A 57,671-nucleotide genomic window follows, 5' to 3' on the forward strand; every position below is an offset into this window, starting at 1 on the left:
CCCCGAGCGAATCGACGACGAGCCCTTCGGGGGACTCGACCTCGTAGCTCACGACGCTTTCCTCGACGTGGGTCTCGCGTGCCTCAAAAAGCGGGGCGAGCTGCCGCAAGCTCGCAAAGCGCCACTCTTCTTCGCGGCCGGTCGGGATCTCGTGGTTGTCGATCCCGAAGGCGGCGTGGCGGGTCGCGCGAGAGAGGAGGCCGCTGCGCTCACCCGGAAGGGCAATACCTTCCGATTCGAGCTGTGCCTTCGAATGATCCGTCGTGGTCATTAACCCACGGCTCCTTCCATCTGCAGTTCAATGAGGCGGTTGAGCTCGAGCGCGTACTCCATGGGGAGCTCACGCGCGATCGGCTCGATAAATCCGCGCACGATCATCGCCATTGCCTCGGTTTCTTCGAGGCCGCGACTCATGAGGTAGAACAGCTGTTCTTCGCTGACCTTGGACACCGTTGCCTCGTGTCCCATCTGTACGTCATCCACGCGAACGTCGACGTATGGATAGGTATCGGTTCGAGAGACCTGGTCGACAAGGAGCGCATCGCAAAGGACGTTAGAGGCGGAGTGGTGCGCACCCTCATTGACCTGGACGAGGCCGCGATACGAGGAGCGGCCGCCACCGCGAGAAACCGACTTCGACACGATCGAACTCGAGGTGTGGGGCGCCATGTGGACCATCTTCGAGCCGGTGTCTTGGTGCTGCCCCTCGCCCGCGAAGGCGATCGAGAGAGTCTCGCCGCGCGCGTGCTCACCCTGGAGCCAAACCGCGGGGTACTTCATGGTGACCTTTGAACCGATGTTGCCATCGACCCATTCCATCGTTCCGCCCTCTTCGACGGTCGTGCGCTTCGTGACGAGGTTGTACACGTTGTTCGACCAGTTCTGAATGGTCGTGTAGCGAACGCGCGCATCCTTTTTCACGACGATCTCAACGACCGCGGAGTGGAGCGAGTCCGACTTGTAGATCGGCGCCGTGCAGCCTTCGACGTAGTGCACGTACGAGCCCTCGTCGGCAATGATGAGCGTGCGCTCGAACTGCCCCATGTTCTCGGTATTGATGCGGAAATAGGCCTGGAGCGGGATTTCCACGTGGACGCCCTTCGGAACGTACACGAATGAGCCGCCCGACCACACCGCGGTGTTGAGCGCCGCGAACTTGTTGTCGCCGGCAGGAATCACGGTGCCGAAGTACTCCTCGAAGATCTCGGGGTACTCGCGAAGGCCCGTGTCGGTGTCGACGAAGATGACGCCCTGTTTTTCGAGATCCTCGCGGATCTGGTGGTACACGACCTCGGACTCATACTGAGCGGCGACGCCGGCGACGAGGCGCTCCTTTTCTGCCTCGGGAATACCAAGGCGATCATAGGTCGCCTTGATGTCTTCAGGCAGGTCTTCCCAGCTCTTCGCCTGCCCCTCTGTCGAGCGCACAAAATACTTGATGTTGTCGAAATCGATCTCGCTAAGATCCGCGCCCCACGTGGGAAGCGGCTTCTTTTCAAAGAGCGAGAGTGCGCGCAGTCGGCGCTTGAGCATCCATTCGGGCTCGTTCTTCAGGTGCGAGATGTTGCGCACGACTTCTTCACTCAGCCCTCGCTGAGCAGTGGCGCCGGCGGTATCCGAATCGTGCCAGCCATATTCGTAGCTGCCGATCGACGCGATGATCTCGTCCTGACTGAGCTGCTCTGGTGCAGTCGTCATGGCTTCCTTCCTTCTGTGAGCAAATCTGTGGTGACGTCCGAGGCAAGTTCCCCTTCGGCCATGGACTCGGCAATTGCCGCGCTCATGGCCGGGGTTAAGTGGGTGGTGCACACGTGCGCACCCGCCGCTCGAGTCGCGAGGCGCTGAACGGGAACGCCGAGCATTCTCGAAAGCGCAGCCGTTTCAACCTCGCACAGCTCCGGGTGCTTCGCGGCGATGTCTTGGACCGGGCAGCGTCCCTGGCACATCTGCACCGTCGTGAGGGTCCGCGACGGGGCACCGTCTCGCCCGAGAGAGCCGACGCTCACCGTGACCGGCCTGAGCGATGCGGCATAGCCGAGTTCTTTGAGAAGGTCGATCACGAGGCGCACGCGGCGCGCCGGCGTCACCTCACCTTCATCGCTTTCACGCGCATAGCGCCGCTCGAACTCCGCTTCCCATTCGGCGGTGCGCGCCTTCGCGAGCGCGACGAGGGCCTCGTGCCCGCCAGCGCGTTCGAGTTCTTTCATCGCCAGTAGAGCGAGGCTTTCGCACTCTCTCGAGGCTGCATCAGGCTCCGGGGCGGTCGCGGCGAGCACGAACTCCTTGCGAGGGCGCCCGCGCCCTCGGGGCCTGTGGGACGATTCCTTTTCCTCAATGATGCCCTCGGCGTGCAATTGGGATAGGTGCCGACGGATAGCAGCGCCGGTGAGGTGAAAACGTTCGGCAAGGTCGCCTGCGGCGATGGGACCGTCGATACTAATAGCCTCGATGAGGCGTTCGCGCGTCGAATCATTGGCGGACGCTTCGGTGCGAGCATTCACGACATCCTCCTTTCGCCAAACCGGTGGACGATGCGATTCTACAAACCGTGAGTTTCGAAAAGATAGAGAGGGTTACCTAAGTCCCGGCGGAGCGCGGCGTATGTCACACACATCGCGAAAACCAGTCGACCGTCGGACCCCTCCCGCCCCTCGCCGCGGCTGCGCGCACATTACCATGATGTGCCATGGGCACTCACACTTCGACCGCAGCCGGGCGCGCGGCCACACCACCGCCGGCACTCGAAATCACTCACCTGCGTAAACAATTCGGTTCCGTCACGGCGTGCGAAAACGTGAGTCTCTCGGCGAAATTCGGGGAGATCACCGCGCTGCTAGGCCCAAACGGCGCCGGCAAATCCACGACGATCGCGTGCGCGACCGGGCTCCTCTCCCCCGACGGAGGCGAAGTACAGCTCCTAGGCGCCAACCCTCTCACTCACGACGCCGAGACTCGCGCGAGGGTCGGCGTCATGCTTCAGGACGGCGGCCTCACCTCAGGAGCCACCCCAGCGCACCTTCTCACCTACGCCTCATCTCTATATGCGAGGCCACGGGACTGGCACACTCTGGCCCATGAACTCGGTATCGATGCCTTTTCATCGACCCTCGTGCGCCGACTCTCCGGCGGTCAACGGCAGCGTTTGAGCCTCGCTCTTTCACTGCTCGGTGTGCCCGACGTCCTTTTTCTCGACGAACCGACCGCTGGCATGGATGTTGCGGTCAAGCGACGCACGCGAGAGCTTATCCGAGCCGAAGCGGAGCGGGGCGCTGCAGTCATCCTCACCTCTCACGCGCTCGACGACATCGCCTCGCTCGCGGATCGCGTCATCGTCATCGCCGAAGGCTCCGTGAAGGCCGACGGCACCCTCGCCGACGTCGAACGCACGCTCGGGAGCCAATCCCCGCTCTCGATCGATATTGCTGCGAGTGCCCCTTCGGAGGAGCGTCTCGTGGCGTTTGAACAGGCAGTACGTAACGCCGCCGAAATCCAAGGGGTCACTCTCGCCATCGAACACGGCCCCGATTCCCTCGAGGACATTCTCGTGTCGCTGTCGAACACGCGAGCAAAGGAGACGAAGTGAGCACGGACCCGCACTCGGTAATGTCCGATTCGCGCCGCGCCGCCCGCACCCCTCGGCGCATCGCCGCGCACGCACAACTTGAAGCACGGGCGATTCTCACCAACGGAGAGCAGCTCATGGTTTCGCTCATGCTGCCTGCAATGGTTCTTCTTGGCTTGCGGTTCGTCCCTGTTTCGCCCGCTCTTTTTGGCGGCAAGTCGCCGTCAATGACCGACGCCGTTGCCGCGACAGCGGTGACCGCCATCATTGCCACTTCCCTCACCTCACAGGCAATCGCCACCGGCTTCGACCGTCGAAATGGGGTGCTGCGTTGGATCGCCACGACACCTCTCGGTCGCGGCGGTTACATGCTTGGCAAATTGGGTGCGATGGCAATCGTGCACATCTTGCAGATCGTTGTACTCGGCGCCCTGTCGTTCGCACTTGGGTGGCGGCCCACCGCTGGTGAAATCCTGTGGTCGATTCCCGTGTGGATTCTTGCCACGTGTGCCTTCGGGGGGCTCGGTCTTTTGATCGCCGGCATGCTTCGCACTGAGGCCGTACTCGCGCTGTCAAACATCATTTTTATTCTCCTCATCGCCGTCGGTGGGGTGGCGATCCCCGCGAACGGATTTCCCGCGCCATTCGACACTCTCGTCTCAGTGCTGCCGTCGGCTGCTGCATCGAGCGCACTCACCGAGACGCTATCGGGGCACGCACCCTCCCTCGCCGCGCTCGGGCTCCTCGCCCTGTGGGCCGCGGTCTTTGGGAGTTTGACGGTGAGATTCTTCCGCTGGACGAGCGCCTGATTCACCGATCCTGCCCCGCCTTTCTTACACTGAGCGCATGACAGCACACACGAACGCCCCCAGCTCCCTTCCACGGGAACGCAAACGCTGGATCACGGCCATTTTTTGGATCAATCTCGCGTGCCAAATCGGCATTATCGCGACCGGGGGCATCGTGCGTCTCACGAAGTCCGGGCTCGGGTGTTCGTCGTGGCCGCACTGCGAGCCGGGTGAGTTCACTCCTCGTTATCACCCTGAATCCGGGCTGCGCCCCTTCATCGAATTTGGCAACCGTGCCCTCACGCTCGTTCTGCTCGTGTTCGCAATCCTCGTGCTCGTGGCGACTTACAAGCATCTGCGGACCAAAGGCAAGGGGTTTGTGCGCCTTTCCTGGGTCCCGCTCATCCTTACCGTGTTCCAGGCAGTGTGGGGCATGCTTGTCGTGTATTTGCACTTGCACCCGTTCTTCGTGTCGGTGCACTTCATCGTCTCGCCAATCCTCGTGGCGTCCTCCGCGGTACTGGTGTACCGGCTTTATGAAGGCAATGGTTCCGCGAGGCTTGCCGTGAACCGCGGAGCACAGTTCGTGTATTGGCCGCTCGCTGCCGTCGGATTTATCGTGCTGATTCTCGGCACCCTCACGACCGGTTCGGGCCCCCACTCCGGTGACGCCAATACTCCACAGCGTTTCCCTTTTAACCCCGCGAAAATTGCGTGGCTCCACGCCGATTTCGTGTGGCTGTTCTGCGGTCTCCTGCTTGGCGTGGCAATCGTCCTGATGGTGACAAAAGCTCACGCCCGATCAAAGAGGGCCCTTGTCGCGCTCACGATCGTCACGCTCCTCCAGGCCGTGATTGGTTATATCCAGTACTTCACCGGACTCCCCGAAGCTCTCGTGGGACTCCATATGCTCGGAGCCGCGCTCCTTTCGGCGAGTATCGCTTGGCTCGGCGCCAGCCTGTTCACGTGGTACCCCCTCGGTGAAGGCACAGCCCCGGACGACTACTCGAAGGATGCCCAGTCATGAGGGGCTTTCGCACTCACCGCTACCCCACCCCCGAACAGATTCGCCCCGCCGGCGAGTTCGTTGCGGGCGTGCTCTCCTCGCTTCGTCGAACCGTGTCCGTAGGCGACAACCTTCTCGAGATTGATGCCGAAGTCCACCGCATGATTCGCGAGGCTGGCGCCACATCGTGCTACCTCGACTATCACCCGAGTTTCGGCGCTTCGCCGTTCGGGAAAGTCATTTGTCTGAGCGTGAACAACGCGGTGCTTCACGGCCGCCCCTACGATCGCACCTTGGAGAGCGGGGACCTGCTTTCCATGGACTTCGCGATCGAGCTCGAGGGCTGGGTTGCTGACTCTTCACTCTCGATTGTCGTGGGCGAGCAGCGAGAGGATCACCTGAAACTTATTCGCGATACAGAAAGCGTCATGTGGGCAGGTATTGGTGCTGCCCGGGCGGGCAATACAGTCGGCGATATCGGCCACGCGGTTGAGACCCGGGCCGCGGAGCTGGGTTACACGATTAATCACGAGTTTGGCGGCCACGGCGTTGGCCGTACCATGCACGAAGCGCCGTTCGTGCCGAATTTCGGTGCCCCGGGCTCAGGCCAGAAACTCCGCGAGGGAATGGCAATCACGGTCGAACCGTTTTTGACGCCGACGACCGACGTCATGACCATCACCGAGCGTGATGGCTGGACCGTCGAATCGGGCGACGGCTCAACAGGGGCCCACGCCGAACACACCCTCATCGTGACAAAAGGTGAGCCGATCATCGTCACGGCGCGCTCCGACGACCCAGCCTAATCGAGTCCCCTAGAATCTGCGCCGAGTAGACCGTCCGCAGGGGCTCTGGCGCGACGCGGAAGAAGAGTTCACCGTATTGTTACGATTTTGTAACGCCCTCGTCGCTCTTCGCCTACGTAAAAATATACGCGGATAGTAGTATCCCTAGCGGCCCAAGCCGATGAGCGGACGCAGATCCACCGTCTCCACTCCCGCGTTCCCTGGCAACCGATGCACAGGTTGAGTGCAGTGGCGGTAACCGTGACGAACAGAAAAGAGAATCCCTATGACCTTCACCCGTAAGAAGCTTGGGCCGGTGATCGGCCTTGGTCTTTCTTTGTCGCTATTAGCCGCATGTTCGGGCGGAAGCGCGGCCAACCACGCCGCCTCGCGGCCTTCCCCGAGTATGTCGACGTCTGCCGACTCCTCTTCGAGCGCGTCGACGTCACCGAATGGCACAAGCGACAACCAAGCGGGCTCTGGCGCTGCGGCAACCGAATCGACGCAGTCAGGAGAAGACGACGAGGACCACTCAAACGAATCTCTCGCCCAGCGGTGGGCGAGGAAGAAAAACCGTTCTTTCGGTCAGGATGCCAGCCGCATCGGTGAATCGGGCAACAGCGGCGTAGACAACAACTCCGAACTGAACGCCGGCAAAGCCCCCACGGATGGCCGCGGCAACGACAACAAGTCCGGTTTTGAGATCACCCCGGAGACCGCACTCGCTCGCAGCGAATCGGATACGCCCATTCCGCCCGCGAAAACCCCCGACCAGAACTCCACTCCGGTCGAGGACAATCCCGCCTCGAAACCGGCGGCACCGAAGCCGGCTCAAGACAACACTGGCGGCGAGAAGAACGGGACGATCGTCGCGGCTCCCGAGCCGAATAAGCCAGGCGATCACCGCGGCGATTCGGGTAAGCCTGGTAGGAAGCCAGGTAAGTCTGACGGCACCTCTCAGCCGGAGCGCCCGAGTAACCCGAGCAAGCCGAATAAGCCAAAGAAGACCGTCACTATCGCAGCCTTTGACGAAGAAGGCTACAACGCCGCGCTCAAGGATTGGAACAACAATCTCCAGTCAGCTCGCAACGCGTCCGCTCGCGCTAACACCGAGCTCGATAGGGCGCGCCGCGAGGCAGAATCCTCGCGTGCAAAGGCCGAAGAATCGAGGGCTGCCTACGAACGCGAGAAGGCGAAACTCGATGAGCTGATCGCGGCAATGCCGGGTGACGGCGATCTTGCAGCAAAGCGCGATCTCGCCGCTAAGCTCAAGGTTGAGGCTGAGAAGGCTGCCGCCGACGTCGAGGCTGCTGACGCAAAGCTCGCCGCGGCTCAGAAGGCTAAGCAGGATGCTGATCGGAAGTTTGGCGACGCCACGAAGCAGCTTGCGGCGCTTTCGGGCGAGCGGGAGCAGCTCGAACAGGGCAGCTCAGTTCTGTACTCCGCGCTCGATGAGCAAAATCAGCTTCGCGCCCTCTCGGATGCTGTCGCCGAACGCATCAATGCGTACCGTGTGAAGAACGGTTTGAACGAGCTCGTGTACGCGCCCGTGTTCAACGATGAGGCTGCCAAGTGGTCCACAAGCATGGCGACGAGCAAGGAGCTCAAGCACTCCAACAAGGACAAAACTGGCTACAGCGGCGAAAACGTCATTCAGGCGACGTGTGACCTGGATGCGTCCAGCGTCGATGAGTGCGCCGACGATCTGTTCAAGAAGTGGCACGATTCCGATGCCCACAACGCGAACATGCTGGACGAACGATTCTCTCACGCTGGTCTCGGCCTTGCGAAGAGCGATGACGGCCAGGTGTACGGCACGAACACTTTCTACCTCAAGGAAGACGCGCGCCTCGCGAACTCCGACACCCGCGAGCCGAAGTCGAAGGCGATGCCTGAAAATCTCGAAGGCGAGTACGTGCCCGACGGCGCAATCGCTGCCACCGGCGGCTCGAAGCTCACCTACGAGGTCGACGATCGCAATACCACCGAATATGAGAAGTGGGAAGGCGGCAAGGAAGGCCTCGACTATACCAAGGGTGTGCAGCGCGGGGTGGATGAGCGCATCTCTTCACTGAGTGACGCTCCAAAGATCGAGGAGCTCAAGGATCTCGACTCCAAGATCGCTGACGCTCGGACCGAGGTCGACGAGGCGCAGGCCGAAGCCGATAAGAGCGCGAAGGAAGTCGCGGACGCCGAAGCCGCTAAGCAGGACGCTGAGCAGCGCAATACCGAGAGCACCGAGGCTTCGACGACCGCCGATCATGAACTCGCTGATGCGGAAGCTGCCGCTCCCGAAGCTGAGAAGGCACGTGCTGCGCAGCAGGCTAAGGTCGATAGGCAGACCGAGTCTGTGGGTAAAGCAGAGTCGAAAGCCGGCGCTGACAGCCAAGCCGCGTTGAAGGCTGAGAACGAACTCAAGGACGCTCAGGCTAAGGCCGATGAGGCAGCGAAGGCAGAGGCCGGCGTTGAGGCCGACAAGCCTACCGAGAAGGATTTCACCTCCTACCACGAGATCCCTGCGGAATGATCTAACGATTGCGCTTCCCGCACGGGATCCTTCGAAGGGGCCGCTTCATCACGAAGCGGCCCCTTTCGATACCCGTTTTACCCCTCCGCCGTCCTCACGATTGTGGAGACATCAGTGTAATCCTCGAAATCAGGAGCCTTGAGCGCCGCATTCTCCGGAGGAAGATTCGCTGTGCGAGAGGACTCTTCCCCACCGCCGTCACTAGCACCGCCGCCGTTCGAGCCGGCAGCATCGCTACTGGTCGAAGAGGCCGATGGAGTCGCGGCAAGCGTCGGACCGCCAGCAGACTCACCCCCACCACAGCCGACCAACCCCGCCGCCACCAACGCGACAACACTAAAAACACCACAAGCCCGCGCTCGCCCGCTCAACATGCACTCCCCCGATCCGGTCCACTATCACCCCACTCCCCCGAGCGAGGCCCATGTCACATAGCCAACCAGAACGCTACAGTCCGCGCAACAAGTGTCGCGCGGACTGTGGACAAGCGGAGCGTGTGCTCTTATTGGGCGAGCGAGCGAAGCACGTACTGGAGGATACCTCCGGCACGGAAGTAGTCGGCCTCGCCCGGGGTATCGATGCGCACGATCGCCTCGAACTCGATGGGCTCTGCACCTTCGCGTGTTGCGCGTACGGAGACGGTTTTCGGGGTGATGCCTTCGTTGAGAGCGCTCGCGCCAGAAATGGAGAAGGTTTCTTCGCCCGTGAGGTCGAGGCTTTCAGCCGACTCGCCAGCGGGGTACTGCAGCGGCAGCACGCCCATGCCAATCAGGTTTGAGCGGTGAATGCGCTCGTAGCTCTCGGCGATGACCGCGCGCACGCCCAGCAGCTTCGTGCCTTTGGCTGCCCAGTCGCGAGACGAGCCGGTGCCGTACTCCTTGCCGGCGAGGACGACGAGCGGGATTCCCGCTTCGGCGTAGTCCTGCGCGGCATCGTAAATGAAGCTCTGCTCACCGGTGAGGAAGTTCCTCGTGGATCCACCTTCGACGCCGTCGAGAAGAAGGTTTTTGAGACGGATGTTCGCGAAGGTGCCACGGATCATGACCTCGTGGTTGCCGCGGCGCGAGCCGTAGGAGTTGAAATCCTTGCGGTCCACGCCGTGCTCACGCAGGTACCGCCCGGCGGGCGAGTCGGCCTTGATGGCGCCGGCAGGCGAGATATGGTCGGTCGTCGTCGAGTCGCCAACCTTCACGAGTACGCGCGCACCTTCGATGTCACGAATGGCATCAAGCTCCATACTCATCCCCTCGAAGTACGGAGGTTTGCGCACGTAGGTCGAGTCTTCGCTCCACTCGAACGTGTCACCGTCGGGAGTGTCGAGGCCGCGCCAGCGTTCATCGCCGGCGAAGACATCGGAGTAGTCGTTTTCGAACATCTCCTGCGTGATGTTCTCGGCGATCGTCCGCTCGACCTCGGTGGGGTTTGGCCAGATGTCTCGCAAAAAGACCTCGTTGCCGTCGGCATCGCGCCCGAGCGGGTCGGTGTCGAAGTCGAAGTCCATGGTGCCCGCGAGGGCGTAGGCGATGACAAGGGGCGGCGAGGCCAGGTAGTTCATCTTGACGTCCGGGTTGATACGCCCCTCGAAGTTGCGGTTGCCCGACAGCACAGCGGTCACGGCAAGATCACCCTCGGCAATGGCTTCGGAGATCTCAGGGGCGAGGGGGCCGGAGTTGCCGATGCAGGTTGTACAGCCGTACCCGACGAGGTGGAAACCGAGTTTCTCGAGGAACGGCCATAGGCCGGCCTTCTCGTAGTAGTCGGTGACGACCTTCGAGCCTGGCGCCATGGAGGTCTTCACCCAGGGCTTTACTTCGAGGCCGCGCTCAGTCGCGTTCTTCGCCAGCAACCCTGCGGCCATCATAACCGATGGGTTCGAGGTGTTAGTGCACGACGTGATCGAGGCGATCGAGACGATGCCGTGGTCGATCGTGTAATCAGCTCCCTTGACCGCTGTGGGATTCGAGGTGTTCTCGGCATAGGCCGGCAGGGATTTCGCGAAGCTTTCTTTGGCGTCGGTGAGCACGATGCGGTCCTGCGGGCGCTTTGGTCCGGCGATCGAGGGGACGACGGTTGCAAGGTCAAGCTCGAGGTACTCGGAGTACTCCGCTTCCCGCTTCGGGTCATGCCAAAGCCCCTGACGTTTTGCGTAGGCCTCCACAAGGGCGACGTGTTCGTCGTCGCGACCCGTGAGGCGAAGGTAGTCCAGGGTGATGTCGTCGATTGGGAAAATGGCGGCGGTCGAACCAAACTCGGGGCTCATATTCCCGATCGTGGCGCGGTTGGCGAGGGGAACCTGCGCGACACCTTCGCCGTAGAACTCCACGAACTTGCCGACGACACCGTGCGCACGCAGCATTTCGGTGATGGTAAGAACCACGTCGGTAGCGGTGGCCGCGGGCGGAATCTCTCCCGTGAGCTTGAAGCCGACGACTCGCGGGATAAGCATCGAGACGGGCTGGCCGAGCATCGCTGCTTCTGCTTCGATACCGCCAACACCCCAGCCGAGCACGCCGAGGCCGTTAACCATGGTCGTGTGGGAATCAGTGCCCACGCACGAATCGGGATAGGCGCGCAAGGCGCCGTCGACTTCGCGGGTCATAACGGTCCGGGCGAGGTACTCGATGTTGACCTGGTGGACGATGCCCGTGCCCGGCGGGACAACCTTGAAGTCATCGAAGGCGCCCTGGCCCCAACGAAGGAACTGGTAGCGTTCGCGGTTGCGTTCAAACTCGAGGTCCATATTGAGCTCGAGTGCATCGACGCGGCCGGCGACGTCGATCATGACGGAGTGGTCGATCACCATTTCCGCAGGGGCGAGCGGATTGATTTTCGAGGGGTCTCCGCCGAGCTCACTCATGGCTTCGCGCATTGTTGCCAGGTCGACGATGCACGGCACGCCGGTGAAGTCTTGCATGATGACGCGCGCCGGCGTGAATTGGATTTCTTCGCTCGGCTCAGCGTTCGGGTCCCATCCGGCGAGAGCCTGGACGTGCGCCGCAGTGATGTTTTCGCCGTCCTCGGTGCGCAGGAGGTTTTCGAGCAGCACTTTCAAACTGTAGGGAAGCCGACGGTAACCTTCGACGGCATCGAGGGCATAAATCTCGTATTCGCGCGCATTGACGGTCAGGGATGTCTTGGCACCGAATGAATTCACCGTGCTCATGGGGTCTCCAATCGATAGTGGGGTCGATCGTTATCAGAATTATCGCGCGGCTCGTTCGAGCTTCACGACGCATTCCATGTGGTGGGTGTGGGGGTAGAGGTCGAAGACCTGGAAGTCAGTGATGGCCCACCCTTCGTGCTCGGCAACGCGCAGGTCACGGGCGAGGGTCGAGGGTTCGCACGACACGTACACCATGCGCGTTCGCGTGAGCTCGGCGAGGCGTGCCATCGCGGCTTCGCCGACGCCTGCGCGCGGCGGATCCATGACGACGCGGTCGGCACCCTCGGTGGAGCGAGCGAGGAAGTCGCGAACGTCAGCACTCACGGTCCTGGCCTGGGGGTATGCGGCAAGGTTGGAAGCGGCGTCAGCGCTCGCTCGCTCCGCGCCTTCGACGCTCACGAGTTCGCCTTCAGCTCCAACCGCGCGGGCGGCAGGGACGGAGAAGAGGCCCGCCCCGGCGTATAGATCCCAGACGCACTCGCCTTCGCGGGCGTCGAGGGCCTGTCCGACGGCGGCTGTGAGGAGGCGAGGCGCATCGACATGCACCTGCCAGAAACCACCGGCGTAGAGCGTGAAAGTGTCGTCGCCGACTATTTCGCGAACGGTGTCGTCGCCTCGAAGCGTGGTCGTGGCCGCGCGGGTGGTGAGCAGAACACTCGCCTTGTCGCAGCCTGCGGGGAGGTTAAGCTCCTCGAGACTCAACTCTTTTTCGGCGCGCACAATGATCGCGGGGCTGCTTCCGCTCGGGGCTGCGACATCGACTGCTACGACCCCGCTCGGGGCCTTCCATACCCCGATGCCGAGGCCCTGGATGACGGGGTGGGCAAGCGGGTTGGAGCCGACTGCGTGAATGTCATGGGAGCGCCATCCGCGCATGCCCACCTTGCCGTTGTCGACGGCAAACCGAACGCGGGAGCGCCAGCCGAGGCCCGTGTGGTCGTCACGCGCGGGTTCGATCTGAATGTCTTCGATCGGGTAGCTGGTGATTCGCGCGCGAGTCATAAGTTCCTGAAGAACTTCGGTTTTGATGCGCCGCTGGGCTTCGATACGGATGTGGGCGTAGTCGGCCCCACCGATCCCTTCGTAACCGGATTCAGGCCATGCGCTCGGTACTCGGTCAGGGCCGGCCTCGATCACGTCGATTGTTTCGGCACGCCAAAAGCGCGCATTCGAGCTCGACTCGGGAAGGAGCTCAGCGACGACCGTTTCTCCGGGGCAAGCGCCGCGAACGAAAACAACGCGGCCGTCGTGCCGGGCGACGAACGTTCCTCCATGCGCGGGCTTGTCGACCGTCACCGTGATGAGCCGCCCCTCCCCTGCGAGCTCCTGGACTTCTTCGGGACGCTCAGACGCAGGATGGGTCATGGGGTGCACTCCTTGACGACAGTGGTCGGGATGGTCACGATCTATGCGCTGTGCTCGGGATCGTTGAGATCCCAGGGGACCGGGCAAATAGACACACGCTCGTACTTATCGAGCCGCGTCGTCACTCGCCTGAGCACGTGATTGTGCATGATCGACTCCCACCAGTGTCCCACGAGATATTCCGGAATGTAGACAACGACAGCGTCGCGCGGATAGGTGCGTGTAAAAGATCGCACGTAATCGTCGAGAGGCGCGAGCAGATCACGATATGGCGAGTTAATGACGCGAAGCGGGATGGGAATTTCGCGCCGGAGCCATTCAGAGCTGAGCTTGTCGATCGCCGAGTCGTTGGTTCTCACCGCGACAGCTTGGAGACTCAGGTGCGGCGAGCTCATCGCCTTCTTAATGGCATGAACCGCTGGCCTGTTGAGCTGCGTGAGGAGCACGATTCCGCGCGTGGGGTCCTTGCCATCGAGGGGTGCGGGTGCGGCGATAGGCCAGCGGCCGCAGTCGTCGTTTTTTTCGAGAGCGAGGCGCGAGGAGATCCGTGCGTAGTAACGACTCACGATCGTCATCACGCCCCACATAAGGGCGACGGCACTGAGCGTGACCCAGGCTCCGAGGAGGAAGTTTGCGGTCGCGACGGTAAGCAGCACCACAGTCAGGCACACGGCAGCAACGATGCTCACGACGCGTTTACGGCCGTAGCGCTGGCGTTCCTTGAGCCGTACCGCGAGGCGGTATTTCTTCGTGTAGTGACGGAACATGCCGAACTGGCCGATCGTGAAGGTGGTAAACACACCCACGACGTACATGTGAATCAGCAGCGTGATGTTGGCTCCGGTCGCGAGAACGACAACGCCCGCGAGTGCTGCGAGAAGCAAAATACCGTTGGAGTATACGAGCCTGTCGCCCCGTGCGGCAAAGACGCGAGGGACATACCCGGTGCGCGCGAGAGCAGCCGTCAGAACGGGGAGACCCGTGAACGCAGTGTTCGCAGCGATGCAGAGCACGAGAGTTGCCATCGCGAGCATTGCAATGGCCATGATCGACCCTGGCCCGAAGATCGCTTCGGCGATCTGCCCGAGGACCGGGATCGCTTCACTCACGCGAGCCCCGCCCGCTTGGCGAGGAGAAAGGGATACCCCGGTGGCACTGGCAAGGACCATCACCCCGACGAAAAGTGTCGCCGTGAGCGCACCGGAGATGACGAGAGTGATCCGCGCGTTGCGAGCCTTCGGTGGTTGAAAGACGGGCACGGTGTTGGTGATGGCTTTGATCCCTGACACGACGGGCAGACCGCTGGAGAAGGCTCGTGCGAGAACCAGGATTCCCCCGAGTACGGTGAGGGCAGCCGGCGCCCCCTCTCCCGGTTCTGGGATGCTACCGGCCTGCGGCGACATGCCGAGAGTTCCACGCATCGCTTCAATTCCGCCCCACATGAGTGTCACAGCTATGAGGCCGATGAAGCCGTACACGGGCAGACTTACGAAACGCGCTGACTCCCGCGCTCCTCGGAGGTTCACGAGAGCGAGGAGCGCAACGATCGCGATCGCAATGCCGGTTTGGAAAGGGGCGAGGGCGCTCATGGCACCGCCGATGTACGCGCCGGCCTGCGAGGTGGCGACAGCGACCGTGAGCACATAGTCGGTCACGAGTGCGGCGCCAGCGAGACGCCCCGCATGGGGTCCAAGGGTTGTGCGAGCAACAACAAAGTCGCTGCCACCGCCCGGAAACTCCTCGATCACATTGATGTGGGCCGTCACCACGATGGCCATAACGGCAACAACGGCGAGAGCTACCCACGGGCTTAGTGCGAGAAGGCCGACGCCTGACAAGCCGAGCGTGAGGATGATTTCGTCTGGTGCGTACGCGAGTGCGCTGACGGTATCGGCGGCAAAGGAGGGGATTGCAAAGCGTTTGGGAAGGCGCTGGCGCGCAAGGCGATCGGAACTGAACGGACGCCCGATGACGATGCGTTTGACAGAAGCAAAGGGGCCAAGCACACGATTAATCTACTCCGCGCCCACGTCAGACGCACATCCGCACCGCTTGCACACATCCCTTCGCCGATGTGCGCGCTAGGCTGGGCGATGCACGGGCACTACCCGTCACGCTCTAGACATCCGCATCTGCGCGAGGATCACTCAATGCATATCGTCATCATGGGCTGCGGCCGCGTCGGCGCCACGCTCGCCACGAAGCTCCAGGCAATTGGGCATTCGGTAGCGATCATTGACCGCAACGACAAGGCCTTCCGTATGCTCCCCGATGATTTCACGGGCCTCAAAGTCCACGGAATTGGTTTCGATCGCCGCTCCCTCGAACGCGCGCGATGCGACGAAGCGGTCGCGTTCGCCGCCGTTGCGGGCGGGGACAACTCGAACATTATCGCGGCACGTGCAGCGAGACAGCTGTACGGGATCCGCAACGTTGTCGCTCGCATCTACGACCCCAAACGCGCCGAGGTCTACGAACGCCTTGGCATCGCGACGGTGCCCACGGCCCGCTGGACGACGAACCAGATGCTCACGCGACTCATCCCCGGGCAGTCAGCTCGCGAATTTCAAGACATCTCCGGGAACGTGTCGATTCTTGCGTGCGATTTCCACTCAAGTTGGGTAGGCACGACCCTTGCAGACCTCGAGGAGCTGACCGCTTCGCGCGTCGCGTTCGTCACCCGATACGGCGAGGGAACCCTGCCCGCTCGCGACTACCGCATCCAGGAAGAGGACATCGTTCACCTCGCACTCGAAACGACCCGCGAGGGTGAAGTCACCGCGCTTCTCACCCACCGATTCGAGGAGGAAGCCGAATGAAAATCGTCATCGTAGGCGCAGGAAGCGTCGGTCGGAGTATCGCGCGCGAGCTCATCGATAAAGGCCGCACCGTTACCCTGGTCGACCTTGAAGAGGCACGGCCCGGCCTCGAGGACGTCTCGTGGGTACAGGGCGATGCCGCTGAGCTCGATGTCCTCGAGCGTGCGCAGCTCGCCGAGGCGGACGTCGTCGTTGCAGCGACGGGCGATGACAAGGTCAACCTCGTCGTCTCGCTTCTCGCCAAGACAGAGTTCGGGGTTCCCCGCACCGTCGGTCGCGTCAACCACCCTCGCAACGAGTGGATGTTCGACGACGCCTGGGGCGTTGACGTTGCGGTCTCGACCCCGCGCATCATGACGTCCCTCGTTGAGGAAGCCGTGAGCGTCGGCACCGTTGTCACCATGTTTTCGTTCGCAAAGTCCGAGACGGACATGGTCGAAATTACGGTTCCGGAAACCTCCCCGATCGTCGGCAAGGACATCGGCGACGTCACGTGGCCATCAAGCGCGACGCTCGTGGGCGTCGTACGCGAGGGGCATCCGCGCCCCCCGGCGCAGTCCGAAGCCCTTGAGCCGCGCGATGAACTCCTCTTTCTCGCACACCGCTCGTGCCTGACCACGCTCCAGCACACGGTCGTCCCCCGCGATCTTGAAGAAACCACCGCAGCGCTTCCAGTCGTTCGCGACGCGGATGAGGACGACGACTAGACGCCGCGCGGATGAGCCACGAGCCCGGCGCTCGCAGGCTTCACGCGCTCGGCGCAGAAGGGTGTGAGGCGCGGGAGGCGTCGGATTCCATACGCCCCACGAGCGCTCGGTGCTGCAGAAAAACCGCGTAGGTCACGAGCACAAACGCGGGTATTCCCATGAGCAGTTTGGCTACGCCGAGCGCGTCCGTCGCTCCCGCGAAATACAGCGGGGCCTGCACCGCGACCTTGAGCACGAAAAGTCCTGCAAAAAGGAGCGTGGAAGAGGTGTAGGTGTGCATGCCCGCTTTTGACGATCGCCACTGGGCCACGCGCGGGTCAACGATCGCTGCGACATAGCCCACGGCGGGATGTCTCACGAGCACAGAGAGCAGAAGTCCGATGGCGTACACGGCGTTCGTGACAAGGCCCGGCACATAAAAGCCGCTTCCGTTGCCGCTTTTAATGGCGATGAACGCCCCAAGAGCCACCCCAATTGCGCCGCTTATCGCCGGCGTGACCTGGCTTTTCGTGACAATCCGCCAGATGAGGGCAATAGCCACAACGGCAAGCGAGGCGGCGCTTGCGATGACGACGTTGCGAGTGAGCAAGAACAGGATGACGAAAAGGAGAGTCGGCACGACCGACTCGACTAGCCCGCGCACACCGCCGATCGCGTCCACGACGCTGTATTCCTTGGAGGAAAAACTCGCCTTGAGGCCGGTTGCGGGTGGCTCGGGAGCAGAAGAAGGAGAGGTCACTGGCCGTCGTCCTTTACACCGTGGATTGCGTAGCGCGGGTTGTACATGAGGCGTTTGCGGCCGCGAAGACCCACAAACCCCTCGACTTCGAGACGTGTCCCAGGCTCGATGCCTGCGATTGATTGCCGCCCGAGCCAGACGAGTGCGAGCCTTCCCGTGCCGTCGTGTAGCTCGACGTCGAGCTTCGGGTCGCGGCCGGCCGGCTGCACGACGATCGAGCTCACCGTGCCGAGGCAGCGGGCGCGGCGACGCGAGGTGATCGAACCAATCTCATCGCGATCCGCGAGGCCGTCATCCTCATCATCGGTGACCGCCGATGAGACGTTCAGGATTTCCTTCGCCTTCGCAAAGACGCTCACGCGCTACCTCACTTCGGCGATTGTGGGCCCCTGACCGAGCGGGTCGGTTTCATCCGGGAGCGCAGTCGCAGCACCTTCCCCAGGAATCGTCAACTCGAGTACCTCGCGGGGTGCCTTCGCCATCGAACCGCGAACGACGACGATTGAGCGAATGATGTCCTCGATCTCTTCGCGGATCGGTCCCGCCTGCAGTGCGGCACCGGAAATGACAGCGCGCAAGAACCAGCGGGGACCATCGATACCCACGAAACGCATGGGTCGGTGCGCGCGCGAGTTCGATCCCTTGACGGCGATCGGGATACGAGCGTAAAGCTCGGTGCCGAACGTCCCCTCGCGCGTTTCAGTTGTCCCGCCTTGCGACGCGATCGATTCGCGCAAGGACTTCCGGATCTCATCCCACAGCCCTTCGCTTTTGGGAGCCGCGAACGCATTGACCTGGACCTGGGAATCCCCGTAGGTCAGGGTGAGGCCCGTGACAGCCCTCGAGCGTTGCTCGACCTCAACGGCGATGCTCATACCCTCGCGTGCGGGGATCTGCAGCGATCCGAAATCGAGTCGCTCGTCGTCGGGCGCGTCCGCGATGTCGTAAGGTCCCTTCACCTCTTCTGGTTCAGGGGCGTGATCCTCAGAAGCCTGCACGTTTTCAGCGGGCGCAGCCTTCCTCTTTGAGCGTCCAAAAAGTCCCATGACTATGCCTCGTTTCCTGTGCTGACAGCGGTCGAAGAAAAGCCGCCGCTCGAGCCAAAACCTGCTTCGCCTCGCTCTGCTTCGTCGAGAGAATCCACGTCCACGATGCGCGGGCGCAGAATCGGGACGATCACGAGTTGCGCGATGCGATCACCGCGGGAAATGCGAAGAGTGTCGCTCCGGTCCGTGTTGAGAAGGGCAACCTTGAGTTCGCCACGGTAGCCCTCATCCACAATCCCGGGACCATTCACAATTGTGATGCCATGCTTTGCGGCGAGCCCCGAACGGGGGCACACAAGTCCGACGGTAGCCGACGGAAGCGCGATCCTCACTCCCGTGGGAATGAGAGCGCGTTCACCGGGGGCGAGCTCGTAGTCAATGGCACTCGCGAGATCAAGTCCCGCGTCGTCGGCGTGCGCTCGTGTGAGCGAGAGTTCTGGAGCGTCGCACACGGTCTGAAGTTCGACCGCCGACGCCGTGGATGCCGTGGCGTTTTCACTCATGTCTCAAGCCTATCCCCGCGCGGGTTCTTCTCGCTGATTCCTGGGTGCGTGGTGCGGCACGTATAGAGACGAGCCCAAGGCGCGACGCGTGTACGCCTCGAGGCATGTGAGACGATGGCAGCCATGACCTCCCTGTTTCATGAGCGCCTCCATCCCGGCCCATTTGTCGTGTGCATCGCGATTATCTTCGGTGTTTTGCTGGGGGCGATTCTTACTCCATTGAGCGAGATCGTCGGTATTGCCACCGCCATCACCCTCGGGGCTTTCTTTCCGGCGCTTCTCGTCGCCTCCTCGCCCGTGGTGGAGGTCCGCGCGGATGTGGTTGCCGCAGGCCCCGCGCGCATCGAGGTGGATGTTCTCGGTGAACCGCGCATCCTGAACAAAGCGGATTTCGAAAAAATTCTGGGGCCGGACATTCGCCCTCTTGATTTTCGAGTTGTACGCGGATGGATTTCGACCGGCGTTGAAGTACCGGTTATCGACCCCGACGACCCGACACCCGCACTCGTGTTATCGCTACGACGCCCCGAAGATTTTGCCTTGGCTCTCAAAACCGCGCAGAAAAAACGGGCGCACGAGGATTCTTCCTCGCACACCCGCTAAAGGTTCGCAGGGTTTCAGTCGCCCGAGCATTCTTTACAAATGATGAGCTTGCCCTCGACGTGATCGATCTGGCTGCGGTGCTTCACAAGGAAGCACGAGCCACACGTGAATTCGTCAACCTGACGAGGCAGCACGGTTACCGAGAGTTCCTCGTTGGAAAGGTCGGCACCGGGAAGTTCGAACCCCTCGGCAGCTTCGGCTTCGTCTTCGTCAACGGCAGGCGAGGCGTTATCGTTCCGGCGCCCCTTGAGTTCCTCAATCGAGTCCTCGCTCGAGTCGTCGTCCTTCTTGAATGGGGCGTCGTAATCGGTGGCCATGATTCTCTTTCACGGGGGTCTGGGGCGCTGGGGGTTTGGCGCCAAATGCGGAGTTGAGCAACGGCGGGAATTCTCCCAGGTTGGCTCTCACTTTGCAAGCTGTCCGAAGAAGATACCAGAGTTCCGCTCCTCGCGCCTCTATGGCCGCGATCGCTCTGACCTCGACGTGTCAGCAGTATTTTTCGAGGCCGGCCCTTTAGTATTGGCAGCACGCGAGACCTCGACAGAGAAAGAAGGCCGTTTAATGCGCGAGCTCACACTCGGCGGATTGCACGAGAACTCCGATCACCTCATTCTGCTCGATGCTGAGGGCGAGCGGTACACGGTGCGCATTGATGAGGCTTTGCGCGCGGCGGTGCGCCGCGATGCCTCGTCCGTTGGCCTCATTCAGCAGTCCCATTCGTCCGCGCTGCGACCGAAAGACATCCAAGCCATGCTCAGGGGTGGCTCGACAGTCGAGTCGATCGCCGAGCTTGCGGACATGGATGTTGAGCATGTGAAGCGCTACGAGGGGCCCGTGCGAGCAGAACGCGATCACACGGCCCGTCGTGCTCAAGAATTCCGCACGTCCAAAGGCGGAACAGAAAAACTCATCGATGTTGTTGAGCCTCGCCTCCGTGCGCGAGGGGTTGAAGACGACATCGACTGGGACGCGTGGCGCCGAAGCGACGGTACCTGGACTCTCCAGCTCACCTTCGTCGCGGGTGGTCGCTCGCGCATCGCAACGTGGCAGGCCGATCTTCCGAACCGCGTCGTGACAGCCGAGGACAACGAGGCCCGCTGGCTTTCGGATTCCGAAGTGGCACCCGAGGCTCCCTCCGCGCGCCCCCGCTTCAAGGCGCAGCGCGCACACGTGTTCAACGTCGAAGAGGGCGAATCACCTCGTTCGGCCCAGACTCCTGCGACGACCACCCCCATTTCAGAGCGTGAGCTCGATGAGCTCAATGCGCGCCGCGGCACGCCGTCTGTCGACCACGGCCAGCAGGCACCCGTGTCACAGCCCGAGCCGCAGCTCGAGCACTCGACCGACGCCACAGAAACCTCGCCCTGGCAGAGCCTCGAGGAATACACGCCAGAAGAACCATCCGATCCGGCTCCTTCGGCCAGCGAGGAACCCGAACCTGTGAGCGAGGAACGCCCCGCCCCCGTGCGTATCGTGCCGATTACCGCGCGGCACCATGACCGCAAGGTTCACGCTGATTCTTTCGACACCGAGGAAGTCTCCTATGTCGAGGCTCCCGAGGATCTGAGCGAAGCTCCTGACCCCGCGCACGACCCCTCGGCCTCCGAAGAGGACCCTCGCGAAGACGAGACTCCCGAGGGCGAAGAGCCGGCCGAGGACGCCGCAGAAACCGCACCGGCCGCCGATGGCACCGAAGAGTCAGCCGAAGAAGGCGGAGACGAGGACTCTCAGCTCACACCACTTCCGGGCTTTGACGATGAGCCAAAGAAGCCAGCGAAGAAGCCCAAGCGCCAGCGCGCTTCGATTCCGTCATGGGATGACATCGTCTTCGGGCACAGGGACTGACACCTCCACCTCAAGACGCCACTCACACCTCGATTTGAAGGAACGGCACGAAAAGTTCGGCCTCGCTCAGCGAGCCGTGCACGCCGCGCTGCTCGAGAGAGGCCGCTGACACGAAGCCGGTGTGAGTGAATTGGTGGTGTCCCCGCGCAAAGATGAGGGCATCTCCGAGGCGTTCGTGCACCACCCGCGAATCGGCGAAACCCGGGTCGCCGAGCAGACCGCTCGAAAGCATCTGTTCGGCGTCGAGAACGAGGCCCCGCTCCCCTACCCAGTCGCGAAGATCGGCGAGGGGTGGGCTACCGTCGGAACTGTTGAACCGAACCATGAGTGCGCGCCCCTCCCCCGCGACGCCCGTGCACCGCGAAAGCGGAGCGGGCGCCTGGGCGAGATCGGCAATGTGGTCAAAGTTGGCGGGGATCATGCCGTGATCAGCGGTGATACTCACCCGGGTCCGTGGAGGAAGCGCACGCATGAGCGTGCCGAGGAACCTATCCGTATCCTCGAGAGCGTCGAGCCACGCGGTTGAGCCTGGCCCATAGCGATGCCCAGCCTTGTCGATTTCAGGAGCGTGAAGATAGCACGCACCGTTATCGCCCACGTGAGCGAGTGCCTTTCGCAGGGCACCGATCCGGCCTCCGGGTGAGGAGTAGCCGAAGAAGTCCCAGTGTTCGGCGGGCTGGAGCATTCCCGTGAGGAAGCTCGTGCGGTAGCGTGCGGGCCCCACGTGCGCGACCCGCCGCTGCTGGCGCTGCTCGGAAATATCCACGCGAATCCACTCGCGCGGCCCAAGGTCCTTAGCACCCGTAAGATTGTTGACTCGGGAGCCGCTCGCCGTAAGCCCTTCATAGCCGAGGATGCCGTGGCTGAGCGGCGCGAGCCCCGTGAAGAGTGAGGCGAGCACGCTCGTCGTGGTCGCGGGCGCGATGGTCGTCTCTCGTTCGATCTCCCTCGCGTGGGCACGGAAAAACCGAGCGTGTGCCCTCGCACGCTCAAGCGCCTCAAAGCCTAGGCCGTCGACGAGGATCAAGAGGTCGCGCCCTGAACCGTCCTCGAGCGCGTCACGCCACTTTCGCACGAGGCGGGGCGTGCCCTCGCGCCAATCGACGGGGGCGGTCATTGCGTAGCGTCGTAGAGAGAATCGAAAAACGCGAGTGCGTCGGCGATGGCCTGCTCGCCGTCGGCGAGTGCGCTCACCCTCAGCACGAGGTCGGCCTCGCGACTCTCACCCGTGTAGCCGTGGTCGGCGCTGCATTGGGGGTCATCGCACCATGCGGGCTGCACATCGAGCCTGCGGTTCGCGCCCCAACTGAGGCCGAGCGTCACCTCTGCTTCGCGCGGTGCGATCGCGGTTCCGTCAGTGTCGTACGCCTGGGCAAGCGCGAGATTGCCCACGCGAGCAAGTTTCACGCGTTCGGTCGACACAATGACCTGGGTGGGATTGAGTGCATCCGCGCTCTCATCGTCGAGATGCACGATGAGCAAATGGTCGTCCGTGAGCGCGAGGATCGTGAGGTGACGTCGCACTTCCGGCCCGTCGAATGTGGTCTCGGGCCTCACGAGATAGCTGCGGATTCGGGCATCGCGCACCGCACGCTCAAGAGCGGCGCGGGCCGTGTCGGGAAAATATCCGGCAAGCTCAAGTTCCGTGAGAAGTGTCGGTGGAAGGCTCATGGTTCCAGTGTAGTGAGGTCAGGCGTGCTCAGGTGGCGTGGTCCGACGGTTGCCTCGCATCCGCTGATCTCTATCCCACGGGCATTCACTCGCACTGGGCTCAGAGTGAGCGACGTGAGGTCTTCAAGCTCGAGGAATGCAGAAGCGAGAGTATCGATGGCGCTCGTGAGAAGCGCGCGGCCATGCGAACCACGTGGAGCGGCGGCATCAAGCACGCTCACCGCGACAAGTTCCTCGAGCATGGCCTCCGCTGTGCCGCCGTGAAGCGGTAAGCGCGCATAGGACGCATCGCCAAAGACCTCGTAGGCGATTCCGGTGAGTGCGAGAGAGAGGATCGGTCCGAGGGCTTCATCCCGGTCGAGCCGAATACGAAGCTCGCACTCGTGCTCGCGAGCCCTGCGCACATCGTTATACGGGAGGTTGAGAGCGCTGAGGAGGGCTCGTGGAAATTGGGATGACGCAAGGGCCGTGCGCGCGTCATCGAGTTGAGCGGCGGTCAGGGTTCGAGGAGCGTGCGCAGAGGGGCGCCTGTGTGCACGCGTGTGCGCAGCCCGCAGCGACGTGGCCAGAGCCTCGCTTGCACGGGATGCAGTGGCGAATACCGGCGGCAGGTTCGGGTTTTCGCGAAGCGCGGACCTGAGCACGCGAACGCGGGGCTCATCGCTCACGACGACCATGAGCACCTGGACGGCGGAGCCGGAGGCGAGGGTCGCGAGAGCCTCGGCGAGATGGATGAGATCCACGCGCTGAGTGTCCAGAATCGCGGCGATAACGCAGTCCACTCCCCCGGGCGCGGCCATCGCCGTGAAGGCGCGCGAAACGAACCGGTCGTCGCCGACGATCGGCACGCGGAAGTTCTCACTTCGCACGTCGAGTCCAGCCTCGTGCGCGGCGGCGCGCAAGGTCGCACCAAGCGCACTCGAATTCGAGAGAAGGCCCACGCGAGTGCCGTGCGCGCGCCCCTCGCGGGATAGCAGAGCAAGGGTATCGAGGAGGTGGTCGACACTCTGGGTGCGCAAGGCTCCGGCACGGTCGAGGATCTGATTAATCGCGTCATCGGGAAGCGTCGAGGACTGACGCGCGGTGTCGGCGGGCCCTCGCTCAGGTTCGTTCGGCGGGCGCACGATGAGCACGGGCACGCGCGCCGAAAGGGCCTCTATGTGGGAGATGAGGCGCGCTGGGTCGCCGAGGGACTCGAGCGAGAGTGCGACGAGCTCGATGTCCTCATCCTCGCGCCAGCGTTCAAGAGCGTCCGTCAGGGATAGGTCTGCGCGATTTCCCGCGGAAAGAAATTCCTTCACCCGCAAGCCACGTGAATCAGCCCCCGCGAGGATCATCGCGCTGAGCGCCGTTGACTGCCCCGCCATCGCGATCGTTCCACGTTCCGAGGTTCGTGGAGACAAAGATACGTTGAGGGGGTTCTCCCCCGTTCTAAAGAAGCCGAGGGACGAGGGGCCCAGAATGCGGATTCCGTGCTTTCGAGCAGCGTGCACGAGCGCTTCTTGCGCGGCATAGCCTTCATCGCCCGCGTCGGCAAAACCTGCGCTCACCACGACCGCTGCCTTCACGCCGCGGTCCGCGAGATCATCTATGGCCGAGATACAACGGTCGGGCCGGAGGGCGAGGACAGCGAGGTCGACGGGGCCTGGCACATCGGCGATGCTTCCAAAACTCTTCAACCCGTTGATCTCGTAAGCCTCGGGATTCACGGGGAAAATAGTGCCGTTGAAACCGCTTGCGATAAGCCCGCGAATGATCTGCGCCCCTACTTGGTCGCGCCGTCGACTTGCCCCAACGACCATGATCGACGTCGCGTCAAACAACAGCGACATGGATGCGGCCTCGGCTCGACGTACGCGATCGCGGCGCGCCTCATCGGTGGCAGCCGTCGGAACCGCGCTCCATGAAAGGGCCACGGCCCCTTCTTCCGCCTCGCCACGCTCGAGAGCGAAACCCAAACGCTCGAGGACGCGGAACATCGCGTCGTTGTCAGCGAGGACATCTGCGGTGAAGGTCTCGACCCCAACCGAACGTGCGAGTTCGGTGAGGCGCTCGAGAAGTACTGTACCAAATCCCTGCCCCTGGAGATGGTCGGCCACGACGCACGCGAGGTCCGCAACCGTGGGAGCGGTCCGGGTGAAACGCGCGACGCCGACGATCTGTTCCCCCCGGAACGCACCGAGGGCGATGCGATCACGTCCATCGACGCGCGTGAGCCGCTTGAGCTCATCGCGGCTAAGCGACTGCTTCGACGTGAAAAACCGCTGATACCGCGTTCGCTGAGATAAAACGCCGTAAAAGGCCTCGAGTGCACGGGCATCCGCGGGCGTGAGAGGCCGAACGAGGATGCCCATGCCGTTTGCCGCGCATTCGTAGGAGGACCACCACTCGGGGTAGAGCCCACCGTGTGCGCGCCCTTTCGCACTTCGCCTTCCTCGTGCCATGTGACAATTCTACGTTCGCCGCCTGCGCCGTATGTGGGATTGACGCTGGCACAATGGTTTGCATGGCCTCACGTACCTCTACGCCCGCCCCGGAGCCGATCAAGGAAAACATCGTCGACATCGACGTCACGAGCGAGATGGAGACGTCCTTCCTTGAGTACGCGTATTCGGTGATCTACTCCCGCGCGCTCCCCGACGCCCGCGATGGCCTCAAGCCTGTTCAGCGCAGGATTCTCTACACGATGGACAACATGGGCCTTCGCCCCGATAAGGGGCACGTGAAGAGCCAGCGTGTGGTCGGCGATGTGATGGGTAAGCTCCACCCGCACGGTGACTCCGCGATCTACGACGCACTCGTGAGGCTCGCGCAAGACTTCAACATGCGCCTGCCCCTCGTGGATGGCCACGGCAACTTTGGCTCGCTCGACAACGGCCCCGCGGCCGCCCGCTACACCGAGGCGCGCATGGCTAAGGCCGCGCTCCTGATGACGGCCTCGCTCGACGAGGACGTCGTCACCATGGTGCCGAACTACGACAATCAGCTTCTCCAGCCGGAAGTCCTGCCCGCCCAATACCCGAACCTCCTCGTCAACGGCGCCGCGGGTATCGCGGTGGGCATGGCCACCAACATGGCGCCCCACAACCTCGTCGAGGTCATCGCGGCTGCGCGTCACCTCCTCGACAATCCAGAGGCCTCGCTCGAGGACCTTATGCGCTTCGTTCCCGGCCCCGATCTTCCAAGCGGTGGCCGCATCGTAGGGCTCGACGGTATCCGTGACGCCTACGAGACCGGCCGCGGAACTTTCAAGATGCGCGCGACCACCAAAGTCGAGAATGTCACGAGCCGCAAGAAGGCGATCGTCGTGACCGAACTGCCCTACCAGATCGGCCCGGAGAAAATCGCCGAAAAGCTCCGCGATGCAGTGCAGGCCAAGAAGGTCCAGGGCATTAGCGACTACCAGGACCTCTCCGACCGCAAGAACGGAATGCGGCTCGTGCTCACCCTCAAGAGCGGCTTCAATCCCGAGGCAGTCCTCCAGCAGCTGTACAAGCACACCCCCATGGAGGATTCCTTCGGCATTAACAATGTCGCGCTCGTGAACGGGCAACCCCGCACGCTCGGCCTCAAACCGCTCTTGCGCGTCTTCCTCGATCACCGCATCGACGTCGTGCGTCGCCGCACTGAGTTCCGTCTCGGCAAGCGGCGCGATCGTCTCCACCTCGTTGAGGGCCTCCTCATCGCGATCGTCGACATCGACGAGGTCATTCAGATAATTCGCTCCTCGGACACGGTCGAGAGTGCGCGCGAGCGTCTCATGGCCGTCTTCGACCTTTCGAGTGCACAGGCCGAATACATTCTCGAACTGCGTCTTCGCCGACTCACAAAGTTCTCGCGGCTCGAGCTCGAGTCAGAGCGCGACGAACTCGAACGCGAGATCGCAGAGCTGCTGGAAATTCTCTCCGAGGAGGCTGCGCTCCACCGCGTTGTGAGCGCAGAGCTTCAGGCCGTCGCCGAAGAGCATGGAACGCCGCGCCGAACGATCCTCCTCGAGGCCGATGCCGCGAAGGCCAAAGCCACGCCCGCGAGCCTCGAGATCGAAGACGCGCCGTGCGATGTCCTCCTGTCCGGAACCGGACTCGTTGCCAGGGTCCCGCGCATCGACGCCGTAAATGCCGATGCGCACACGCGCTCGCAACACGATGTCATCCGTGCACGCGTGAGCACAACGACACGCTCCGTGATTGGCGCCGTCACCGACCTCGGTCGTCTCCTCCACGTCGATGTCGTCGACCTTCCTGCGCTCGCACCTTCGGCCGGATCCTCGTCGATCGCGGGCGGAACACGCTTGACCGACCTCCTCTCGCTCGAGAAAGGTGAAACGGTCGTGGGCCTCGTGCGGCTCGACCTTCCCGAAGGTGAAACCGACAAAGGCGGCATCGCGCTCGGTACCGCGAACGGCGTCGTCAAGCGCGTCAACAGAGACTTCCCGAAGTCGGACGGTTTCGACATCGTGACGCTCAAGGGTGACGACCGTGTCGTGGGCGTCGTCGACATGCGCGACGATGCCGACATGGATCTGGCCTTTATCACCGCCCACGCTCACCTCCTCCACTTCCCCGCCTCGGGCGTGCGTCCCCAGGGACGCAGCGGCTCGGGCGTCGCCGGTATCAAGCTCGGCGAGGGCGACGCGGTCATCGGATTCGGCGCCTTCGATGTCACGAAACCCGGCGAAGTCGTGACCGTCGCGGGCTCCTCGAGCGCACTCGACGGAGTCCAATCAGGCTCGCTCAAGGTTTCCGCCGCCTCGGAATACCCGGCGAAGGGACGAGCGACAGGTGGCGTTCGCTGCCATCGCTTCCTGCGCGGCGAAGACGTGCTGATCTCCGCATGGATCGTCAATTCGCCCGCACTCGCATGTTCGGATGCCGGCGCTCCCATCGACCTTCCTTCGCCGATCGCCAGGCGAGACGGATCCGGCTCGCCCCTCACGCTCCCGATCGCCTCGGTAGGCTCCCTGTCATGACGCCACTAACCATTCCCGACGGCGTGACGCTCAGCGAGCGCGAGGGCGCCACCGTACTGAGCGCCCGCACTCACGCATGCGCCCTCGATCTCTCGCTGTCCGGCGGCCACGTGACGAGCTGGATCCCGAACGGTCATGACGAGACCCTGTGGCTCTCGCCCCTTGCGACGTTCACTCCCGGGCATCACATCCGCGGCGGAGTCCCGCTCATAGGCCCGTGGTTTGGCCGCGGAAACTCGGGCACCGAAGAGCCACAACACGGATGGTTCCGGCGTGCCCAGTGGAAGCTTGCAAGCGTTGAGGTCACCCCCGACGGCACCATCAACGTCTCCCTCGACCTCGCTGAGATCCGCAACTATCTCGGGTTCGAAGTAGAAGCGGCCAGGCTGCACGTCCGTGCGGGCGCGACACTCGAGCTCAGCCTGGACGTCACCGCAGGCGGCACACCCCTCGACCTTGAGGCGGCGTTCCACACGTATTTCCTCGTGAGCGACGTGCGCGAGGCAACCGTCGGAGGCCTCGAGAACGTTCCCTACACCGATGCTGCCCGCTCTCGCACCGCGGGCCTAGGCCCCTCGGTCCTCCGCTTCTGCGCCCCCACCGACCTGGTCTTCGAAGCAGCACCGCCGCTCGTGTTGACCGACCCCGGTGCCGCGCGTCGGATGGTCATCGACCAGCACGGCGCAAGCCGCACGGTCGTGTGGACGCCGTGGCAGGCGGACGTCGCCGCCACCGCCGACATTCCCGACAGCGAATGGACGCGATTCGTGTGCGTCGAAACTGCGGTGAGCGAAGGCGGAACTGTGCATCTCGCCCCAGGAACGACGCACACTCTCACGGCGCGCTATACCCTCGAGCACAGCTGAGCTCTAGGCGTCGATCCTCTCGGCGTCGAGTTCTTCCGCGCCTTCGACGATGAACTGCTTGCGAGGGGCGACCTCGGAGCCCATGAGGAGCTCGAACACGCGATCGGCCGATTCGGCATCCTGAATAGTCACGCGACGAAGCAGGCGCTGCGACGGGTCCATGGTCGTGTCCGCGAGCTGATCGGCGTCCATTTCACCAAGGCCCTTGTAGCGCTGAATAGGCTCCTTGTACCGCTTCTTCGAACGCTCGAGCTTCTTGAGAAGCTGTTGCAGTTCCTTCTCGGAGTACGTGTACACGTACTCGTTCTTCTTCGAACCGCCGTGAATAATTTCGAGGCGGTGCAGAGGGGGCACTGCCGCGTAGATGCGGCCTTGCTCGATGAGCGGGCGCATGTAGCGGTGGAAAAGCGTGAGCAGGAGGGTGCGAATATGGGCGCCGTCGACGTCAGCATCGGTCATCATGACGATTTTGCCGTAGCGCGCCTGCTCAATATCGAACGTGCGACCGGAACCGGCCCCAATCACCTGGATGATATTGGCGCATTCGGCGTTTTTGAGCATGTCCGTAATCGAGGCTTTTTGCACGTTGAGGATCTTGCCGCGGATCGGCAGGAGCGCCTGAAATTCCGAGTCGCGTGCGCTTTTCGCGGTGCCGAGTGCCGAGTCACCCTCGACGATAAAGAGCTCGGAGCGGTCGATCCCGGTGTGGCGGCAGTCAGCGAGCTTCGTGGGCATGGTCGAGGATTCGAGCGCGTTCTTCCGGCGCGAAACTTCCTTGTGCATGCGTGCAGCCACGCGCGCCCGCATCTCGCTCACGACCTTGTCTACAACGAGCGCCGCCTGCTCTTTTTCGCCCTTCTTGGTCGATGCGAGGAATGCGCCGAGTTCACGCTCGACAACTTTCGCGACGATCTGACGCGCGGCGGGGGTCCCGAGGACTTCTTTCGTTTGGCCCTCGAACTGTGGTTCATCGATACGAACGGTGACCACCGCGGTGAGGCCCGCGAGGGTGTCGTCCTTTTCGATCTTTTCTTTCTTCGCGTTGAATTTCACGCGGCGCGATTGCGCATCGACTGCCTTACGGACGACCTTGACGAGCGCCTGCTCAAAGCCGGTGACGTGGGTTCCGCCCTTGGGCGTTGCGACAATGTTGACGAAACTCCGAACGGTCGTGTCGTAATCCGCACCCCACCGCAAAGCGATATCGACTTCGCACGTACGGCTCACGTCCTTGGAGACCATGTGGCCGCTCTTATCGAGAACCGGCACGGTTTCCGTGTAGTCGCCCGATCCCGTCAGCCGAATCACGTCGGTGATTTTCTGGTCCTTCGCGAGATAGTCGACAAATTCGGAGATACCGCCCGCGTAGTGGAAGACGGTGCGCTCGCTCTGTTCGGGGGTGCGCTCTTCGCGCCTATCGAGAAGAACGATTGTGAGCCCTGGGACGAGGAACGCCGTTTGGCGGGCGCGGCGCTGAATCTCGTCGAGGACGACGTGGGCTCCTTTGATAAAGATCTGCGAATCGACCCAGTAGCGCACGCGCGTGCCAGTGACGCCTCGCTTGACCTTGCCGATCTCGCGCAATTCACCTGCGCCTGTGAACTTCGTAAACGGCGAGGCAGGATCGGGCGCGCCCTGATCGTCAAAAGTGCCCGCGATGCCTCGCTGGAAACTCATGGCGTAGGTTTTGCCGCCTCGGTCAACCTCGACGTCCATGCGAGAACTCAGCGCGTTGACGACCGATGCACCGACGCCGTGGAGGCCGCCCGAATTCGAGTATGAACCGCCGCCGAACTTCCCACCCGCGTGCAGCTTGGTGTAAACGACTTCGACGCCCGTGAGCCCCGTGCGCGGCTCCTTGTCGATCGGGACGCCTCGCGCTTTGTCCTGAACTTCGATCGAGCCGTCGGGGTGGAGGATGATCGTGATCTCGTCGCCAAAACCGCCGAGGGCCTCGTCAACCGCGTTATCAAGAATCTCCCACAGGCAGTGCATAAGGCCGCGCGAATCCGTCGAGCCGATGTACATACCTGGGCGTTTACGTACGGCTTCGAGGCCTTCGAGGACTTGAAGGTTCGCTGCATCGTAGGCTGCCGTCTGGGAGTTTGTCTTTTGTGCCACGCCCCGATCTTAGGCGGGAACGCCCCTGTTTCGGTGGATTTTTGGGCCCGACGATTGCCCCGCGTTAGGCGTACCACAGGCGATTGCGCTGCGAGCGAACCGGGATCGTTACTGCTCGCTTCGAGGGCGCGTCAAGGCGAGAATGGGGGCATGGAAACGATGCTTGAAGAACGCACTTTGACCGCGCACGATCGCTGCGATCGCTGCGGCGCGCAGGCTTACGTGAAGTTCGAACTTGAGGTGGGCGGCGAGCTTCTGTTTTGCGCCCACCACGCGCGCGCAAACGCCGAGGCGCTCGAGGGAATCGCCACTCGCGTTGTCGACGAAACCGAGCGCTTGAGCGCCGAATAGGGCGCAGTGACTGCGGGAAGCCCAAAAGCCCTTAGAAAAGAACAGTGGCCGCACCACACGGTGCGGCCACTGTTCTTCTCTTGACTCGACTTAATCGAGGTAATCGCGAAGGACCTGCGAGCGCGACGGGTGCCGGAGCTTGCTCATGGTCTTCGACTCGATCTGGCGGATACGCTCGCGCGTCACTCCGTAGACCTTGCCGATTTCATCGAGGGTCTTGGGCTGGCCGTCCTCGAGGCCGAAACGCATCGCGACCACACCGGATTCGCGCTCGCTGAGCGTATCGAGTACGGAGTGAAGCTGTTCCTGCAAAAGCGTGAAGCTCACGGCATCTGCGGGCACAACGGCTTCGGAGTCTTCGATGAGGTCACCGAACTCGCTGTCGCCATCCTCGCCAAGCGGGGTGTGCAGCGAGATGGGCTCGCGGCCGTATTTCTGGACCTCGACGACCTTTTCGGGGGTCATATCGAGTTCCTTCGCGAGTTCTTCTGGAAGCGGCTCGCGGCCGAGATCCTGGAGCATCTGGCGCTGAACGCGTGCGAGTTTATTGATGACCTCGACCATGTGAACCGGGATGCGGATCGTGCGGGCCTGGTCTGCCATCGCACGTGTGATCGCCTGACGAATCCACCAGGTCGCGTAGGTCGAGAACTTGTAGCCCTTCGCGTAATCGAACTTCTCTACGGCGCGAATGAGACCGAGGTTGCCCTCCTGAATGAGGTCAAGGAAGAGCATGCCGCGGCCCGTATACCGCTTTGCCAGCGACACGACGAGTCGGAGGTTTGCCTCGAGCAGGTGGTCCTTCGCGGCCTTGCCGTCAGCAACGATAAGTTCGAGGTCGCGGCCCTCGATGCTCTTCTTGAGCGATGGATCTTGCTTAAGCTTGTGCTCGGCATAGAGCCCGGCCTCGATGCGTTCGGCGAGCTCAACCTCCTGGACGGCATTGAGCAGCGCGACCTTGCCGATCTGCTTGAGGTAGTCCTTCACCGGGTCGGCAGTGGCGCCGGCGGTCACAACCTGCTGAGCCGGCGAATCATCATCGTCGTTCGTGAGCGCGAAGCCCTTGCTCGGATCGTCGTCGTCGGCGGAGTCGGTGTCGTCTGCGCCGCTGGAGCCTTCCGCAGCAGAATCTTCTTTCTTGGTGCCGCGTTTGCCGGCCTTCTTCGCCGACGTACGCTTGGCAGCCCTCTTGCGCGAGGCCTTCGATTCTGTTTCTTCGGAGCCGTCCTTTTCACGAGGAGCGTCTTGCTCGGCCGTCTCCGCTTCGGGCTCGCTCTTCGCACTCGAAGCGGTCTTTTTCGAGGTGTCCTTTTTCGACGCAGCTTTCTTGCCGCGCTTCGGGGCACTCTTCGAGGCCTCGACGGAATCAGCGGCATCGCCCTTACTCGCGCCGGCGCTCTTCGAGGCTGCCTTCTTCTTGCGGGAGTCGCTCGGACGGTCGAGGATCTCGATCCCGGTCTCCTCGAGCTTGTTGGAGAGCGATGCAACCTTGTACGGGGAGATACCGAGGGACTTGGCGGAGGCCTTGAGGGCCTCGTAGCTCACCGAAGTCGCTCCATCGAGAGCCGACGCGAGGGCCTCGATGTTCTTCGTGACTTCTTCTTTCTTAGACGTGCTCGTCGACACAGGCTTCCTTCAGTTGGGATCCGAGGGTGGTGCGCGGGCTCAGCTCTCGCACCGTGTGGCGGCGGGCGAATCGCGCACGAACCGTACAATTATAACGGCCCGATATTCGGATCTATTCCAGGCGCACCTAGTCTTTTGTCACGAGAACGGGGCACGGCGCCTCGAGTAGGAGCCGTTTCACGGTTTGGCCGAGCATGAGTCTGCCTACGGGGGCGCTGTGCCGAAGGCCGATCACGATGACGCTTGCGTTCTCCTCGCGCGCAACCCGCAGAAGAAAATCACCGATGTCTTTGCTGCTTTCAGCTCCCGCCTCACGCACGCGCACTTTGAGAGTTTCGAGGTAGGCACGCTCGTCGTGGCTCATGCGTGCAGACACGCGGTTGATCGCTTCCTGGACTTCCTCGGCATTCGCGCAGCACGCACCTTCGAAAGGATCCGCGTACGGGAACGAAGCTACGAGGAGCTCGCGGTCAGTGACGGCCACGTCGCGGATCGCAGCCTCGAGCGCGGCATCTCCCTGAGACGTCGGGGCATAGGCGGCGACGACAACCATGGCGATCCTTTCTACAAACAGCGCGCTCGAGTAGTGAGCACGCGGGGGAAGCTCAATAATCGTGCGGAGCAAGTCTACTGAGTTTCGGCCCGGTTCGTCACACGTACACGCGGTCCCGGACTCTTGCTCTGACCACAGTTATCCATGAGTCGAGGCATACGTTTTTCAAGCCAAAGCGGGCATATTCCCGCATGCGCGAGACCCAGAACGAGTTCAGCCATATCGCAGTGGTCTCCGGCTGCGAGGATGTCATCCGCCACGCGGAAGGCCTCCCCCATACGCCCGCTGAACCACAGGAGGAAGGCGGCAATCGCCCCAAGATTGGCGAGAGCCTCGCGGTAGCGAGGCGAACAATCCCACGCATTCGACGTTCGCCACAGGCTCTTAAACACCTCGATCACACGATCGCCCTGGCCGCCGGGCATGAGATGCGGCCCCGGAAGAAACTCTGGGTCCTCGAACACTGAAGCGATGGCCTCCGAGGGGCTCGCAAAAGCGTTCTGTTCAGATTCCACGACGTGCGCGATGATGTGGTCACGCCCGGGCCCCAATGCCGCTAGCGATGCGAGCACGTGAACGGCGTCCTGAAGGCGCTTGGCGTCACCATCCCCCATGCGCCCGCCCTCTCGTTCGTGACGCGCGTGCTGAGCACTCAGTTCCTCGAGCGCGCTACGACTCGGCCCCTCGAGGCACGTGAAGGTGCGAAATTCGGTGTCGCTCTCGCACAGCGAGCGAACGGAGGCAAGGAAAGCACCGTCCATCGCCTCCCTCTCGACTTTTTCGCGAAAGGGAATGCCGCTTGCGACCGCGCTCGCAGCGAACTGACTTTCTTCGAGCAGACCAAGGTGCGTGACTTTCCAGTAGTCGCCATCTGCCGTCGTACTGAGCGCCCACGGCCCTTCATAGGCGTGTAAGGCACAGGGGATAGTGAGACCGCGCATGAGGCACGCCTCGGCGACAAGGTCGCACAGCGCAACGAGCAGATCGATGGTCTGCGTGTCGTGACGATCTCTATCGAAGCATTCGGCCCTCTCCCCCGGGCACTCTGTGCATTCGCCGGGAACCGGCGAACCCGTAGCGAGGACGGCGAGGTGAGTTGCGCCGAGCGCCTGGAGGTTGAGTGCGAGCCGCGACACCTCAAAGGCTGCCCATTCGGGCTCTGTGCCCTCGTCAATGCGCATCCTGCTGAGCATGACCCCCGCCTCGCCATTTGGACTCGCACCACATCCAAAGACGATGAGTGAGGAATCGATATCAAGACGGTCAAAGTGCATGGCGACTGCCGCAAAAACATCGCGTGCATCAAGCAGATTAACGGTGGGAGCAAGCGCTTGCGACTCGCATGAATAATGCTGTGTTTTGTGTGTCATGCCTCAAGAGTTGCCGCTATTGACCGAACGTGCACGCCTGAGATCCTCGCTTGTGGAGGGCTGCGTCTGTGGGGCCCAAACCGCAGTTCGTCGCTCTGTGGCACGATGGAAATTCACAACAGCACGGCGAGAGCACACCACACCAAGCCGAGGAGGATCCGCGTGCATCACCCCCCTTTCGACGACGTTCGCGAGAGCGTCACCACAACCCTCACGCGCTTCCTCGAAACCGAGGGCGACGCACTGGGGGCAATCGCGCCGGAAGCTGCAGATCTTGCCGCGCTCCTCACGGGTTTTCTTGAGGGAGGCAAGTGCCTGCGACCGATGTTCGTGCACGCGGGCGCGTGTGCTGCCAACCCTTCGCTCGGAGACGCAGATGCGAATGACGTGGCGACGCTCGGCGCGGCCGTCGAACTCGTGCAAGCAGCGGCCCTCATCCACGACGATGTTCTCGATCACTCGCCGACCCGCAGGGGACGCCCCGCTATACATGCCGCCGCCACCCACGCACACGAGGCACGCAACCTCGCGGGAAGCGCGGAGGATTTCGGTATCGCGACCGCGGTCATCCTCGGTGATCTCGCCCTTGCGCTCGCCCATCAGCTTGCCTCTCACGCTTTTGCCGGAGCCGACGACCGCGCTCATTTCCAGGCGCTGTGTGCAGAGGTGATGACCGGCCAGTACCTCGACATCTTGAACCAGTCCGGCGCCATCACCTCCACGAAATCGGCAACGGATTCCGCCTCCCTCGTGACGCGCTGGAAGACCGTCTCCTACACGGTCCACAGGCCTCTCATGATCGGCGCGACCCGCTGCGACGCTTCTCCCGCGCTCCTCGAATCCCTCGGCGCCTACGCACTTCCCGCTGGCGAAGCTTTCCAGCTCCGCGACGACCTCGACGGAGTCTTCGGGGACGAGGCCGCCCTTGGGAAATCCACAAGCTCAGACATCCGTGAAGGCAAGCGCACGATGCTTCTCGCCCTCGCGCAGGAGCGCGCAGGCGAAACCGAACGCAGCGTTCTCGCAGCAACCGTCGGAAACTCTGACGCAGATACGGAGAGCATCGAACGCGTGCGCGAGATCATGACGGCCACGGGCGCACGCGAGAGCGTCGAGAACCTCATTCGTCAACGCGAGGACGACGCGCGCGAAGTTATCGCGAACGAACTCTCATCGCTCACCTCGAGCGAATCGTGCGAACTCCTCGACTTGCTCGTGCGAAAACTTGCCCGAACGGACCGCTGAGCCCCTTTCCCACATGAGTGAAGACGCGCGGGCCGTGCCCGAAAAATACGGCTAAAACCCGAGCGACTGGGCGCGCCGGCGCACCTCGCCACGCTGCCCGCTTCGCAAATGGTCGATAGGTCGACCGGGCAAAGAGGCATCGTCGGTAAAGAGCCACTCGATGATCTCGTGGTCGGCAAAATGCTGGTCGTGGAGAAGCATGATCGTGCCTCGAAGGTGCGGAAGGACCGCCCCGTCACGAAGGAATTCGGCGGGCACAGAACGGACCTTAGGGGTTCCGCGGCGCACCTCGACGAGGTGGAAGTCTTCAATCAAGCGCTGCACCTTGGTCACCGAGATACCGAGGATCTCCGCGACGTCGGGCAGTGGGAGCCACGCCTCTACGAGAGAGTCGAGCCGGTCGATGTCGTCAGCTGAGATATTCACGCCTTCAGCATATTCCAGGGTGTCGTGCGCGGGCACCCGGCGGCGGCCCGCATAGACTTGCGGCGTGAGTACCGAGTCTTCTTCCCCAGACATCGGCCTCGTCCTTAGCAACCGCTACCGCGTCGAGCACCTGATCGCACGCGGTGGCATGGCCACGGTGTATCGCGGCTTCGACGAGCGCCTGCATCGCCCTGTCGCGCTCAAAATCATGCACCCGCATCTCGCGGACAACCCTGAATTCATCTCGCGCTTCTCTCGCGAAGCCCGAAGCGCGGCCCGACTCACCCACCCCCACGTGGTCAATGTCTACGACCAGGGCGAAGATCAGGGGCGCGTGTACCTTGCCATGCAACTCGTCGAGGGCGAGACACTGCGCGACGAACTCCGCCGCGACAAAACCCTCAGCCTCAAACGCGCGCTGCGTGTGGGCCGCGACGTCCTCGCCGCGCTCGATGCCGCACACCGCTCCGGAATTATCCATCGTGACATCAAGCCTGAAAACGTTCTCGTGAACGCCGAGCGCGACATCCTCGTCGCCGACTTTGGCCTCGCACGCGCCGTTGGATCCGCGACGACCTCCGCCACCGGCACCTTGCTCGGTACGGTCGCGTATGTCAGCCCAGAGGTTGTCACACGCGGCGTGAGCGATGCCCGAAGCGACCTGTACTCGTGGGGCATCATGATGTTCGAAATGCTCGTGGGCCGCACTCCTTTCCAGGGCGACTCGGCCGTGCATATCGCCTACCAGCACGCGCATGAGGACATCCCCGCACCGTCACAATTTGCGTCGGGCATCCCCGCCTCTGTTGACTCCATCATCACGTGGGCGGCCTCGCGTTTGCCCGCCTCGAGGCCCACGCGCGCCCACGAAGTACTCCTCGCCCTTGACGAGGCTCTCGACACACTAAGCCCCACCGAACTCGCCTACCGTGCGCATCCCGCACCGAACGTCAAGGCCAATGCCGAGACGGCCGGCGTTCCTCGACTCACACGCCAGTTCTCGCCCTCAACGGCGCGCACCGATTCCGCTTCGTCACCAGCCTCCCCGGTATCACCGGTATCCCCGGCATCGCCGTCGAACGAAGCCCTCCTCGATGACAAAACCTCAGAAAAGTTCTGGGAAAACGACACCTCAGGTCGCGAACTTTCCACGACCGGAAGCGGTGCGGGAGCGGCGGTCAGGAAAAAGTTCGAGCTCCGCGAGCAGCCGTCGGACTCCCCCGATGCCGATGAAAGCATCCGAGAAGTAACCCTCACGGGCCCTCGCCGCTCGCGCGGTGCCCATGCGAGCGAGTCCCACCCCTCGCCAGCCCTGCGCCTCCTCGCACTCGCAAGCGTCCTTGCACTCGTCGCAGCGCTCGTCTTTGGCGGCGTACGCTGGTACGACACAGAAGGCCCTGGCGGCGCGCGCACCGTGCCGCTCGTTGCGGGCGCAACTCTCAGCGACGCTGAAGCCGCGCTAACGGCGCAACAACTTACGGTGACAACGGCACAGGCCTACAGCGACGACGTCCCGAAGGGCCACGTCATATCCTCGGATCCCGCCACGGGAGCGGAGGTCCGCAAAGGCAGTTCCGTGCGCCTCACTATTTCCCTCGGGCAGGAACTCTTTGACGTTCCGCAGGTGAAAGGGCAGGCGGTTTCCGACGCCACCTCAGCCCTCACTGACGCAGGTTTTCAGGTCAACGAGACCCGCGAATACTCGGCCGACGTGCCGAAAGACATCGTGATCAGCCAAGACCCCGCAGACGCGTCACTGCCCGCGGGCACGCACGTCACGCTCACGGTCAGTGACGGACCCGAGCCGGTCGAGGTTCCGAGCGTCGCGGGAAGTGAGCGCAAAGCGGCAATCAAAGCCATTGAAGGCGCGGGCCTCGTGCCAAAAGTGAACGAGCAGTACAACTCGAACGTGCCCGCCGGCCAGGTCATCTCGCAAGATCCCGCCGGGGCCACGTCGGTGCTTCCAGGCAGCGAAGTCAAGATCTCCATCTCGCTCGGCCCCAACCTCGTGGGGGTTCCCGACGTTTTCCGCAAGAGCGAAGCCGACGCCCGCGCGGCGCTCGAAAAAGCCGGGCTCAAGGTCCAGGTCGTCTACGAGCGAGGCACGCCCGTCTTTGGCCTCGTGTCCCAGCAGTCGCAGCCGGGCGGCACCAAAGTACCGCGCGGCTCGACCGTGACGATCACGGTGTACTAGCGGTGATCAGCTCGGCCGATCGCCAAGCATGTCGGCGACGAGAAACGCGAGTTCAAGCGACTGCGAGTGATTGAGGCGCGGGTCGACGAGCGTCTCATAGCGGCGGTGCAAGCCCTCTTCGTCAAGCTCGCTGGAACCGCCTAGAACCTCGGTGACGTCATCGCCCGTGAGCTCCATGTGAAGACCAGCAGGGTTTGTGCCGACCTCCCAGTGCGCCTCAAAAAAGCCGCGCACCTCATCCATGATGTCGTCGAAACGGCGAGTCTTATAGCCGTTCGAGCTCGTGATCGTGTTGCCGTGCATCGGGTCTGTCACCCACACGGCTTCAATTCCTTCACGCTTTGCTGCCGTGAGCAGCACGGGAAGCTTCTCGCGCACGTTCGTGGCGCCCATGCGGGTCACAAACGTGAGACGGCCCGGTTCGCGCTCCGGATCAAGGACCTCTGCGAGCCGAAGCATGTCATCCGCGCTCGCGTTCGGGCCGAGCTTCACGCCGATCGGGTTGCGCAGTTGCGACATAAAGTGCACGTGGGCGCCGTCGAGCTGGCGGGTTCGCTCACCGATCCACAGGAAGTGGCCAGAGCATCCGTAGATCTCACCCGTGCGCGAGTCGACGCGCGCGAGGGCCTCCTCGTAGTCGAGGAGAAGTGCCTCGTGAGACGAATAAAACTCGACCATGCGAATCGGGTCGAAGTCCACACCGATGGCCTCCATGAAACGCACGGCTCGCTCAATATCATCCGCGACTCGCACGTACTTCGAGTAGGCGTCGGACTCCACGAACCCCTTGTTCCAGGCCTGCACCTGCCGCAGATCCGCGAAGCCGCCGCCCGTGAACGCGCGCAGAAGATTGAGGGTCTGCGAAGCGGTCGTGTACATCTTCCACAGGCGCGAGGGATCGGGCGTGCGGGATTCGGAGGTGAACTCGTAGCCGTTGACCGCATCGCCGCGGTAACTCGGGAGGCTCACGCCGTCGATCGTCTCGGTGTCGCTCGAGCGAGGCTTCGCGAACTGACCGGCCATGCGCCCCATCTTGATCGTGGGAAGCGAGGCGCCGTAGGTCAGGATTGCTGCCATCTGGAGGATCGTCTGCACCTTGTTCTTGATGCGGTCGGCAGTCGAGTCCGCAAAGGTTTCTGCGCAGTCGCCTCCCTGAAGGAGGAATGCCTCGCCACGCGCTGCTTTAGCGAGGTGGGTGCGAAGAAGGTCAACTTCGCCCGCGAACACGAGTGGGGGCGCGGCCCTCAGTTCATCAAAGACCCGTGCCCGCTCCTGCTCGTTCGGCCACGTTGGTTGCTGGACCCTCGGATATTCGCGCCACGACGAAAGCGCCTCGAGATGGGCGGATGATTCGGAAAGCTCGAACGGGTGGAATGTCGCGGCAACGTTACGGTTCTGATAACTCACCCGGACATAGTAGGCGAAAGTCACGAGCGCGACATGTGGGTCCGCTCAGCGGCACTCTCGCGACCGGAACTCACGAGGCGTTCGCGTCCTTGAGTCTTTTCTTCACGTCCGCGGCGTACTCGTCCACATACTCCTGGCCGGATAGCTCGCGAATCGCCTCCATGAGCGAGCGCGTGAGCGTGCGAAGTTCTTCGCGCGTGGCGGGTGCGTCGCTCGGCTTGTCTGCCCTCAACGTCGCCAGCTGCGCGCGCATGTCGATCGTTGGACCGATCTGTGTATGGAGCTTTGAACGGAGCTTCGGCACGATGGATTTCTTCGAGCGTTGCGCCTCAAAGGCGCCAAGTTCGGCGACGGGGAGGATGGGCGCACCCGTCGCGAGCGCGAGACGTACAGCGCCTGTCTTACCGCGATACATTCGCCCGTCATGGCTCCTCGTGCCCTCGGGGAACACGCCGAGGGCGTGCTCACCTTCGAGCACCGCGATCCCCGCGTCGAGCGCCGAGCTCGCGCCACCGCTTCCCGAACGATCGACGGGAATCACATTGACCGAGCGCATGAGCCATGCAAAAAACTTCCCCGGTACCCCCTTGCCCTTGAAAAGAGCATCCTTTCCAAGCCAGTGAATCTCGCGCGGAATCATGCACGGCACAAAATAAGTTTCGAACGCGGAGGTGTGATTGCACGCCATGATCATGCGCCCCGAAGACGGAACGTGCTGGAGGCCCGCAACTGTGGGGCGCCAGAAGAGCGTGAGCAGAAATTTAACGATCGGCTGCAAGACGGGATAGAGATGCACGGGGATAACCCTATAGGGCCACACCCACCGTGAGGGAGGGAACGCGCCACACGAGGCCTCCTCCATGCCTCGATGCACGTAAGGCGCGTACACTCGAGTGCAACCCCGCCTCGAAGTCAAGGAGCATTCCCCCGTGTCACGCGAGTTCGAAACGCCGCAAATCGCAGAGTCGAAGCCAGACGAAAACATCACCGACTTCCTCCTTCTACGCCGCACCAAGTACGCCGACATTCCCCTGTGGGAGCGTCAGCTCACGCCCGGCACATGGTCACCCATGTACGCACCGGAATTCATCACGCTCGTGAAGCGTCTCGCACAGGGGCTTATCAACGAAGGCGTCAAGCCCGGCGACCGAGTCGCGATCATGTCTCGCACGCGCTTCGAATGGGTACTCATCGACTGGGCGTTGTGGTTCACCGGGGCGATCAGCGTGCCGATCTACGAAACGTCCTCCCCCGGCCAGATCGAATGGATCGCTTCCGATTCCGGTGCGCGCTTCATTTTTTGCGAAAACGCCGGCCATGCGCAGGACATCGACGAAGTCCGCTCTTCGCTCTCGGATCTCGAGCAGGTGTGGGTCATCGAAGAGGGCATCATCGAGCAGCTCTCCGTCGCAGAAGCCGATATCAACGACGACGCGATTGAAAAGTCACGCAAGAGCCGGCACAAGTCAGACACCGCGACAATCGTCTATACCTCCGGCACGACCGGCCGACCCAAGGGCGTAGAGCTCACGCACGCGAACTTCATGGATCAATCCCTCAACGCAGTGGGTCTTCTGGGCGAGGCGGTTATGCCCCCTGGATCGCGCCTGCTGATGTTCCTTCCGCTCGCGCACGTGTTCGCCCGCGACATCACGTTCATCACGATCGTGACGGCATGCACGACCGGGTTCTCTCCCGACGCAAAGCACCTTCTTGACGACCTCGCCTCGTTCAAGCCCACCGTTCTCCTCGCTGTGCCGCGCGTTTTCGAGAAGGTGTATAACGGCGCTGAGCAGAAGGCTGTTGGCGACGGTAAGGGCAAGATTTTCCACCGTGCCGTCGAGGTTGCCATCCAGTATTCAAAGGGCCTCAACACGGGCAAGATTCCCCTGCACGTGAAAGCCCAATACAAGCTGTTCGACGCGCTCGTGTACTCGAAGCTGCGCAATCTCATGGGTGGCAAACTCACCTACGCAATCTCGGGTGGTGCACCGCTTGGCGATCGCCTCCCCCATTTCTTCCGCGGGATCGGCGTGACCATTCTCGAAGGCTACGGGCTTACGGAAACAACCGCTCCCGTGGGGGTCAACAACCCGTGGAACGTGAAAATTGGCACCGTTGGTCCACCTTTCCCCGGCTCCAAGGTCAAGCTCAACGACAAGGGCGAGCTGCTCGTCAAAGGCGTCATGGTATTCAAGGGCTACTGGAACAACCCCGAAGCCACCGCGCAGGCCCTCCAGGACGGCTGGTTTAACACGGGCGACACCGCGAGCATCGATGAGGACGGCTACATCACGATCACGGGCCGTTCAAAAGAAATCATCGTCACCGCAGGAGGCAAGAACGTGTCGCCGGCCCAGCTCGAGGACACCGTTCGCCAGAGCCCCGTCGTTGGCCAGTGCATCGTTCTTGGCGACCAAAAGCCGTTCGTGTCCGCAATCGTGACTCTCGACCGCGAAATGCTCCCCCGGTGGCTCAAAAACCAGGGGCTCGGGTCGATGTCGCTTGCCGAAGCCATTACGAACGAGCAGGTCATCGCCGAGGTCCAGAGGGTCGTTGACGAAGCGAACACCTCGGTCTCCCGCGCAGAGTCGATCCGCAAGTTCGAGATCATCGATGCGGATTTCACGGAGGAAAACGGTTACCTCACCCCGTCGTTCAAGCTCAAGCGTGCCGCTGTTGTGAAGGACTTCTCCGAGGTCATCGACCGCATTTACACGAAGAAGTAAGGCGGCAACGCCATCACTCGAGCCGTGCAGCGGGCATTCGAGGATCTCGGCCCGGAGCTCATCGACGTCGAGTTCGTCGTCGTCGACCTCGAGACCACCGGAACGAATACCGAGCTGGATGCCATCACGGAAATTGGCGCCGTACGGGTTGTGGGTGGCGAGGTTGTCGAGGAGTTTCAAACCTTCATCAACCCAGAGCGCCCGATCCCCGCATACATTGCCGCGCTCACGGGGATCTCTGACCACATGGTTCGCGATGCGCCGTCCGCAGAAGCGGTCATCCCCGCTTTCCTCGAGTTCGCACGCACCTCGGTGCTCGTCGCACACAACGCACGCTTCGACATCGGTTTTTTGAAGGCGGCCGCTCTTCAACTCGACTACCGGTGGCCCCCTTTCGAGGTCGTCGATACGCTCACACTCGCGCGCCGCGTTTTCGGACGTGACGAAGTGAAGAACCACAAGCTTTCGACTCTCGCGGGAGCGGTTGGGGCAACGACGGTGCCCAACCACCGCGCGCTGTCGGATGCGCGCGCAACGGTCGATGTTCTCCACGAGATCATCGCGCGACTTTCTGCCGGTGGCGCAAGCCACCTCTCGGATCTCACCTCAAACGGGAAGAAAGCAAGCCCCGCCCAAATCCGTAAACGCCACCTCGCGGCGGACATCCCGCCCGTGCCCGGCGTGTACTCCTTCGTCGACGCCAACGGTTCAACGCTGTACATCGGCAAGTCGGGCAATCTCCGCTCGCGAGTGCGCACCTACTTTTCACCGAACGAGACCAGGCGAGCCGTCCTCGATATCATTCCCGTCACCGAGCGTATCGACATTGTGCAGTGTTCAAGCGACGCCGAAGCTGCAATCCGCGAGCTGCGCGCAATCGCGAGTGAGCGCCCCATCGCCAATCGCCAGGGAATCCGCCCTTCCAAGGGCAATTGGCTTCGAGTCACCCACGATGGGCTGCGCCTTGCGCGCACTGTGAAAAGCGAAACGTCGCTCCACGCCTATATCGGCCCGCTCCGCTCGCGCCACGACGTCGAGCCGATTCGCTCCCTCGTGTACGCGGCACTGACTGCGGCCATCGGGGCTGAAGAGGAGAACGCTGGTGCTGCGGAAGGTCGCACCGGGACCGAAAGTCCGACGGTTCCCCGGGAACCGTCGGCAGCCGCGGGTGGGTTGCCGGTGCCGCCGGTTCATGGACCGACGTTTGTCGCAGAACCGTCGGAGCCCGTGCGCAGCAGCGCAGGCTTCCACGCACGAATGCACCGGGCCCTCACCGAGGATCCGAGCGATGTTTTTGAGTACGCGGCGAAGAAGATGCGGGCGCTCGTGGGGAGGGGACTCTACGAGAACGCCGAGGCGCTGCGCACGAGGGTTGAGTTGTTTACTGATGCCGCGCGGCGTGCCGCGCGGTTGCGATCGATCGCGGAGGTTCCATTCCTCGTCGCGGCGCGCAAAATCTCGTGCCACGATGCTTCGGCTCAATCACCGTGGCAGTGGGAGGTTCTTGCCGTACGGCACGGGCGGCTCGGGGCAGCGCGCACAATGCCGGCGTGGAGCGACCCGCTTTCGGCTATCGAGGCACTTGCTCGCGAAAGCGAAGCGGAGGCCGCCCTGCGCGCCCCGCTGTGCTTCGGCTACCACCACGAGGCTGAGCTCATCCTCGAATGGCTCGCGAAGCCTGGCATCCGGATCGTTCACGTGGAGGGCGAGTGGTCGATGCCGTCTACCGCCCGCTTTACGATCGAAGAGTTTCAGCGGGTATTTCGACGCTCTGCGAGACGTTGATCCACCGCTCAAGCGCGGCCGTGGCGGCTCCGGAATCGAGTGAGTCTTCGGCCCGTTTCACCGCGCTGAGCATTCGCTCGGCGAAGGCCGGGCTGGCGTCGGAACTCTCCTTGAGCCCCTCGGCTGCGACGATGCCCGAAGCGGCATTGAGCACGACGGCATCTCTCACGGGCCCAGTCTTGCCGGCAAGCAGGTCTCGCGCCACCTGGGCATTGTAGGAGGGGTCGCCACCGCGCAACGCGTCGATACGTGCGCGTGAGAGTCCGTAGTCTTCGGGTGCGACAACGTGCGACGTAACGGAGCCGTCCCTCACCTCCCACACATCGGTTTCGGCGGCGATACTCAGCTCGTCGAGGCCGTCGCGCCCGCGCACGACGATTGCGGACGCGCCGCGGTCTGCAAAGACACCTGCGATGACAGGCGCCATCTCCTCGAATGCCACGCCGACAGAATGGGCACGAACCCCGGCTGGATTGGTGATGGGACCGAGCACGTTGAAAACCGTGGGCAGTTTGAGACCGGCTCGGGCAACCGCACCGTGTTTCATTGACGGGTGAAAAACCTGGGCGAAACAAAACGAGATTCTCGCTTCGTCAAGCACGCGCTGCACGCCCTCCACAGGAAGATTCAGGCGCACCCCGAGCGCTTCGAGTACGTCCGCCGAACCCGATTTCGAACTTACGGCACGGTTGCCGTGCTTCGCCACAGGGATCCCCGCGCCGCGGATCACGAGCGAGGCCATGGTCGAAATATTGACGGTATTGGCGCCGTCTCCGCCCGTCCCCACGATGTCGACGGCGCCAGTGGGCGCACTAATGATCCTCGAGTGTTCGAGCATCGAGGAGGAGAGGGCGTTGACCTCATGGGTCACCGCTCCCTTCGCCTGAAGCGCCACAAGGAAACCGGCGAGAGGGACCGGATCAACGTCGCCGCACATGATCTGCTGCATCGCCCACCACGCCTCTTCGGTCGTGAGATCGCGCCCTTTGATGAGAGCGTGGGTCAGTGCGGGCCACGTATAGATTTCTTGATCCGTCATGGCGCCCATATTAAGGCGTGAACGCTCGTGACGTAGCGCAAGCCCACCAGACGGAACACGGCTTAGATCACGGAAAAAACCGGGACAAAAGCCCCGTTCGATTCAACAATCGCGCTTCCAACAGGTATGCTGAAAAAACCTGCGCACGGACTTTTGTCCCAGCAGGGTCGCACGGGCCTTGCCCGCAGCGGCCGAGACCATGTGCCGTGCATGGCCTCGCAACCCGACCAACGACGAATGAGAACCGTGACAACTGCGACTCTTTCCTCCGCCCCTCGCACCTCCCCCGTGAGCAGGCCGAACACCACTCAGGTCGGCACCATCGTGTGGCTCGCGAGCGAAATCATGTTCTTCGGTGCGCTCTTTGCTATGTACTTCACGCTGTACGGCGTCGTACCCGAGGTTTTCTACGAGGGTCAGAAGAACTTCACGCTCAACTTCGCCATCACCAACACGCTCATCCTGGTCACGAGCTCAATCACGTGCCAGATGGGTGTATTCGCCGCAGAAAAGCGCCGCAAGCGCCGCACCGGCTCGATCGTCAACATCGCCGGCTGGGGCCTCATCGAGTGGTACACCCTCACCTTCATTCTCGGCGCGATCTTCGTGTCGGGCCAGGCCTTCGAGTATGCCGAGCTCGTGCATAAGGGCCTCACCATCTCGAGCACGCCTCATGGCTCAATCTTCTACCTCGCCACGGGCTTCCACGGCCTCCACGTCCTTGGCGGGCTTATCGCCTTCCTCTTCGTTCTCGCGCGCGCCTACTCCGCGAAGAATTTCACGCACCACGAAGAGGTCAGCGCGATTTGCGTGTCGTACTACTGGCACTTCGTCGACGTCATCTGGGTAGCCCTCTTCTTCGTGGTCTACCTGCTTGACCCGCTCGTTCTCCACACCGTTGAAGGCAACTGGGCCTTCTTCTAAAGCTCCCCTACTCGGATTCGCACCCTTTACCGAAACGAGGTCCTCACAGTGAAGGCTCTGGCCACACACCGCCATCACCCGATGGCGCTCCTTGCCATCATCTTGATGGCGTTGATCGCCACGGGCGGTTTGTTTGCCGTCCTCTCCCCCAAAGACGCTTCCGCTGAGGCCTTCTCGGCCTCCGACGTCGCCGAAGGGAAGAAGCTCTTCGTCTCGAACTGCGCGACGTGCCACGGCATGAACGGCGAAGGTCGCAAAGACAGTGACGGCAACACGGTTGGCTCGTCGCTCATCGGCGTTGGCGCCGCTGCCGTCGACTTCCAGGTGGGAACGGGCCGCATGCCCATGCAGGAGTCCGGCCCGCAGGCGCAGCGCAAGCCCGTGCAGTTCACCGATAAGCAGATCTCGCAGCTTGCCGCTTACGTGGCCTCGCTGGGCCCTGGCCCGTCGATCCCCACTGAGGAGCAGCTGAGCAAGGAAGGCGCCGACATCACCAAAGGTGGCGAGATCTTCCGCATCAACTGCGCCATGTGCCACAGCGCGTCTGCTGCCGGCGGCGCACTTACGGAAGGCAAGTGGGCCCCGACTCTTCGCGGTGTCGAGGACAAGCACATCTACGAAGCCATGGAATCCGGCCCGCAGAACATGCCGGTGTTTAACGACAACAACCTGAGCCCCGAAGACAAGCGCGACGTCATCGCCTACCTCAACCAGCTTGAAGAGAACGGCTCGCCCGGCGGCTACTCGCTCGGCGCGCTCGGCCCGGTCACCGAGGGCCTCTTCGCCTGGACGGCGATTCTCGCGATTCTGCTCGGCTGCGCTATCTGGTTGGGAGCTAAGGCAAAGTGAACGAACTGACACACAACATCGACGGCACCTCGCCGCGCACAGGCGTAAGCACTGTCGCCCGCGCGGAAGAGGGCGGTTTCCGCAACCCCGGCCTGCCGCCGCACGAATACCGGCAGGCGGACCTAGATCCGAAGGCCGAAAAGCGCGCCGAGCGCATCGTCTCGCTGCTGTTCGTCCTCTCGATTCTCGGCACGGCATTCTTCATCGCTTCCTACTTCCTCTTCAGCCCCACGGGCACGAACCTCCTCGCCGAAGAAGGCACGCTTTCGGCCGTGCACTGGTCAACTCTCACCATGGGTATCGGCCTCGCTGTTGGCATCTTCTTCATCGGTGCAGGTGCGATCCATTGGGCAAAGACCCTCATGCCCGATCACGAAGTCACCGAGGAGCGACACGCACAGCGCGGCGATGAAGAAACGCGCGAGGCCGCGTCGAAGATTCTTGTCGACGGCATCAATGAGTCCGGTATCGCCCGCCGCCCACTGGTCGTCGCCTCTCTCGCAGGTGCGCTGGCAGCCCTTCCTATCGCCGTTCTCTTTCCGATCTCGACCCTCGGTCCCCTTCCCGGCAATAAGCTCCACCACACGTTCTGGGGCCGCGCCACGGAAAACAAGAAGCGCGTTCGCATCGCCCGCGACCACGACCAAACGCCCATCAAGGCTTCGGACGTCACCGTCGGCTCGATTTTCCACGTGATGCCCGAGGGCCTCACCGAGGAGACTCCCGACTGGATCGAGGAGCGCGCGAAAGCAGCAGCTATTCTCGTGCGCATCGATCCTGCAGACGGTAAGAATGAGGCCTCGCTCGAGGCTGGCCACGAGGGAATCCTCGCGTTCTCGAAGATCTGCACTCACGTCGGTTGCCCCGTCGCGCTCTACGAACAGCAGACCCACCACATGCTGTGCCCGTGCCACCAGTCGACGTTCGATGTCACCGACGGCGCCAAGGTTGTCTTCGGCCCGGCGCACCGTCCGCTCCCGCAGCTTCCCATCGAGGTTGACGACGAGGGCTACCTTGTCGCAACCGGCGATTTCCCCGAGCCCATCGGTCCCAGCTTCTGGGACATTCACAAGGAGAAGTAATTCCTCATGAGTGACACCCAGACCACCGGCCTCGACCGCAACTCGAAGGCCTTCAAGCTCGGCTCGGTAGGCGCTAGCTGGCTCGATGAGCGTACGAGCGGCGCCAACATCGTCAAAGGTTTCGCACGGAAGATCTTCCCCGACCACTGGTCGTTCATGTTCGGCGAAGTCGCGCTCTATAGTTTCGTTGTTCTCGTAATCTCGGGCATCTTCCTCACGATGTTCTTCGTTCCCTCGATGAATGAAGTCGTCTACGAAGGCTCCTACACGGCGCTCCAGGGAGCGCACATGTCAGCAGCGTTCAACTCGACGCTGCACCTGTCATTCGATGTGTGGGGTGGCCTCCTCTTCAGGCAGATCCACCACTGGGCAGCGCTCACGTTCATGGTGGCGATCTTCGTGCACATGTTCCGCGTCTTCTTCACGGGCGCGTTCCGCAAGCCACGTGAGCTCAACTGGCTCATCGGCTTCGGCCTCATGGTGCTCGCGATGCTCGCTGGATTCTCCGGGTACTCGCTTCCCGACGACGTCCTCTCGGGCAACGGTTTGCGTATTGCCGACGGCGTCATGAAGGCCATTCCGATCCTCGGCACCTACGGCTCGATGCTCATGTTTGGCGGTGAATTCCCGGGCCACGACATCATCCCGCGGCTCTTCACCGTCCACATCCTCCTCATCCCCGGTGCGATCCTGGCGCTCATCGCGCTGCATATGTTCTTCCTCGTGATGCACAAGCACACGCAGTACCCCGGCCCGGGTCGCACCGATCGCAACGTGGTCGGCTACCCGCTCTTCCCCGTCTACACGGCGAAAGCCGGCGGCTTCTTCTTCATCGTGTTCGGTGTACTCACCCTCGTGGGCGCCACCGTCGCCATGAACCCGGTCTGGAACTACGGTCCTTACGACCCCTCCCCCGTGTCGGCTGGTTCGCAGCCCGACTGGTACATGCTGTTCCTCGAAGGCTCGCTGCGCCTCATGCCGGGCTGGGAGCCCACGATCTTCGGCTACCCAATCTCGCTCAACATCATCATTCCCGGCATGATTTTCCCGGGCATCATGTTCGGCAGCCTCGCGCTGTATCCGTTCATTGAACAGTGGGTCACCGGCGACGACCGCGAACACCACGTTCTCGACCTTCCGTACAACACGCCCGTGCGCACGGGATTCGGCGTCGCCTGGATTTCTGCCTACGTCGTTTCGATGCTTGCCGGCGCGAACGACCTCATGGCCGTCGCCTTCCACATGTCGCTGAACAACCTCACGTGGTTCTTCCGCATCGGCATCTTCGCGATCCCTGTCATCTCGTTCATCGTGACGAAGCGGGTGTGCCTCTCAATCCAGAAGCACAAGAAGCAGATCGCCCTCCACGGCGTTGAAACCGGGAAGGTTGTGCGCATGGAGAACGGTGAAACGCTCGAGATCCACGAGCCACTCAGCGAGTATGATCGCTGGGTTCTCGTGAGCTACGACAACCACCGCCCGCTCAAGAAGGGCGAGGGCGTCTCGTCGCTTCGAGCTAAGGCCTCGAGCTTCTTCTTCAAGGACCGTGTGGAGCCTGCTACGCCTGCGGAGCTCCGCGAGGCGCTCGAGCACTCGGGCCACGAGGAGCATAAGATCAAGGCTCTCGTCGGCAGCTGATCGAGCACCCTTCCCGAATTCCATAGAGGTTGTGGGGGTTTGCCACTGAGCTTCGGCTCGGGCAGGCCCCCACTTCTGTGCGCGCTCCCCGCAGGAGGGCATGTTTCCTCACCCCCTCGAAAACAAGGACATTGCAACTATCTCCCTCGGCACGGACCCAATTTTTACTTCGCTTCGACCGAAACCGATCGCGCACGACGTGAATCCGTACGGCCCCCGGGAGGCGGAACCCTGCCTGCACTCCCGACGCAACGCCGAGTCCTATAGCCACGGCACAACCAACCGCCAGTGCTGGCGGGCTTCGTCAGCGCCGCTCCCCGGAGTTTGGCTCCATCGACTGCGTGGCGAAGAATCGACCGCTGCTTGGAACATGCGAACCGACCTAGATACGGCGCCGGTGCGAGTACACCTCATCGGCCTCATGGCGTGAATAGCTAGCGGTGTCACGCTGCGCAATCGTCGGCTATCCAGGACTGCCCTCCTTGGAGACGGCCGTTTTCCGGGAGTTCGTTCATTAGCACTTCAAAACTCGGTTTCTCCGGGAATCCGGTCGTGCTTCACAAGCGGGGCTTTCCAAAATTTCAGTACTGCCGAGAGCCTTGCCGCTGCACGCCCGCAGCACGGCTCTCAGCGCACGGAGAGGGAGCCGACGGCTACCTGGAGCCGTCAGCCGCATTCTCATAGCTGTCCTGCGCCCGCGCGTTTAGCGCGTACGGGTAGTCCCGTTCCCTTTCATTGAATGTGCGAATGCCCGGCGGACTCTCTTAGAGCCTGCCGGGCATTCGACAGCGTGGATTCTATCTTTTCAGGCTGCCCCGCGGAACGCGGTCACGTACCTGAATTTTCAGTGGCTGTTGTGCCCCACCGAGTAGGCCATAACCCACATGATGACGCCGATCATGCCGATCACGATTCCGAGCGCGGTGATCCAGTAGGCGATTGGGAAACCGCCGAACGCGAGGGAAGCACCGACTGCACATACGAGGGGCGCCCAGCTGTAGGGAGCGAAGACGCCCTTGTGGCCAGCTTCTTCGTGGACTTCGGCGTTGTCGTCGTCTTGGGCACCGCCACCGAAGCGGCGCTCGCTCATCCATACGTAGATGGCGATCATCCAGCACATTGCTGCGAGAGCAAAGAGTGCAGGAACGCCGACCCACTCGATGCCGCCGGGATCGACGTTGAGGGTGAGGAGGGTGTAAACAACGCCGACGACAGCTACGAAGCAGCCGATGAGGGCAAAGATAATGACGTTGGCGCGCATTCTTACTTACCTCCGTGGGCGCTAACGAGGGCTATCTCGTCGCGGTTGACGTGGACCTGATCGATCGCGGCGACTTCCGGGAACTTCTGGTCGAAGGCCGGGCGTTCCGAGCGAATGCGCGGCAGCTCGACGAAGTTATGGCGCGGCGGCGGGCACGAGGTTGCCCACTCGAGGGAAGCGCCGTAGCCCCAAGGGTCGTTCACGGTGACTTTCTCGCCCTTCATGTGGGTGAGGATCACGTTAAGGAAGAACGGAAGAGTCGAGGCACCAAGGATGAAGGCGCCGATCGTGGAGAACTGGTTCATCCACTGGAAACCGTCCTCGGAGAGGTAGTTCATGTAACGGCGCGGAGCACCCTCGACACCCATGAAGTGCTGGATGAGGAAGGTCATGTGGAAGCCGACGAGTAGGAGCCAGAAGTGCACCTTTGCGAGGTCTTCGCGGAGCTTGTAGCCGAACATCTTGGGCCACCAGAAGTAGAAGCCCGCGAACATTTCGAAGGCCACCGTGCCGAAGATGACGTAGTGGAAGTGCGCGACGACGAAGTAGGTGTCGCTCAGGTGGAAGTCGAGAACCGGGGTGGAGAGGATGACGCCGGTGAGGCCACCAAAGAGGAAGGTGGTCATGAAGCCGAGCGTGAACAACATTGGCGATTCAAAGGTGAGGGAACCGCGCCACATGGTGCCGACCCAGTTGAAGAACTTCACGCCTGTGGGAACCGCGATCATCATGGTCATGAAGGCGAAGAAGTCGAGCATCACTGCGCCGGTTGTGAACATGTGGTGCGCCCACACGGTCACGGAGAGGGCAGCGATCGAGATCGTCGCATAGACGAGGGTCTTGTAGCCGAAGATGGGCTTGCGGCTGAAGACGGGGATGATTTCAGAGGCGATACCGAAGAACGGCAGCGCGAGAACGTAAACCTCGGGGTGGCCAAAGAACCAGAAGAGGTGCTGCCAGAGGATTGGCCCGCCGTTGGCAGGGTCAAAGATATTGGCGTCGAGCACGCGGTCAGCGCCGAGGGCGAAAAGCGCGGCTGCGAGCGGGGGGAAGACCATGAGGATGAGGATCGACGTAATGAGGACGTTCCACGTGAAGATCGGCATGCGGAACATGGTCATGCCGGGCATGCGCATTGTGATGATGGTCGTGATGAAGTTGACCGCACCGAGGATGGTGCCGAAGCCCTGCATGCACAACCCGAAGGCCCACAGGTCGCCGCCGAGCCCCGGAGTAAAGGTTGTGTCGGAAAGCGGCGCGTAGGCGAACCAGCCGAAGGAGGCCGCACCCTGCGGTGTAAGGAATCCGGCGCAGGCAATGAGTGAGCCGAATCCGGTGAGCCAGTACGAGAACATGTTCAGGCGCGGGAACGCCATGTCGACTGCACCGATTTGAAGCGGCAAAAGGTAGTTTGCGAAGCCGGCAAAGAGCGGTGTGCCGAACATGAGGAGCATGATCGTGCCGTGCATCGTGAAGAGCTGGTTGTACTGCCCCTTGGACACGACCACCTGCAGGCCTGGCTCCCACAGTTCGGCACGAATGAGCAGTGCGAGCACGCCACCGAAGCAGAAGAAGAAAAAGGCGGTAGCCATGTACATGATGCCGATCGTCTTGTGATCGGTCGTGGTGAGCAGCTTGAAGAGCTGGTTGCCCTTCTTCGTCTCAGGCGTGGCCGGGGTGAAGCGGCTCGTGGTCTCTGCGGTTGTAGTGCTCACTTTTTGGCATCCTCACGACGGTTTTCGATGCGGCGGTCGGAATCGTCCTTCATGTTCCAGGACTTTTGGAGGCGGTTGAGGTCGTTCGACAGCTGACCCGTGTTCCCCTTCGCGCGCAGCTCTTCCATGTGCGCTTCGAACTCTTGCTTGGAGACAACCTTGACGTTGAAGAGCATGTCGGAGTGGAACTCACCGCACAGCTCGGCGCATTTGCCGGCGTAGGTGCCTTCGATCTGCGGGGTCACCTGGAAGGCGGTGGTGTGACCGGGGAACATGTCTTTCTTGTAGAGGAAGTCCACGACCCAGAACGAGTGGATGACGTCGCGAGAGTCGAGCTGGAACTCAACGGTTTCGCCAACGGGAAGGTAAAGAGTGGGGAGATCTTCAGCGGCGCCTTCTTCGCCAGTGCGGAAGGACTGGACGCCTGGATCTTCGTGGACATCTGCGTCAACGTAGTTGAAATCCCAGCTCCACTGCTTCGCAACGACGTTGACGGTGACATCCGGGTTCGGGTCGAGACGTTCGATCTCGGAGATGTCACGCTGCGTGAAGTAGAAGAGGGTCATGATCATGATGACCGGAATGAGCGTGAACGTCAGCTCGATCGGAACGTGATAGCGCAGCTGGACGGGGAAGCCCTTGTCGCCCTTCTTGCGGCGGTAGGCGATGGCACACCAGAAGATCAAGCCCCACACGAGAAGGCCGACGGCGAGGAGGGTAATCCACGAACCGGTCCACATTGTGATGATGCGGTCTGTCTGATTCGTGATCTGGTGAGTGGTGTCACCGGGGAGGAATCCTCGCTGCTGCTCTTCCGTGCAGCCCACGAGAGCAAGCGCCGTCAGGGCAAAGGCGGCGATGGCCTTCGGCATTCGGCGGCTGCGTTCCGGGGTTTGGGGGATCACAGGCTGACCTTCCATGTATCGCGTGGCGAATCGGTTGTGGGGAGATTCGCTCTCGATTGTGCGGTTGTTTCTGTCTACCTCGCTCCCGGCGTGGCACGGGGTGTGCACACTAATCGGGACGAGAGTCCTTAGTCATCATACGCGACTTGCCACCAAATGTTGCCTTCACCGTCGCTTTTTGCAGATTCCGTGGGGTTTGCTCAGTCACGTTTGGGCCGCTCGGGACGGGCAAGCAGGTCCAGCGCGAGGTTTTGGGTCCGACGGATGCCCGATTAACGCGCGAGTGGGCCACCGCGTGCGCGGCAGCCCACTCGCGAACTGAACGAACGAGCGCGTTTAGGCGAAGGAGTCTCCGCATGCGCACGAGCTCGACGCATTGGGGTTGTCGATCGTGAAACCTTGCTTCTCGATGGTGTCGGAGAAGTCGATCGTTGCTCCCGACAGGAACGGGATCGAATTCTTGTCGACAACGACCTCGACGCCGTTGAAGTCAACGGTCGCATCGCCCTCAAGGAGACGTTCATCGAAGTAGAGCTGATAGATGAGCCCCGAGCAGCCGCCAGGCTGAACGGCGATACGAAGGCGCAGGTCATCGCGACCTTCTTGCGCGAGAAGCTGTTTCACCTTGTCGGATGCAACCTCGGTGAGGGTCACACCGTGTGCGGGAACAGCTTTAGTTGCGGTGTCGGTCATTGGTCCTCCGTGGTGGTCCGGTATGTCACGTGTGCGTCAAAGCCTACGCGGTTTCTTTCGGTTCGAGCTCGGCGGCGCCGAGCAGGATGAGTGCTTCAGCAACGCAGACGCGTTCGAAGTCGCCGAGGTGGAGCGACTCGTCGACGCCGTGGGCGCGCGAATCCGGGTCTTCAACACCGGTCACGAGCACATCCGCTTTCGGGAACAGCTCGAGAAGATCGGAGATGAAGGGGATCGAGCCACCGAGACCCGTATCGACGGGTTCGACGCCCCACGAGTCATGAAACGCGCGGCGAGCCAGATCCATTCCCGCGCTGCTCGCGGGCGCAAGGAATGGTTTGCCTGCATCGACGGGCGTGAACGTGACCTTCGCGGCGGCCGGCGTGTGGGCTTCAACGTGCTTTCTAAGAACCTCGGTGGCGTGTGCGGGGTCTTCGCCAGGCGCGATGCGCACGCTGACCTTCGCGCGAGCCTTCGATACGAGCGTGTTCGAGGCTTGCTGCACGGCCGGCGCGTCGATGCCGATGACCGAGATCGCGGGCTTCGTCCACAGGCGCGAGGTGATCGATCCGTCGCCGGCGAGCGGCAGCCCTTCGGGGACACCGGCGTCGCGGCGGAAGTCCGCTTCGTCCATGTCAACTTCGGGGGCATCGGCCACGTGAAGACCGTCGACGGCGATCGTGCCGTCGTCGTTGTGGAAGGTCGTGAGGACGCGCGAAAGCTGGGTAAGAGCATCGATCACGGGTCCACCGAACATGCCCGAGTGCACGGAGTAGTCGAGAACCTGAACGTCAAGCTCGAAGGCAACAACGCCGCGAAGGCTCGTCGTGAGGGCGGGGCGGCCGACGGCCCAGTTCGAGGAGTCGGCGACGACGATGATGTCGCTGCGCATGATGTCCTGGTGCTTTTCGAGGAACGGGCGGAAGGTCTCGCTGCCGTATTCCTCTTCACCTTCCACAAACACGACGATGCCGACGCCGGATTCTTCGAGCTCGTCCTTGAGCGCACGCAGGGCGGTCACGTGAGCCATCACGCCGGCCTTGTCGTCGGCAGCGCCGCGGCCGTACAGGCGGCCGTTGCGCTCGGTCGCTTCAAACGGCGGAGTTGTCCATTCGGATTCATCGCCGACGGGCTGCACGTCGTGGTGGGCGTACAGCATGACCGTCGGCTTACCTGGCTTCGCGGGACGTCGCGCGAGAACGGCCGGCGCGCCGCCCTCGACGGATTCGATGCTTACCTCGGGCATACCGGCATCCTTGAGGAGCGCGGCTACTTTTTCGGCACTAGCCCTCACGTGCGACTGGTCGTAACCGTCAAAAGCGATCGAGGGAATCGCGACGAGCGCCGTGAGGTCCTCGAGTGCTTGCGGTTGAAGGGCTTTGACCTTCTCATTGATTGCGTCGACGCTGAGCGACATTCCTCTTCTCCTTCCGCGCCGCTGGCGCGTTAATGGTCTTTGCTCCACCGTATCCCTGCGACCGTCGGAATTCCTCACGAAACCCCGTGCCTACTGTGCGTGTCCGGGCGCCGGGAGTCTAGAATTGGATGGGTGAATACCGACACGACTTCCGCTAACTCCGCCAGCCCTGCCCCAGCCGAGCATTCTGCGACGACCCCGAAGAAGGGGCGCCCGACCCGCTCGCGTAAGGACGCCCAGGCTGCGCGCCGCACGCCGCTCGTTCCGAAGGATCGCAAGGAGGCGAAGCGCCGTTCTAAGCAGAAGGACCGCGCGGCGGCCAATCGCGAGCACCAGGCTCTCCTCACCGGCGATGAGGCGCACTACCCCGTACAGCACCGTGGTGCCGATCGCCGTCTCGTGCGTGACGTCGTCGACTCGCGCCATAACGTCGCCGAGTACTTCTTGCCACTGGCCCTGATCGCGATGCTGTTCCCCTTCGTGATGCAGCTCATCGACCCGGTAAAGTTCCAGGTCGTTTCGATTGTGTTCCTCGCCGTGCTGTGGGCAGGCATCATCGTCGTGGTGATCGATACGTTCCTCGTGCGGCGCAAAATCCGCAAGGCACTCATGGAACGGTTCGGCGTGGTCCCGGCCGGAATGGTGTCGTACGGGCTCCTTCGCTCAACGAACATCCGCCCGTGGCGCATGCCGAAACCGCAGATCAAGCATGGCGAGGACCCTCGTCCGTAGATTTTCTTCGCCCATGGGAAAGCCCCCGGCCCGAACATGTCGTTCGGTAACCGGGGGCTTTGTGCAGGGCCGGGTTACTTGGCGGTGTCCGACGGCTGCTCGGCCTTCGCCGAGTCCTTATCCTTTGCCTTCTTCTCCGGCTTGAAGTCCACGCCCGCTTCCTTACGCTGCTGCGGCGTGATGGGCGCCGGGGCTGCCGTCAGCGGGTCGTAACCGTTACCGGTCTTCGGGAAGGCGATGACATCGCGGATCGAGTCGGTCTTCGCGAGGATCGACACGATGCGATCCCAGCCGAACGCGATGCCGCCGTGGGGCGGCGCACCGAACTTGAACGCCTCGAGGAGGAAGCCGAACTTCTCCTGCGCTTCTTCTTCGCTGATGCCCATCAGTGCGAAGACGCGCTGCTGCACGTCGGCCTGGTGGATACGAATCGAGCCGCCGCCAATCTCGTTGCCGTTGCATACAATGTCGTAGCCGTAGCTGAGCGCCGAGCCAGGGTCGGTGTCAAACGTGTCAAGGAACTCAGGCTTCGGGGACGTGAAGGCGTGGTGAACGGCGGTCCATTCGCCGTGACCAACCGCGACGTCGCCGGCCGCTTCGGCGTCGCCGGCGGGCTCGAACATGGGCGCATCCACGACCCACACG

Annotated in this window: 49 protein-coding genes (2 of these 49 only partly in view); 21 read left to right on the forward strand and 28 right to left on the reverse strand. The window is 62.4% G+C overall.

The genetic code is table 11. The features are described from left to right. The 3 genes in view from sufD to E6X30_RS01375 are tightly spaced (each overlapping or abutting the next) and all read right to left on the reverse strand, a layout consistent with a single transcriptional unit that may run on beyond the window. A protein-coding gene (gene sufD, locus E6X30_RS01365; protein WP_096882883.1) for a Fe-S cluster assembly protein SufD crosses the window boundary here: on the reverse strand, positions 1–271 show its start. The gene continues 923 nt to the left of window position 1, outside the view; only the first 271 of its 1,194 coding nucleotides appear in the window; it begins with the start codon at positions 269–271; its stop codon lies off the left edge, out of view. Then, on the reverse strand, positions 271–1,698 hold the full coding sequence (gene sufB, locus E6X30_RS01370) for a Fe-S cluster assembly protein SufB (protein ID WP_034373305.1): 1,428 nt from the start codon (positions 1,696–1,698) through the stop codon (positions 271–273). The genes sufD and sufB overlap by 1 nt, the downstream gene beginning before the upstream one ends. Next, entirely contained in the window at positions 1,695–2,501 is an 807-nt protein-coding gene (locus E6X30_RS01375; RefSeq protein ID WP_316335581.1) for an ArsR family transcriptional regulator, read from the reverse strand. The genes sufB and E6X30_RS01375 overlap by 4 nt, the downstream gene beginning before the upstream one ends. A gap of 185 nt (positions 2,502–2,686) precedes the next feature. Here E6X30_RS01375 and E6X30_RS01380 point away from each other — a divergent pair, with 185 nt between their 5' ends. From E6X30_RS01380 to E6X30_RS01400, 5 genes are all read left to right on the forward strand, one after another. Next, complete coding sequence (locus E6X30_RS01380; protein WP_316335582.1) at positions 2,687–3,583, forward strand: ABC transporter ATP-binding protein; 897 nt, start codon at positions 2,687–2,689, stop codon at positions 3,581–3,583. Further along, positions 3,580–4,371, forward strand: a complete 792-nt coding sequence (locus tag E6X30_RS01385; RefSeq protein WP_316335583.1) for an ABC transporter permease — start codon at positions 3,580–3,582, stop codon at positions 4,369–4,371. Before E6X30_RS01380 ends, E6X30_RS01385 begins: the two co-directional genes overlap by 4 nt. Positions 4,372–4,408: 37 nt before the next feature. Further along, a complete protein-coding gene (locus E6X30_RS01390; protein WP_016664654.1) occupies positions 4,409–5,377 on the forward strand; it encodes a heme A synthase in 969 nt (322 codons plus the stop codon). Continuing rightward, positions 5,374–6,162, forward strand: a complete 789-nt coding sequence (map, locus tag E6X30_RS01395) for a type I methionyl aminopeptidase (protein ID WP_016664655.1) — start codon at positions 5,374–5,376, stop codon at positions 6,160–6,162. Before E6X30_RS01390 ends, map begins: the two co-directional genes overlap by 4 nt. Before the next feature lie 265 nt (positions 6,163–6,427). Then, complete coding sequence (locus E6X30_RS01400; RefSeq protein WP_316335584.1) at positions 6,428–8,668, forward strand: CAP domain-containing protein; 2,241 nt, start codon at positions 6,428–6,430, stop codon at positions 8,666–8,668. A gap of 502 nt (positions 8,669–9,170) precedes the next feature. On the opposite strand, the gene acnA is transcribed toward E6X30_RS01400, so the two are convergent. From acnA to E6X30_RS01415, 3 genes are read right to left on the reverse strand one after another with little or no spacing between them, the layout of a single operon-like run. Continuing rightward, positions 9,171–11,831 carry an aconitate hydratase AcnA gene (gene acnA, locus E6X30_RS01405; protein WP_316335585.1) on the reverse strand — a complete coding sequence of 887 codons (2,661 nt, stop codon included), beginning with the start codon at positions 11,829–11,831 and terminating at the stop codon, positions 9,171–9,173. Positions 11,832–11,870: 39 nt separating this feature from the next. Continuing rightward, positions 11,871–13,196: a class I SAM-dependent RNA methyltransferase gene (locus E6X30_RS01410; protein ID WP_070458540.1), complete on the reverse strand. Its 1,326-nt coding sequence runs from the start codon at positions 13,194–13,196 to the stop codon at positions 11,871–11,873. Between the two features lie 41 nt (positions 13,197–13,237). Next, entirely contained in the window at positions 13,238–15,202 is a 1,965-nt protein-coding gene (locus tag E6X30_RS01415) for an APC family permease (RefSeq protein WP_070436088.1), read from the reverse strand. Positions 15,203–15,346: 144 nt separating this feature from the next. Here E6X30_RS01415 and E6X30_RS01420 point away from each other — a divergent pair, with 144 nt between their 5' ends. Together E6X30_RS01420 and E6X30_RS01425 are read left to right on the forward strand one after the other, a co-directional pair. Then, a complete protein-coding gene (locus E6X30_RS01420) occupies positions 15,347–16,015 on the forward strand; it encodes a TrkA family potassium uptake protein (protein ID WP_016664660.1) in 669 nt (222 codons plus the stop codon). Further along, positions 16,012–16,722: a TrkA family potassium uptake protein gene (locus E6X30_RS01425; protein ID WP_034373330.1), complete on the forward strand. Its 711-nt coding sequence runs from the start codon at positions 16,012–16,014 to the stop codon at positions 16,720–16,722. Before E6X30_RS01420 ends, E6X30_RS01425 begins: the two co-directional genes overlap by 4 nt. A 40-nt stretch (positions 16,723–16,762) precedes the next feature. Here E6X30_RS01425 and E6X30_RS01430 read toward each other — a convergent pair whose 3' ends face one another. From E6X30_RS01430 to dut, 4 genes are read right to left on the reverse strand one after another with little or no spacing between them, the layout of a single operon-like run. Next, a complete protein-coding gene (locus E6X30_RS01430) occupies positions 16,763–17,461 on the reverse strand; it encodes a DUF3159 domain-containing protein (RefSeq protein WP_016664662.1) in 699 nt (232 codons plus the stop codon). Further along, positions 17,458–17,820 carry an OB-fold nucleic acid binding domain-containing protein gene (locus tag E6X30_RS01435; RefSeq protein WP_070436089.1) on the reverse strand — a complete coding sequence of 121 codons (363 nt, stop codon included), beginning with the start codon at positions 17,818–17,820 and terminating at the stop codon, positions 17,458–17,460. The genes E6X30_RS01430 and E6X30_RS01435 overlap by 4 nt, the downstream gene beginning before the upstream one ends. A gap of 3 nt (positions 17,821–17,823) precedes the next feature. Then, positions 17,824–18,507 (reverse strand): DUF3710 domain-containing protein, encoded by a 684-nt coding sequence (locus tag E6X30_RS01440; protein WP_034373338.1) that lies wholly within the window; start codon positions 18,505–18,507, stop codon positions 17,824–17,826. Positions 18,508–18,509: 2 nt separating this feature from the next. Next, complete coding sequence (gene dut / locus E6X30_RS01445; RefSeq protein WP_034373341.1) at positions 18,510–19,010, reverse strand: dUTP diphosphatase; 501 nt, start codon at positions 19,008–19,010, stop codon at positions 18,510–18,512. 123 nt (positions 19,011–19,133) lie between these two features. On the opposite strand from dut, the gene E6X30_RS01450 reads away from it, so the two are divergent. Further along, entirely contained in the window at positions 19,134–19,613 is a 480-nt protein-coding gene (locus tag E6X30_RS01450) for a DUF3093 domain-containing protein (RefSeq protein ID WP_168161944.1), read from the forward strand. A gap of 14 nt (positions 19,614–19,627) precedes the next feature. Here E6X30_RS01450 and E6X30_RS01455 read toward each other — a convergent pair whose 3' ends face one another. Next, a complete protein-coding gene (locus tag E6X30_RS01455; RefSeq protein WP_016664667.1) occupies positions 19,628–19,930 on the reverse strand; it encodes a DUF4193 domain-containing protein in 303 nt (100 codons plus the stop codon). Positions 19,931–20,174: 244 nt separating this feature from the next. Between E6X30_RS01455 and sepH the strand changes: the two genes are divergently transcribed. After that, on the forward strand, positions 20,175–21,458 hold the full coding sequence (gene sepH, locus E6X30_RS01460; protein WP_070436091.1) for a septation protein SepH: 1,284 nt from the start codon (positions 20,175–20,177) through the stop codon (positions 21,456–21,458). Positions 21,459–21,480: 22 nt separating this feature from the next. Here sepH and E6X30_RS01465 read toward each other — a convergent pair whose 3' ends face one another. From E6X30_RS01465 to E6X30_RS01475, 3 genes are read right to left on the reverse strand one after another with little or no spacing between them, the layout of a single operon-like run. Continuing rightward, entirely contained in the window at positions 21,481–22,575 is a 1,095-nt protein-coding gene (locus E6X30_RS01465; RefSeq protein WP_070436092.1) for an alkaline phosphatase family protein, read from the reverse strand. Further along, positions 22,572–23,129, reverse strand: a complete 558-nt coding sequence (locus E6X30_RS01470) for a DUF5998 family protein (RefSeq protein WP_016664670.1) — start codon at positions 23,127–23,129, stop codon at positions 22,572–22,574. Before E6X30_RS01470 ends, E6X30_RS01465 begins: the two co-directional genes overlap by 4 nt. Next, on the reverse strand, positions 23,126–25,573 hold the full coding sequence (locus E6X30_RS01475; protein ID WP_070436093.1) for a GNAT family N-acetyltransferase: 2,448 nt from the start codon (positions 25,571–25,573) through the stop codon (positions 23,126–23,128). The genes E6X30_RS01470 and E6X30_RS01475 overlap by 4 nt, the downstream gene beginning before the upstream one ends. 62 nt (positions 25,574–25,635) lie before the next feature. On the opposite strand from E6X30_RS01475, the gene E6X30_RS01480 reads away from it, so the two are divergent. Beyond that, positions 25,636–28,098: a DNA topoisomerase IV subunit A gene (locus tag E6X30_RS01480; RefSeq protein ID WP_316335586.1), complete on the forward strand. Its 2,463-nt coding sequence runs from the start codon at positions 25,636–25,638 to the stop codon at positions 28,096–28,098. Continuing rightward, a complete protein-coding gene (locus E6X30_RS01485; protein WP_316335587.1) occupies positions 28,095–28,964 on the forward strand; it encodes a D-hexose-6-phosphate mutarotase in 870 nt (289 codons plus the stop codon). Before E6X30_RS01480 ends, E6X30_RS01485 begins: the two co-directional genes overlap by 4 nt. Before the next feature lie 3 nt (positions 28,965–28,967). Here the strand turns inward: E6X30_RS01485 and E6X30_RS01490 are convergent, their stop codons facing one another. Then, positions 28,968–31,085, reverse strand: a complete 2,118-nt coding sequence (locus tag E6X30_RS01490; protein ID WP_316335588.1) for a DNA topoisomerase IV subunit B — start codon at positions 31,083–31,085, stop codon at positions 28,968–28,970. Positions 31,086–31,235: 150 nt separating this feature from the next. Here E6X30_RS01490 and E6X30_RS01495 point away from each other — a divergent pair, with 150 nt between their 5' ends. Next, a complete protein-coding gene (locus tag E6X30_RS01495; RefSeq protein ID WP_016664675.1) occupies positions 31,236–31,436 on the forward strand; it encodes a hypothetical protein in 201 nt (66 codons plus the stop codon). A gap of 90 nt (positions 31,437–31,526) precedes the next feature. Here E6X30_RS01495 and E6X30_RS01500 read toward each other — a convergent pair whose 3' ends face one another. From E6X30_RS01500 to E6X30_RS01510, 3 genes are all read right to left on the reverse strand, one after another. Continuing rightward, positions 31,527–33,062: an RNA polymerase sigma factor gene (locus E6X30_RS01500; protein ID WP_101686352.1), complete on the reverse strand. Its 1,536-nt coding sequence runs from the start codon at positions 33,060–33,062 to the stop codon at positions 31,527–31,529. 127 nt (positions 33,063–33,189) lie between these two features. Next, entirely contained in the window at positions 33,190–33,615 is a 426-nt protein-coding gene (locus E6X30_RS01505) for a universal stress protein (protein ID WP_061211813.1), read from the reverse strand. Between the two features lie 74 nt (positions 33,616–33,689). Beyond that, the gene (locus tag E6X30_RS01510) at positions 33,690–34,985 is read right to left on the reverse strand and encodes a hypothetical protein (RefSeq protein ID WP_070458529.1); all 1,296 of its coding nucleotides are present in this window, start codon (positions 34,983–34,985) and stop codon (positions 33,690–33,692) included. Between the two features lie 162 nt (positions 34,986–35,147). Between E6X30_RS01510 and E6X30_RS01515 the strand changes: the two genes are divergently transcribed. Continuing rightward, on the forward strand, positions 35,148–36,230 hold the full coding sequence (locus E6X30_RS01515) for a polyprenyl synthetase family protein (RefSeq protein ID WP_070458526.1): 1,083 nt from the start codon (positions 35,148–35,150) through the stop codon (positions 36,228–36,230). Positions 36,231–36,281: 51 nt separating this feature from the next. On the opposite strand, the gene E6X30_RS01520 is transcribed toward E6X30_RS01515, so the two are convergent. Beyond that, entirely contained in the window at positions 36,282–36,656 is a 375-nt protein-coding gene (locus E6X30_RS01520) for an Rv2175c family DNA-binding protein (protein WP_232049701.1), read from the reverse strand. Between the two features lie 64 nt (positions 36,657–36,720). On the opposite strand from E6X30_RS01520, the gene pknB reads away from it, so the two are divergent. Then, a complete protein-coding gene (gene pknB / locus E6X30_RS01525) occupies positions 36,721–38,850 on the forward strand; it encodes a Stk1 family PASTA domain-containing Ser/Thr kinase (protein WP_070436101.1) in 2,130 nt (709 codons plus the stop codon). A gap of 6 nt (positions 38,851–38,856) precedes the next feature. On the opposite strand, the gene E6X30_RS01530 is transcribed toward pknB, so the two are convergent. Next, on the reverse strand, positions 38,857–40,257 hold the full coding sequence (locus tag E6X30_RS01530; protein WP_034374929.1) for a class II 3-deoxy-7-phosphoheptulonate synthase: 1,401 nt from the start codon (positions 40,255–40,257) through the stop codon (positions 38,857–38,859). Positions 40,258–40,327: 70 nt separating this feature from the next. Then, entirely contained in the window at positions 40,328–41,053 is a 726-nt protein-coding gene (locus E6X30_RS01535; RefSeq protein WP_070458838.1) for a 1-acyl-sn-glycerol-3-phosphate acyltransferase, read from the reverse strand. 133 nt (positions 41,054–41,186) lie between these two features. On the opposite strand from E6X30_RS01535, the gene E6X30_RS01540 reads away from it, so the two are divergent. Next, a complete protein-coding gene (locus tag E6X30_RS01540) occupies positions 41,187–42,986 on the forward strand; it encodes a long-chain fatty acid--CoA ligase (RefSeq protein ID WP_070436103.1) in 1,800 nt (599 codons plus the stop codon). A gap of 24 nt (positions 42,987–43,010) precedes the next feature. Continuing rightward, positions 43,011–44,771: a DEDD exonuclease domain-containing protein gene (locus E6X30_RS01545; RefSeq protein ID WP_083286230.1), complete on the forward strand. Its 1,761-nt coding sequence runs from the start codon at positions 43,011–43,013 to the stop codon at positions 44,769–44,771. On the opposite strand, the gene trpD is transcribed toward E6X30_RS01545, so the two are convergent. Further along, positions 44,722–45,819 (reverse strand): anthranilate phosphoribosyltransferase, encoded by a 1,098-nt coding sequence (trpD, locus tag E6X30_RS01550; protein ID WP_141742356.1) that lies wholly within the window; start codon positions 45,817–45,819, stop codon positions 44,722–44,724. The genes E6X30_RS01545 and trpD overlap by 50 nt on opposite strands. 228 nt (positions 45,820–46,047) lie before the next feature. Here trpD and E6X30_RS01555 point away from each other — a divergent pair, with 228 nt between their 5' ends. Genes E6X30_RS01555 through E6X30_RS01570 form a run of 4 tightly spaced genes read left to right on the forward strand, consistent with a single transcriptional unit; the run spans position 46,048 to position 50,303 of the window. Beyond that, positions 46,048–46,734 (forward strand): heme-copper oxidase subunit III, encoded by a 687-nt coding sequence (locus tag E6X30_RS01555; protein WP_016664687.1) that lies wholly within the window; start codon positions 46,048–46,050, stop codon positions 46,732–46,734. 48 nt (positions 46,735–46,782) lie between these two features. Continuing rightward, on the forward strand, positions 46,783–47,583 hold the full coding sequence (locus E6X30_RS01560) for a c-type cytochrome (protein WP_070458520.1): 801 nt from the start codon (positions 46,783–46,785) through the stop codon (positions 47,581–47,583). Positions 47,584–47,588: 5 nt separating this feature from the next. Next, on the forward strand, positions 47,589–48,665 hold the full coding sequence (locus tag E6X30_RS01565; RefSeq protein WP_070458832.1) for a ubiquinol-cytochrome c reductase iron-sulfur subunit: 1,077 nt from the start codon (positions 47,589–47,591) through the stop codon (positions 48,663–48,665). A 6-nt stretch (positions 48,666–48,671) separates the two neighbouring features. Next, complete coding sequence (locus E6X30_RS01570; protein WP_034373367.1) at positions 48,672–50,303, forward strand: cytochrome bc complex cytochrome b subunit; 1,632 nt, start codon at positions 48,672–48,674, stop codon at positions 50,301–50,303. Positions 50,304–51,147: 844 nt separating this feature from the next. Here the strand turns inward: E6X30_RS01570 and E6X30_RS01575 are convergent. The 5 genes from E6X30_RS01575 to E6X30_RS01595 form a co-directional block, all read right to left on the reverse strand. Further along, positions 51,148–51,564: a cytochrome c oxidase subunit 4 gene (locus E6X30_RS01575; RefSeq protein ID WP_070458513.1), complete on the reverse strand. Its 417-nt coding sequence runs from the start codon at positions 51,562–51,564 to the stop codon at positions 51,148–51,150. Between the two features lie 2 nt (positions 51,565–51,566). Further along, the gene (gene ctaD, locus E6X30_RS01580) at positions 51,567–53,279 is read right to left on the reverse strand and encodes a cytochrome c oxidase subunit I (protein ID WP_070458512.1); all 1,713 of its coding nucleotides are present in this window, start codon (positions 53,277–53,279) and stop codon (positions 51,567–51,569) included. After that, positions 53,276–54,184: a cytochrome c oxidase subunit II gene (gene coxB, locus E6X30_RS01585; protein ID WP_016664695.1), complete on the reverse strand. Its 909-nt coding sequence runs from the start codon at positions 54,182–54,184 to the stop codon at positions 53,276–53,278. The genes ctaD and coxB overlap by 4 nt, the downstream gene beginning before the upstream one ends. Before the next feature lie 336 nt (positions 54,185–54,520). Next, positions 54,521–54,877 carry an iron-sulfur cluster assembly accessory protein gene (locus E6X30_RS01590; RefSeq protein WP_016664696.1) on the reverse strand — a complete coding sequence of 119 codons (357 nt, stop codon included), beginning with the start codon at positions 54,875–54,877 and terminating at the stop codon, positions 54,521–54,523. A gap of 43 nt (positions 54,878–54,920) precedes the next feature. Next, positions 54,921–56,294, reverse strand: a complete 1,374-nt coding sequence (locus tag E6X30_RS01595; RefSeq protein WP_016664697.1) for a dipeptidase — start codon at positions 56,292–56,294, stop codon at positions 54,921–54,923. Positions 56,295–56,426: 132 nt separating this feature from the next. Here E6X30_RS01595 and E6X30_RS01600 point away from each other — a divergent pair, with 132 nt between their 5' ends. Continuing rightward, entirely contained in the window at positions 56,427–57,026 is a 600-nt protein-coding gene (locus E6X30_RS01600) for a DUF3043 domain-containing protein (protein WP_016664698.1), read from the forward strand. Positions 57,027–57,100: 74 nt separating this feature from the next. Here E6X30_RS01600 and aspS read toward each other — a convergent pair whose 3' ends face one another. Further along, on the reverse strand, positions 57,101–57,671 hold the end of the coding sequence (aspS, locus tag E6X30_RS01605) for an aspartate--tRNA ligase (protein ID WP_016664699.1). It continues 1,241 nt past the right edge of the window; only the last 571 of its 1,812 coding nucleotides appear in the window; its start codon lies off the right edge, out of view; the stop codon is at positions 57,101–57,103.

It is taken from the genome of Dermabacter sp., from assembly GCF_032550575.1.
In the GTDB taxonomy this organism is placed as follows: Bacteria; Actinomycetota; Actinomycetes; order Actinomycetales; family Dermabacteraceae; genus Dermabacter; species Dermabacter hominis.

Excerpts from the sequence above, each read along its gene's own strand:
- sepH (WP_070436091.1), top strand. The coding sequence starts at position 20,175 with ATGCGCGAGCTCACACTCGGCGGATTGCACGAGAACTCCGATCACCTC.
- E6X30_RS01555 (WP_016664687.1), top strand. The coding sequence starts at position 46,048 with ATGAGAACCGTGACAACTGCGACTCTTTCCTCCGCCCCTCGCACCTCC.
- E6X30_RS01450 (WP_168161944.1), top strand. The coding sequence starts at position 19,134 with ATGACCTCCCTGTTTCATGAGCGCCTCCATCCCGGCCCATTTGTCGTG.
- E6X30_RS01575 (WP_070458513.1), bottom strand. The coding sequence starts at position 51,564 with ATGCGCGCCAACGTCATTATCTTTGCCCTCATCGGCTGCTTCGTAGCT.
- E6X30_RS01595 (WP_016664697.1), bottom strand. The coding sequence starts at position 56,294 with ATGTCGCTCAGCGTCGACGCAATCAATGAGAAGGTCAAAGCCCTTCAA.
- E6X30_RS01510 (WP_070458529.1), bottom strand. The coding sequence starts at position 34,985 with ATGACACACAAAACACAGCATTATTCATGCGAGTCGCAAGCGCTTGCT.
- E6X30_RS01465 (WP_070436092.1), bottom strand. The coding sequence starts at position 22,575 with ATGACCGCCCCCGTCGATTGGCGCGAGGGCACGCCCCGCCTCGTGCGA.
- E6X30_RS01480 (WP_316335586.1), top strand. The coding sequence starts at position 25,636 with ATGGCCTCACGTACCTCTACGCCCGCCCCGGAGCCGATCAAGGAAAAC.
- E6X30_RS01440 (WP_034373338.1), bottom strand. The coding sequence starts at position 18,507 with ATGGGACTTTTTGGACGCTCAAAGAGGAAGGCTGCGCCCGCTGAAAAC.
- E6X30_RS01485 (WP_316335587.1), top strand. The coding sequence starts at position 28,095 with ATGACGCCACTAACCATTCCCGACGGCGTGACGCTCAGCGAGCGCGAG.
- E6X30_RS01400 (WP_316335584.1), top strand. The coding sequence starts at position 6,428 with ATGACCTTCACCCGTAAGAAGCTTGGGCCGGTGATCGGCCTTGGTCTT.
- sufB (WP_034373305.1), bottom strand. The coding sequence starts at position 1,698 with ATGACGACTGCACCAGAGCAGCTCAGTCAGGACGAGATCATCGCGTCG.
- E6X30_RS01590 (WP_016664696.1), bottom strand. The coding sequence starts at position 54,877 with ATGACCGACACCGCAACTAAAGCTGTTCCCGCACACGGTGTGACCCTC.
- E6X30_RS01425 (WP_034373330.1), top strand. The coding sequence starts at position 16,012 with ATGAAAATCGTCATCGTAGGCGCAGGAAGCGTCGGTCGGAGTATCGCG.
- E6X30_RS01470 (WP_016664670.1), bottom strand. The coding sequence starts at position 23,129 with ATGAGCCTTCCACCGACACTTCTCACGGAACTTGAGCTTGCCGGATAT.
- map (WP_016664655.1), top strand. The coding sequence starts at position 5,374 with ATGAGGGGCTTTCGCACTCACCGCTACCCCACCCCCGAACAGATTCGC.
- E6X30_RS01495 (WP_016664675.1), top strand. The coding sequence starts at position 31,236 with ATGGAAACGATGCTTGAAGAACGCACTTTGACCGCGCACGATCGCTGC.
- E6X30_RS01380 (WP_316335582.1), top strand. The coding sequence starts at position 2,687 with ATGGGCACTCACACTTCGACCGCAGCCGGGCGCGCGGCCACACCACCG.
- E6X30_RS01505 (WP_061211813.1), bottom strand. The coding sequence starts at position 33,615 with ATGGTTGTCGTCGCCGCCTATGCCCCGACGTCTCAGGGAGATGCCGCG.
- E6X30_RS01410 (WP_070458540.1), bottom strand. The coding sequence starts at position 13,196 with ATGACCCATCCTGCGTCTGAGCGTCCCGAAGAAGTCCAGGAGCTCGCA.
- E6X30_RS01570 (WP_034373367.1), top strand. The coding sequence starts at position 48,672 with ATGAGTGACACCCAGACCACCGGCCTCGACCGCAACTCGAAGGCCTTC.
- E6X30_RS01475 (WP_070436093.1), bottom strand. The coding sequence starts at position 25,573 with ATGGCACGAGGAAGGCGAAGTGCGAAAGGGCGCGCACACGGTGGGCTC.
- E6X30_RS01390 (WP_016664654.1), top strand. The coding sequence starts at position 4,409 with ATGACAGCACACACGAACGCCCCCAGCTCCCTTCCACGGGAACGCAAA.
- trpD (WP_141742356.1), bottom strand. The coding sequence starts at position 45,819 with ATGGGCGCCATGACGGATCAAGAAATCTATACGTGGCCCGCACTGACC.
- E6X30_RS01455 (WP_016664667.1), bottom strand. The coding sequence starts at position 19,930 with ATGGCCACCGATTACGACGCCCCATTCAAGAAGGACGACGACTCGAGC.
- acnA (WP_316335585.1), bottom strand. The coding sequence starts at position 11,831 with ATGAGCACGGTGAATTCATTCGGTGCCAAGACATCCCTGACCGTCAAT.
- dut (WP_034373341.1), bottom strand. The coding sequence starts at position 19,010 with ATGAGTGAAAACGCCACGGCATCCACGGCGTCGGCGGTCGAACTTCAG.
- E6X30_RS01420 (WP_016664660.1), top strand. The coding sequence starts at position 15,347 with ATGCATATCGTCATCATGGGCTGCGGCCGCGTCGGCGCCACGCTCGCC.